Origin of the sequence: Psychrobacter sp. NG27, from assembly GCF_016106655.1 — a bacterium.
GTDB lineage: Bacteria > Pseudomonadota > Gammaproteobacteria > Pseudomonadales > Moraxellaceae > Psychrobacter.
In genome coordinates, this window is the sequence record NZ_JADGIN010000004.1 from 189,843 (window position 1) to 247,513 (window position 57,671).

The following is a 57,671-nucleotide window of genomic DNA, read 5'->3' on the forward strand; positions in this document are numbered from 1 at the left end:
TGATGTATAGAGGAGGATATGTCGTTACCAGTATGGGTCATAGTCAGTTGTTGGCTCAGGTTTTGGCTTAGGAAAATCAGTGATCAGACATTATTTTTCGTCATCTGATGGTGTTGGTGCATCAGCACGCAGTGTCGATAGATAGGCAATAATATCAGCACGCTCTTTGGCGTCTGGCATCGGATCTGATAGCATTTTAGAATCTGGTATGGCTTTTTGTGCATCCGCAATATACGGGTCAAGCGTTTTTGCATCCCATACCCATCCCGATGCCGTGAGCCCTTTACTGTAAGTGTAATCTTTTAACGTTGCAGCAGATGCGCCATAGATGTTCATCAATTGCGGGCCTTTTTTATTGAGACCCGGATTTAGCTGATGACACTGTCCGCAGGCATCTTTATAAATGATTGAACCGTTATCCGCGTCGCCTTCGGTATATGGTGGCAGTGTCACAGTCTCACGATAATCAGGCGGCGTATGGTTGCAGGCAGTGAGCAATAGAGCAGCAGTGAGTACACTGCTCATTTTATATTTAGCGATGATAGACATTTTGGTAATCTTTAGCTGAAGCGTATCAGCGACAAGTAAGAGGCGTCATTGCCATGGCAATGACATTGTATAGACTCGCAGAACGAATCACTACATATTGGTTAGTAGGTCTACAAGCAAGGCGCAAGCTATTTTCAAAACAGCAAACCATGCTTTTATCAAAGCGATAGCATACACCAATATACTAGACATCTTAACCCATTAAACGGCAATCTTTATCGTTTGGCTAGGCTCTTCTAGATAATAGCCTTGTAAGTAGCGTGCACCCACACTCCATGCGACAGACATAGTGGCAGCATCTTCAATATAAGGCATGAGCACATCGACTTTCAGATCATTGGTACGCATGATGATTGATTTCACCGTGTCTAAATTATCTGCTGAATGGATATCTTTTATGTAGCTATGAGGCAAGCGCACCATGTCAGGCTGCACAAAATTAGCAATTTCAACCGATTTAGCAGAAGATCCAAAATTATTGATACCCATTTGGCAGTTGACTGCGCTGAGCGCCGAAAACTGAGACTTTGCCACGGTTAAGTGTTCTGATACGTCTTTTTCATTGAATTGTAGCGTCAACACACCGGCAGCACCGCCTACAGCTTTGATTAACTGGCTTGCTACGTTGGGCAACTTTTTATCAATCAATGACGCACTGGTCAATTGCACCAGCAATCTCGCTTCAGGATGAGACTTACGCACATCATTTATTTTTTTACAGGCATTAATGAGTACCCAGCGATCTATTTTTTCGAGTAATTTATGGGTTCTGGCAACGGTCATAAATTGATCAGGCGTCAATACGGTATTGTCAGCATCTGCCAATGGCAGTCGTAGATATACCTCAAAAAAGTCACTGCGGTCTTGACTGATATCATAGATAGGCTGGAATGACAGCTCAAAGCGATTGTTGGTAATGGCATTAACCAACGACTCTGCCAGTGCATGATCATCATCATTAGCATGTTCACTTGGATCATACAAATGATACGTGCCGCCCTGATTAGAGGTTTGTACCATGATTTGACTGATGGCATCCATCGCCCGCTCTAATATAACGGCAGGCTCCGCTGAATTTTTTTCAATTTTGACGATAGCAATACTGACAGTGGTATTTGTCGTACGATTTTCCACTTCAATAAACATATCTTTGATACGGGAGCCGATATGTTCGGCGAGCGTTTTTAGCGCTGCGGTCGTTTTGTCTTTTACCAATATCATAAATGCCGTATCGCTAAAACGGCTCACATGGGCATCAGCTGCCAGCTCATTCAAGGTATTGGCAATCTGCTTGACAGTCTCATCTATCCCTTGTAACCCCAAGCTGCTTCTAATTTTTCCAACGTTATCGAGCTGAACATACAACAGACCTGCTTTTAGCTCACCTTGAGTCGCTTGTTGGTGTACTAGCACCATTTGCTCTTCAAATCCGCGGCGGTTATCAAGCCCTGTCAAGTTGTCTGTACGCTCAGCTCTGGCCAAGCGTTTTGCAACCTCTGCACTATTACTACTATTATTATTCTGTTGGATAATAATTTGGGTAACGGGCTCACCCTCTAATGTCGCAGAGGCAAGCTGTAATTTTGCAGCAAACGTACTGCCATCTGTACGTACGCTCTCAAAGTTAAACTCAACTTCTTGGCGATTGCCTTTATCAAACTGACGCAAAAACTGCTTAAAACCCTTAACGTCATCAACGCCTGAAATCAGATCGATGATCGGCACGCCAATGGCGTCATTCATCGACTTAAAACCAAATAATTGAAGATAAGGGTCATTGGCAAATATGTGCACCCCTTCATCTATATAGGCAACAGCACTCTTTGAGTTTTTGATCAAGACATTGGCACGTTGCTCTGCGTCCAATAGAATTTGACGCAAGTCCTTTAGCTCACGACGACAGACCAAACTATCATGCTGCAAGCGAATAGCCATCACTGCAGCCATGTCTTGATCGGCATCCAGTGCTTTGACCATAGTGCCACTGATAACCATCGGCAACCCATCCTCATTACAGGCAGTTGCTGCTATCTCTGTATTCGTCAGGCAAATGATGGGTAAGTCAATGTCTTGCTCTTGTACGATGCCGACCACATCCGTAAAGCTCATGTCATAAGCCGTACCAAACACTAAAGCATCCCACGGCTGGCGCAGCGATTTTAGCAGCTCTTCTTTATCATCCAAAAAGCCCAAATTTATTGTGTCGTAATAACTATTGAGCAACTGTACAAGACGTTCGGCATAAAGCTGATCGTCGTTGATTACCAATAAGTTTAAGATGGACTGAGTACGCATAGGAAGCCTTTGAACCTTATAGTCGTGTGTTGTCTTTTATTTTAATAGCGTTAGGGCGTGTGGAATATTCGACTAGGATACTTGTTGGAGTTGTATTTAGACAGTAAAGGCACTTTATAAGTCAGAGTAACAATATCTGTCATTATAGACAATAACTTTACCAACTGCAGATTAACTTAAGTAGGCTATTGATTAATATATTACCCAAAAACCCTCACCTATTTTCTGCTACACACCCTCTATCTGTTTTGTAATAATTAATAAAAACTATAACTGTATCACTTCATACTGACTAAATTCATCAGTCATCAGTACTCTATTCCCTAGACGCAAAGCGGTTTGTTTACTATTAATACGCATGACCACTCTATCATTGGTCTGAAAATAAGAGGACGGCACAATCAACGTGCTAGTCGTTTGTAATTGACTGTCCTTACCAAGGATAAATGCCGGCACAAAATGACGTCCTCGGGTTGCGTCACCTTCCAAACGTAGACCACAGGCCACCAACCTGCGTCCAAGCAGCTGCCACTCAACTTCTGGATTTTCAGTGTCAAAATTGCGCCAACGCGCGATGCCCATTGCCCAATCAGATTGCCCATCTATTGTAGGATAACAGACCAGTAGTAAGCTCATGATGTGTAATCTTGGCGGCGCAGTGGTCGACAAATCAATATCCTGCGTCTCTATATCGATACCTTCTTGCTTGTTTATTTTTATCTTCAAAGGGGTTTTATCTTGGATGCTGTCCTTATCATTTATAAGGGTGTCGCCAATGCGACTCTCTTGTCCATGAGACTGCTTTATACTGGCGCTCGCCCTATCATTTTTTTGTGACGGCCGTCTTAGGGTATGAAATATCGATGCCCGACCTTGACTATCAAAGCTATCATTATTATCAAAAGTTTCAATCTCTAATTCATAATGACTGCTTTTCTCTTTACCAAAGGTGTCATATAGCGGCCTCTCTTCCTCTGATAGGTTGTGTATCGCAATTAAATTGCTAAAACTCTGTGAATGACTCACGCGATAGTGAATCTTGTTATAGCTGGTTATCAGCACTGCTTTTTGACGATTGCTATACTGGGTAAGTGGTGCAAGCAGCGGCTGCAAATAGCGATAGCGAATGATCATCGCTATATTACTCAGCAGGCTATATTCCATACCTATACTACCATCCACGACAAAAGCCTGCTTGCGTGAGTCAAAGTACTGAACCAGCGGTGTCAGCTCAATAAATAAACAAGCGCGTCCCTCTTCATAAGGATTGATGTTAGAGTTGGCTGTCAGATAACTTGGCGGATTACTGCTCTGCAGATCAACGAATACTCTCGTCTCAGTGGTTGGCTCTACCGTTGCAACGATGTGGTTTGCCCATTCGGGTAACAGGCGCTGCACCAGCAAAATATTCGGACGACGCATGGCACGTACATTTAATAAATGATGCAAACAAATTTGGCCATATATCTGATGAAGATTACTAGCATACGGTACGACTGTGTGATTACTCACATCAAGCTCAGCAATGCGCTGCTGCTGTGCAAGATAATACAATTGATTGATCTGAGACCAAAAATATCTCGATGGTTTTTGATAACAAAGCGCATCTTCATCCAATAGCTTTTGATACCTCAATAACGACTGGAAAATCGCAACAGCAAGTGTGGGTGAGGGTTGGCTGTCTACACCAAAATAACGCTGCCACCGTTTAATTAAAGGCTTTTCTACTTTATCATCTAATAGTGAGCTTTCATGACGTATGACTCTATCATAGAGCATAATAATGAGGTAATTGAGCGATTTTATCTGCGCCACATAGCCAATTTGTTCTTCACTAAGCGCCCCTGTCTCATAGATGTAGTGCTGCCGCAGAGTAGCGATTAACCGGTCTGAGGCTTCAATCACTGTCATCGATAATTTGAGGCGTTGCGACTCCTCTATATTGGCATCACGCAATGCGATCAGAACGGTTTCTAGATACTCCGCTTGCTGCTCTTGGGTTTGTGACGTTAGCGTGCCTAGTGATTTAAGCAAATAGCGCTCTTGACCATTCACTAATCGACTTGAGGATGTTGGCAGTGCTGCTGTAGAAGACAGGTACTCTTGAAACATCGATAAAGTTATCATCAGTATTGCTACTCACTATTGATTAAATTAACGCAAAGAAAATAGGCGACCACATAATGTCAGGCAAAAAATACACATCAAAAACCGTTATAAAGGGTTGATAATATCTGTTATGAGCAGTCAGCCTATCTTCTCATCAGTCGCCACTTACTATTAATATTTATTTACTGTCAATATTTACTTATTAACAGCCACTATTTGTTTACTAATTATCCAAAGTAACATAGTGCCTATATTACGCATTATTGTAAATATCAATTGGCATTTTAAAAGGCTTATCTGGCAACTCTCTCACCAGTTTTGGGACAAGATATCCTGGCAATTGTGCCAATAACGACCAGTAAAGGCGAATGGATGCCTGTAAGTCATGGTCAAAATGTGCCGCGCCAGCCACCTTATCCAGTACATGTAGATAGTAAGGCAACACACCACTAGCAAACAAACGCTCGCTCAATTGTACTTGGGTCTCGACATCATCATTGATGCCTTTTAAGAGTACTGCTTGGTTTAGCAGTGTGACCCCTGCTACCCGAGCACGTTGCAGATACTCCGCGGTGGTAGTATCAATCTCATTGGCATGGTTACAGTGAATCACCATGACGATGCGGCAGCGGCTCTGAGACAGCCTCTCTAGTAGTTCGGTATCCAGACGCGCCGGCATCACCACCGGTAGACGAGTATGCAGACGTATGGTGGTCAATTGCGGGATAGATTCGAGCGTGTCCAACCAAGCAAACAGACGCCTATTAGTCACGTTCAATGGATCACCCCCGCTCAAAATCACCTCATTAACCTCAGGGTTCTCACTGATATAATGGATGATATTATCTTTTGCATCTGCCGTAGGCATGTTGGCACTATAATCAAAATGCTGGCGAAAGCAGTAACGGCAATGGATGGCACAGGCACCCGTAATCGTCAATAACACTCTTGATTGGTACTTATGGAGCAAGCCCTTGATCGGGTTTTGGGTATTTTCGCTCAAGGGGTCAGTCACGTAACCTGTGACACTCACTTGTTCCTTCTGGTCTGGTAATACTTGTCTTAATAAAGGGTCGTTGCTGTCACCAATGATCATCTTTGCCACAAAATCACGCGGCACACGTAGCTCAAAATGCTCAGGGATATAGACAGTTGCACGTAGTGACTCAAGCTTTAGGATGCTGAGTAACTCATCAACCGAGGTAATGGCTTCCGATAATTGCGTTTGCCAGTTTTTTTGTGTGATTAAATGGTTTATCATGACAACCTATTACCTGTGCTCAAAATCCGATATTATACGCCCTTAGCGTCTACCCTATCAAAGTATATCCGTTAATCCGTACATATGTCTATGCAGCGTAACGTTGGTGCGAGGCATCTGAGTGCCGATATCATCCTTGTACAACATACAAAGGATAAATCACGATGTACAGAGCGCGTGGGTAATGCCGTAATAACTTACCAATGCTTTAACTATACTTGGCATAACAAATTTTGGTACAGTCAGCCCTATATCTCACTATGTATTATCATATTTACAACTTTTAGGAGTTTTTTGTGGCAAATTTTTCTACTAATGAATTTAAAGCTGGTTTAAAAGTCATGCTCGATGGCAACCCTTGTGCCATCCTAGAAAATGAGTTTGTTAAACCAGGCAAAGGCCAAGCTTTTAACCGCGTCAAGCTACGTAATCTTCGTAGTGGCAAAGTGTTGGAGCAAACCTTCAAATCAGGCGATAGCTTAGAAGCAGCTGACGTCATGGATACGGAAATGAACTATCTCTATAACGATGGTGAGTTTTGGCACTTTATGCATCCAGAGAGTTTTGAGCAGATCCAAGCGGACAAAAACGCAATGGGTGACTCAATTAAGTGGTTAAAAGAAAACAGCAATGCACTCTGTACCATTACCTTATTTAACGGTGCTCCTCTGTCAGTCACGCCGCCTAACTTCGTTGAGTTAGAAATCGTAGAAACAGATCCTGGTGTACGCGGTGATACTTCAGGCGGTGGTGGCAAACCTGCAAAACTAGAGACTGGTGCTGTCGTACGTGTGCCATTGTTTGTACAACAGAACGAAATTGTTCGTGTCGATACGCGCACAGGTGACTATCAAACTCGCGTTAGCGCCTAGTAAAGCTGATGCATAGTAATGTTGATGCATAACAGTGTTGGCTGATAGGCATGTTCACCAATCAGCACTATTAACCGATAATAGTGCTGATGGCTGATTACTGTCTTAGCAATATCAGATCTTGCCAATATCAGATCTTGCTAGTATCAAACAAAAAGCTTAACCATTATTTCAATGGTTAAGCTTTTTTTGTCTACAACGCTATGGATATGCCCAGTGACATGGCATATCTGGTGGCCAAATTATGTCATCTCTTCATCTACTCTTCTTCTGGTGATTGCTTTTGTATCAACCAATATTGTACCATCGCATTGAGCTGCTCTTGCTTAAAAGGCTTGGTACAATAGTCTTGCATACCCACTTTTAAATACTTTTCGCGTTCTCCGTCCATGGCATTGGCCGTTAGCGCAATGATAGGAGGCAGTCTTTGAGGCTCATAGAGTTCATGCAGCTTGATGGTCGCCTGTACACCATCCAAAATCGGCATGTGATGATCCATTAAGATAACATCATAGCGTTCAGGAGATAACGCAAAAACCTCGATTGCTTGCTGTCCATCAGAGACATGCGTGACCATATGGCCACTTTTGGTCAGTGCTTTTTTGGCGATAATCGCATTGACGGTATCGTCTTCGACCAACAATATATGCCCAACCAGCTCGTGACTAGGCTCAATCATAGATATATCATTAGATTGTTGCCAAGCCTCGTACTGCTCTTCTTCAATAGTGGCGAGCGGTAATAAAACGCTAAACGTCGTACCAACACCCACTTCACTACTCACATGGATATGACCACCCATCAAACTCACCAAAGACTTGCACACAGAAAGCCCTAACCCTGTCCCACCATACAGACGATGCGTGAATTTATTCGCCTGATCATAGGCGTCAAATATCGCCTCTAATGACTCTGCTCTGATACCGACACCGGTATCTCTCACCTCTATACACAGCGTCATATTTTGTTCAGACTCACGAACTGAATGATGGCTTTGGTCAGTTTTTTGAGCGATTTCATGTTTACTACGATCAAAGCTATCAGGACAATAGCAGTTATTCATGTGCTTCACATCGATCATAACGCGGCCACCTTCTCTGGTGAACTTGATCGCATTATTGACAAGGTTGGCAATGATTTGCTTTAAGCGTACCGGATCGCCTTTCACATAAGGTGATAACGCTTCGGTGTAATGATAATCTAACGCCAATCCTCGTTGACGGGCTTTAATCGCAAAAAGACTGACCACCTCATTACATAAGGTAGATAAATTCAATGGAATGGAGTCGATGGTCATTTTTCCAGACTCGACCTTTGATAAGTCCAAAATACCATTGATGATGACCATCAAATGCTCATTAGAGATTTTGATATTCTCCACATACTCTTTTTGCTCGTGACTGAGATCCGTGTCACCTAGCATCTCAACCATTCCAATGATGCCATTCATCGGTGTACGAATCTCGTGACTCATATTGGCCAAAAAGCTCGATTTCATCTCGTTGGCATATTTTGCATCACGCTGCTTATCTTGTAGCTGTAAAGCATCTGCCGCCATCATCGCAAACTGAGCCAATACTTCTGCCTGCTGCTCATCAAAATCATAGTTAGGCTTGATATCCATCAAACATAAGGAACCCAATCGATAGCTTTTATTGTCTTCATACAAAATAATGGGTGCGCCCGCATAAAACCGTATATAAGGAGGCTCAATGACAAGTGGGTTTTGACTAAAACGGCTGTCTTCTGACGCATTTGGTACGACGAAGACATCATTTGTCAGTACCGTATAATTACAAAAAGCAATATGACGTGGCGTTTGACAAGTATCACCAAACACGCTGTCTGGTTCACGACCTGATTTTAGATACTGTGTCTCCTCATCCATAAAGCTGATCGTGACGACTGGCACATCAAAAAACAGCCTAGCAAGATCAATGAGGCGCTCGAATGCAGGCTCCTCATTATTGTTGAGCACATCGTATTTTCTCAGTTTATGGACACGTTCTGGTTCATCTGCCGTTACTGGATAGCTGTGCTTGGGTGCATTAGATATAGACAAAGTAGACTCCATTAAATAATATCAGGCGATTGGTTTACGCATCGCCTGCTTTATCAATAATTGTAACGCTTCACTCACCATCACCATCGCGACGACCGATGTGACAACAACTGCTGAACCATAACCACCGCACTGTAACCCGCCTGCTTGGCAGCTTTTGTCTACCTTGGGTGGCTCTGTAGAGTAGACACACTTGATACCGAACTTGTCTTTGAGGGCACTATTAATCCCTTTTTCGTGACGCAGCTTGTTACGTAGTTTAGCAAGCAGTGGATCCTGATAGCTGTCGCGTAAGTCACTGACTCTGATCTGACTGGGGTCTGTTTTGCCACCTGCCCCGCCTGCACAGATTAGCTTTAATTTGTTAAATCGGCAATGCAAGGCAATTGCTAATTTGGCACTCATATCATCGACACAATCCAAGATAACAATTGGTCTGCCTTGATCAGCAGCAGCTTTAGCCTCATCACGACTGGGTAGTAGCGTTGCCACGTTATCTACGGTCAAAAAGTCATCAACTAGGTTTAAGGTGAGGTTGGGATTAATTTCAGCCATACGATCCGCCATCGCCTCAATTTTACTTTGACCAAAAGTACTGTCCAATGCAGGCAGTTGCCGATTGACATTGGAGGCGACCAATACATCCAAGTCCACTAAGGTGATGGTCCCTACTGCAGTACGAGCCAATGCCTCAGCTGCCCAAGAACCAACACCGCCCACCCCGACAATATAGACATGAGCAGCAGCAAAAACATCTACAGACTCTGACCCATAGAGCGTTCGGGTTCCTTGAAAACGACGGTCGAATTGCTCACTGTTTTGATTTGACTCATCTTTTACCGTATCAGTGTCGTCAATCACTAACGACTCAAATTGTGTGGTTTCATTCATAATGCATCAAGTGCTCTTTTCAGATTTTAAATAGGCTCGTGGCGACTGTTGTATATAAATGCATACTAAGATATCGAAACGATCGAATATCTAAGCAATCAACTTCTGATGCTGTGGTTTTAGAGAGTCATTATAGAGAAATAAAAAGTGACCATTGCTCTGGACTGTCATTTTAAACACTTACTCTGGGCTATTAATTGGATAGCTCCATTCGACCTTTAGAGCATCACAGCTGTTTTGCCATAATTGTCTGACAAGTCTAGCATGGGATATCCCTAATAGCTCACTTAAGCTGGACAATACCCAGGGTAAATTGGCTGGCACATTTCGATCATGTATCGCACCATTATCGGATTTGGCACCTGAGCTTCGTTCCGATAGGTCATGAGCGTGGTCTGTGGTTTGACACATAATCGGCGTCATATCTGGACAATCAGTCTCTATTACTAAGCACTCAATACCATAACTATCAACCGCTGCTACAATAGCGAGGCGTAACTTCTTGGCATTAGGATTGGTGATTTGACCCGTCACACCAAGCTTAAATCCCAGCTTCACAAAAGCCTTAGCTTCTTGTATACCGCCACTGAAACTATGGGCAATACCGCCCAGTTTATGGGCATCATAGGCGCTTAACTTTAATATGGCCAACGCTTCAGCATGCGCTTTACGGATATGTAGCATCACGGGTAGCTGATGGCGCACTGCTAGATCTAGCTGCGCCTCAAAAAACCGCTTTTGCTTAGCAAATACGTCAGGCGCTTTCATCTCATGATTAAAAGTATCCAATCCAATCTCACCAATTGCCAATGGTCGGCGCTCAACAATCAGCTGCTCTAACTGGGTTAGATGCTCCTCTGTATGCTGGTCAATATAAAAAGGATGTAGACCTAATGCAATATGGGTGTGAATATGAGTATTGTCTGTATCATTCCCACTGTCTTGGCCGTCAAACTTAGTATTAAAAAGCTGACTGATTGCTTGTTTTGTGTCATACATCCGCTCGAAATATTGATGTAAGTAACCGACCAGCACTAGATGACGCACACCTTTCTTGTATGCTTGCTGTACTTGCTGTGCTCGGTCGATATCAAATACAGGTGCGTCAAAGTGGGTATGGGTATCGATAAAAGCATGACTATTGATCTGTTCTTTTTTGGCCTTTACGAGTTGCTTGATCTCAAGGGACGAATTAATATCAGCCATAAATCTACTCCAAAATCGGCGCGTACAAAGATGTCTCGTTCATACGTTTGTTGCTCTTATGCTACTCAGCAATCTATAAATTAACCCTATAACGGTTAAAAAAGTAGGTATCTAAAACCTCGGTTGCTGTCTTCAATCAATAATAGCTCTGTTTTCACTAGGTTTGCTGTGATCACTCATATCACTACTCTCAACCGAATCATCCGTATCAGCATCGTCTATTTTTATGCCCTGTTTATCGGGTATATGATTATTAGGCATAGGGGTATCGGATTTTCGGCTACTGCGTCTCGGTATGATTAATAAAGCGGTAGCAACCACACTTAAAACGAGCCATTTACGCGAATACTTACGAGTTCTCATTTGATTTGTCATTTTTGACTCGGCTTAACGTGTATTGGGCATTACTGGCCTATTATAGGCCAGTAATGCCCAATATACGTCAATATAACTGCCACTGTGTTTATCTGTGTTATGAATACGCAAGCTAATGTACGAAGTAATTTTCATTACCTCGTAAATTAACTTACTTAGAATGTGAACTATTAATAAATGAGACCATTAAACTATCGAGGTTTTAACGATTCAGAGGATAAGTTGTGATACTACTATCTGGACTCTGTACTTTCGTAAAACCCTGAGTAGCAGCTTTTGGGACTTGGTTACGTTTAGGCACCAGCGGGTTTAGCGGCATCAATTCATAATCTGCGCTGACATCACCGTTCCAACCTTCTGTACCGCTCAGTGGCAATTGTTTGATTGTGCCGTTTTTATCAATAACCAATTGCAATACTCGCATTTGATTGAATTTACGTTCAGTGATACTTGCGACCGCGCCACCATCACGCAAAATAGTCGGCTGCAAAAATATGATCAAGTTGCTCTTTTGGGTGCTGTCATTATCAGAGCGAAACAACCTACCGATCAAAGGAACATTGCCCAGCCCTGGGACTTTTTGTTGGATTGTCGTGCTGTTATCGCGCATCAATCCGCCCAACGCAATGGTCTGCTGATCATCAGCTAAGATAGTCGTATTGATGAGGCTTTTATTGGTGATCAAACCACTTGCATTGCCAGTGCTGCCCGGTACCACTGACGATACCTCTTGTGACACCTCTAGACGTACCGTGCCATTGTCGCCAATATGCGGAATCACATTTAGATTGATACCAATGTCTTGGCGATCAATCGTCTGAAACGGATTGCTAGAATCATTGCCGCTGGTCGTAAACGAGCCTGTGACAAACGGTACGTTTTGACCCACCAAAATGCTGGCTTTTTCATTATCCAAGGTCAAAATAGACGGCATAGATAACAGGTTAGCACTGGTAGACGAATCAAGCGCCTGTAAGATAGCCCCATAAAACGCAGTGTTGCCCTGACTGTCTTTTCGGCTGTCACCGATGCCAATCAACGCACCAGCAATAGAGCTGGCAGCAGCGCTAATCCCTGTACTACTACCAGCTAAGGCAGCAGCGGCAATCGTTGTCGCACTGGCACCTACGTTATTAAAGTTCACAACCCCATACCCACTGTTGGCATTACCAAGTGCCCACTGCACACCAAGCTGTGTTGCATCATCACCTGAGACTTCGACGATAGCAGCTTGAATCAATACTTGGGCACGGCGGTTGTCCAATTGATTGACAGCATCTTCAATCTCAAACATCAATTCAGGCGCAGCATTGACGATGACTGAGTTTTGCGTCTCATCCGCGATGATGCTAAACGGGCGTCCGCCAATACCTGTGCTTGAACCACTAGTACTACTGGCTGGTACCGTTGCCGTACTGGCACTGCCGACACTGCTACTCGCCGTATTACTGATCGGAGCGGCTGTACTACTGGCATTATTTAACGAAGCGGTCTCTAACGTTGACGTGGCACCTGCACTATTAATAGATTGATTGGCCAATAATCCTCGTAGCATATCGGCAATATGACTGGCGCTCGCATATTTCAATCGAAACACTCTCAAACCACTCAATCGTCTCGTCGGCGTCGTGTCTAACTGGTTGACCATCTCCTGAACTTTAGCAATCATCTCAGGACTGCCTTTGACCAGCAGTCTGTCGCTCGATGTGTCAGCGATGACTTTGAGTTGGTTGTTGCCACCTTGTGCTTGCCCGCTACCAGCACTTGCAACCAATGCGCTGATCAACTCCATCATACGTTCCGCATCGACGTGACGTAGTGGGATCACTTGCAAGCTGTCGTTGACATTGCTGTCCAAATCACGAATGAGGGCGGTCAATTGATTGAGGCTATCAGCGCGATCAGACAATACCAGAGCGTTGACGCCAGGCACAGCCGCTGCATGGGCAGACTGCGGCATCAGTGGTCTGATGACACCCAATACTTCTGCTGCTTGAGTATTGGTCAGATAGATAACTCGAGTTGCTAGGGCCTCACCGACACTATCACCGCGCAGATCGACTGCCACACCAGACTGCTTGGCCACATTGTCTGGCACCAGTTTAGTCGTCGTCCCCGACTCAATAGCAGCGATACCATTGACCTGCATCACACTCAAAAACAGCTGATAAATCTCATCACGAGATAAGGCTTTGTTAGAGATGACCGTTACATTGCCATTTATACGCGGATCAAGGACAAAGTTTTGGTCAGTGATGGTGGCCACTTCGTTGATGAAAGCTTTAATATCAGCATCTTGTAAGTTGACCTTCCAGCTCTCAGCACTCGCAAGGCCTATACTGGCCGCCCACAATGGTATTGCTAGGCAAAGAGGACGGCACAAGCGCATGAAGCGCTGTATGACATGGTGTAGAGGTGTGGCTGAAAACTTATGAACACTTACCATATTGATGATTACCTACAGTGATATTGCTTAGTATGTGCTGAGTCTGATGTGTACGGAGCTTAGTATTTACGGAGCTTGGTATATACGAAACTTCATATGTAATAAGCTTAGTATGAGCTGCATTATTGATGAGCACACGTTGCTAAAAATCCATTTTTTAAAACTGCTGGCGAATCGTAATGACCTGTTCACCGCGCTGAACCTCTATTTGTGCCTCGCCCGCTTGTTGCACTTGCTGTAAGACACCCGCATCTTGAGCAGGGTTATTACCGACGCTCTGCCCGTTGACGGTCAGCACTTTGTCACCTGGCTCAAGCCCTAGACGGTTACGCAGTTTTGAGGGCATTGCCGCCGTGACTTGATAGCTCTCACCGGATGCCATCACCCCCATTCTACTTAGATAGCTGGCAGGGTTTTCTTGCAATGCAGTGACCGCTTCTTCAATAGCAGACTGCGGACTTGTCTCACCAGTCGGCTCTGTAGCTTCAGGCGGTGTATCCTGTACTGGCTGAGGTGCTGCGGGTAGCATGCTATTGTTCGGCAAACGCTGATTGCTAATAGCACCCATCATCATATCGCTTTGGTCTAGTACCATAGCATCTGGCATTTTTATGACCATTTCTTTGTCATTGGCATCAGCGATAATCACTGAATTCCAATCGACCGCGACCAATATATAGCCTGTGTCTTTGAGACCATCACCAATTCGATAGTTTTTTACCTCACCATTGATATTCAATAAAGCTGAGGACATGCTCTCAGGCATTGCTAGTAGCACGCCTTTAAGCTCCACATTGGGCGGAGGCTGTACTGCCGCTGCAATCGGATCAGGGTCGGCAAATATGGCAAACAAGCCGCTAGAATCGTTGGCTGATTTTGCATTGCTTTGCAAAGGTGCTAACGGCAGTGTCGGTGCCAGTGGCGCGGCTAGCAACAACCACAACAATCGCGCAGCAGTCCAGCACAGCCAAGCAATGGCTAATAATAGCAGCCAACCTGAGAAACGATTGAGGGTATTAACGATGGGCTTTAAGCTTGCGGTGATATCAGCCATCTAGTTCACCCCCAACCCAGTGAGCAGTGGCTGACGCACACTCACCACTGGCGTATCTTGCGGCGCTTGGCCTTTATACTCAGGCATATTCTCTAGTAGGCGCTGGGTCAGGCTGACATCGAGCATATTATCGCCATCGAGATATAAATCACCCAAACGCTTGTCTTGATTGTTTAGCAAATTAATATGTAGCAGGTTTTTATTGTTCTTTTGCTCAGCACTTAGCTCCGCTCGCAGCGCAGGCATGGTGATATAGAAAACCTTACCACCACTAGGATAACCTACTTCACCACCTACCCATGTCAGCTGACCATCGACATCACTGAAGCCTGCGCCTGTTTTCGCAGAGTCACTATTAGTTGTTTCATTGTCGCTAGACTGACGTTTTAGTGACACGGCATTGACCTGAATGGGTGTATTGGGCAATTGCCAATCAACCACACTCGCTAGCGTCTCAGGTGCGATTTTTCCGCTCATATTATCTACTTGCCACGAGCTAAGCCCCAGTTTTACTTGTCCCTCTAATCTGGTTTGCTCAGAGTTGATATTGACATCTGCGCCAAGCTTACCGGTGAGCAGTTGCCATGGCTGCCATGTCCATTCAGCCATCCCTGTGAGCGGCGTCGACGATACAGGAAGCTGCCAGATGGCTGAGCCTTGCCATACATTACCAGACACATGCTGTACATAGGGCGTGTTGGGTGCATATTTCTCAAGTAGCCATGCTGCTGGCATCTGCAATAGTGCAAATAGCGCAAACAATACAAACCCTATTAGCCACCAGAGCTTGCGAAGGCGTTTATGAGACAACTCAGATACTTGGGGCACGGTGGCACAACTCTTATATAAGTCAAAAACGTCATTATCATAACAAACAATGGCCTATAGATGACAGAAAAAAAGCCAGTATCTTTTTACCAAAATATTGGCAATATAGATACTGGCTTTGATTGGCTGACCATCGTCATCGTTTATCGCTAAATGATTGTAAATAAACCATTATCATAAAACTGATGAGCGGTGTCGCGTGCTGTGGCTGTGCTACAACCATCTATCTTATTAGATAGCAAAATCTTCAATATTGCGTCCTGCAGCAAGCGCTTCTACTAACCAAGTAGGTTTGCGGCCACGGCCAGTCCACGTTTCGTTGTTATCATCAGTGTTACGATATTTGATATTGCGTTTTTTCTCTAGCGTTTCACCCGCTTTCAAAATCTCTTCGATGCTTGCATTGCTGTCTTCTGCAATTTTTTCGAACTGCATATAAGCATCATACAGGCGCTGATGTTGCTTTTTGGCAATCAGTTGCTGAGCATTTTCAGTGATGGCACGTAACTCGTCTACATTTAGGTTTTCTAAATCAATTGCGTTATTTTTACTCATAGTCGATCCAATTGTGTGATGAAAGTATCACCTCTATAGAGGCATTAGTGTTCATTATGAACGTGGGTAAACTAATCATTTATTATTATAGTCGATTCAATTTAAAAGTAGTACAAGGCAACCGAGCGTAGATGTATATTAAATACTTCAAGCGAAGTTAACGCAGTAATAATTTTATAGTGGAATGACTATAGATAGGTTAATTTATTATATCTTATACTATTAAAACCAATCCATAATAACAGGTACTGAATATATCGCTATTTATTACAATAATCATAAACTTAAACATTTAATAGAAAACTAAACAAAGTTTCTAATAAATATATTTTTGTGATGATATTAAACCCTTGTCACGTCGTTATATATCAAAAATAGCTCTTGATGCAAAACATACAACTGATTCAATTCAAAGGAGCATTGAAGCCACTGGACATAGGTATGTAAACAATACCATTAATGACTGGGAAAGCATGATTATCAATCATGAGTATTTTTCTAATCATAGTCACAGGACTTGATGACAATATCTGATACTTCGATAACAATTATATTAATAATATTATATCAACTTATTAATATAACTGTCATCGTTAACCAACGATGATAGTATGAACGGTCAATACAGAGTATGAAAGGTTTTTTATTTAATAGCGTTAAACTGTTGAGCGTATAGAAGCGATAATAATAAAAATATACAGCCATATTTAATATAAACAAAAATTCACTTATATTAAATATACTCGTACTTAATAAGTGATTTAACGGCATGCTAAAAGTTTGTGAATATTGAAATTAGATTACCTTGAATACTCATCTCTTTTCCACTCATTGATTTACGATCGGGCATTAAAAAGCCCCACGATTAGCAGGGCTCTATCTATCTTAATCAACATTACTTAATCATATATCCTAAAATGGAATATCGTCATCCACTGGGCCATCTGGCATGGCTGTAGGCTTAGACTGTGCAGGTTTTTGTGCTGATGGATTGAACTGATTTTGCGGTGCAGGGGCATTCTGATTGTTAAAGCTGTTCTGCCCACCACTTGGTTGATTGTTGTAGCCACCTTGTTGGGCTGGCTGATTACTGCCTTGCTGACCATAGTTGTTTTGGCCGTTCTGATTGTTATAGCCCTGATTTGAGCCACCTTGATTGCCATAACTACCGCTATTGCCTTGGTTCTGACCACCAAAGCCTTCTCCACCTTGACCACCGCCAGTTTGGCCATCTAACATCTGCATTTGCTCAGCACGAATCTCGGTGATATAACGATCTTGCCCATTGGGATCTTGATATTTACGCGTGCGCAGACTGCCTTCGATATAGACTTTACTGCCTTTACGCAGATACTGTGCCGCGATTTCACCCAAGCGGTTAAACAGCGAAATACGATGCCATTCCGTCGCTTCTCTTTTTTCACCACTTTGTTTGTCTGTCCACTGCTCTGATGTCGCAACCGAGATATTGGTCACGCTACCGCCATTATTGAATTGACGTGCCTCAGGGTCTGCTCCAAGGTTACCAATGATGATAACTTTATTAACTCCGCGCATGATACCGTCCTTTTACTTATGAATAATTTAACCAACTGTTTTAATCGTTATCTGATAGCGTCATTTGGCACTATCAATTGTATAATTTTACTTTAACCAATTTTCATCAAAATATCTACAGGCTACCGATGGCGCACGTCAGTCTATGTCGCTTAGATAGTCTATCTTGCTATAGAGGTCGATATTTTAGAGTTTAATAGATAAAGATGCTGCTATTTTGCCATTTTAATAAGCCGATGAACACCGCAGGCTTACCTTTATAATCAGAATGACGTTTTTAGCTGTCATGCTACTGGCCGTCAGTACCATTGCGATGCATGCTTAAAGTGACGCTACCCAGCTCTACGCCAAACTTTTTCATCACTGAGCGATTGAGCATGACGTCTTTATCGACCAGATACATCCAGTCGTCAAACTTAACGTTATAAGTTTTGCCATCAACTGGCAATTCTAGTAGATAGTTCCAATGCAAAGTATTGCCAACCACTTCTCCAGTAGCCTCACCGATGACATCGCCTGCCGTACCCTTCCAGCTACCGTCTGCTTGCTTGGTCAATCGCCAGATACGCTGAGATTTTGTGCCATCTGCCCATGAAAACTTTTCATCTAAGACGATGACATTATCGCCTTCGTGAGTGGCATCGATATCGACATAAAAACGTTTTTTGACCTCGCCATTTCGACCTTGGAACATACCCCAGCCATCGATTTGACCTGAAAAGAACTCATGCATATCGAGCGTCGGCGTGCTGTTCTGATAGGTCTGAATATTTTGTGTGGCGCAGCCTGATAGTAGCAACGTGGCTGATAGACCAGCGCCTACTGCCAGCTTGGCCATTACTCGAGGCGCAATGTTTTTCCTAACATCACCAGATAATATCTTAAATTTACTCATATTCATTCCTTTTAAATAGAGATAAATCGTTAATTTTTATTTATTAATAATGGCGGTCTATCTAGTCGTTGTCTATACCGTCTGTTAAATATCCAGTGGGCTCTGTGCCAAACTCGATAGCTGCAGCCGCGAGTCATCCGTCAGTTGTGTCTTGTCTAGTTTGAGATAGGCGACTTGCTCTTTTGCCATCACGACTAGCTCATCCACTCCGTCTACTGCAAGCATCTGCCGTGACCAATCTTGGATATTAATGTCTTTAGGGATAGTCACCGTGGTACTCGATAGATAAGGCGGCTGCGCAATCGGTATAATAATGAGCAGAGCCGCGCCCATAATGACCGCCAATATACCCCACGCGAGCAAACTGGGCTGACTCAATAACAGCCCGCCCATTGCCCCACCCACAAACGCCCCAAAAAACTGGCTAGATGAGCTTATCCCCATGGCTGTTGCTTTATTGGCCACTGGCGCGCGCTTGGATATCCATGAAGGAATCGTCGCTTCAATCAAATTAAAGCCCATAAAGTACAGCAACAGCCCTAAAATAATACCAACACCATAGTTGCTACTAAATGCCAATACCGCTAAGGAAGCTGTCATCAATGCGATTGCGCCTAAGAAAACTTGGCGCATTTTGCGTTTCTTTTCGGCAATAATAATAAAAGGAATGGCCACGGCAAAACCAATAAATAGTAATGGCAAATACACCATACCCTGCTGGCGTACCGACAAGCCCATAACGTCTGAGAGCTGATGCGGCAGAATCACAAATATCGCCGTCATGGTCAAATGCAAAGCAAAGATACCGATATGCAAGCGGTTAAGATCGCCAATCTTGAGGACAGTAGCCAGTTGCTGACCAATGGTCTTATTATCGAGATTGTGTTTGAGTACGCGCAGAGGCGTTGGTACAAACACCAGTAACAGCATCGCTAAAATAGCGAACCCTGATGTCAACCAAAACAGCCCAGAGATACCAAGCGAGCCAACCAGTAGCGGGCCAAAAGCAAAGGCAAGCATGATGGATGTCGCAATGGTCAGACCCATCGTCGCCATGGCCTTAGTACGCATCTCCTCACGCGTCACATCTGCCAATAGCGCCATGAGCACTGCAGAGACCGCTCCACTACCCGCCAGCGCCCGACCGATGATGACTTCATAGATATCCGTCGCATTGGCCGCAATCATGCCGCCGATGGCAAACAGTATTAAGCCCAAAAATATGATGGGTTTACGTGGGAATTTGTCAGCAGCCAGACTCATGGGTATCTGAAATATCGCCTGCCCAAGCCCATAGACGCCCACTGCCAGACCAATCAAAAACGGCGTCGCGTGTGTATAATCATTACCGTAGACAGAGAACACAGGCACGATCATAAACAAGCCAATCATACGCAAGGCAAAGATGCCACCGACCCCGAGGATTGCCCGTTTTTCTACGCTATTCATACTTGCCTCACTGGTTGATCATTACTGGTTTTTCACTGCTAACACGCCGCGCTGTACCCTGATTTTCACTACTGCTTTATCAAGGCATTGACCTATAAATCAAGCCCTCTAGTATAAGACATTCGCCATTTGGTTGCCGAGACTTTTGTCTTACTAGCCCAGTGTCGAATGCCGCCTCAATCCAAGCCATTCATATTACGCGATTATTTTGTTACCAAGTACATCTGATGTGCTATTACACCTTGAATAATGCCGTCACCATGACAATAAAGTAAAACGTTATCAGCACTATTACTGATGAGATCGAGCGACCGCTCAAATGATAAACCCGCTTATCACTATCACCACAACATGACACTTTTGGTCAAAACCATAACAAACCATACCTGTTACTTAACATTGATTTGATTTAGATTTGCTTAGTCGTATAAAAAACAGTCGTAAGAAAACCAAACAATATAACGCTAGATATAAGAAAGCGATTTATAACCACACTATAAATTTATAAATCACTCACGTTTAACCGACCATTTAATTGACTCATATTGACCTTTTACATTGAGATATTTTTCAATCCCCTTTTAGCAAATAGGAAACCTGTAACCGATGGCACATGACCATATCGCAATACGCGGCGCACGTACACATAATCTAAAAAACGTCGACATAGACATTCCACGAGATAAATTCGTGGTCATCACTGGCCTATCTGGCTCTGGTAAATCTTCATTGGCATTTGACACGCTGTATGCCGAAGGGCAACGCCGTTATGTCGAGAGCTTATCGGCCTATGCGCGTCAGTTCCTCTCACAGATGGAGAAGCCTGACGTCGATAGTATCGAGGGTCTATCCCCTGCGATTGCTATCGAGCAAAAGTCCACCAACCATAACCCACGCTCGACCGTCGGTACGATTACCGAGATTTATGACTATTTGCGTCTGCTCTATGCACGCATTGGTACGCCGTTTTGCCCTGAGCATGGCGAGCCAATGGTCGCACAGTCAGTCACTGAGATGGTCGATCAAGTCATGGCATTGCCAGACGACACCAAGATTATGATCTTGGCACCGGTCATTCGTGAGCGTAAAGGTGAGCATACCGTCTTGCTTGAGCAGCTCATCGGTCAAGGCTTTGTCCGTGTGCGCGTCGATGGTGATGTATATGACACTGACGAGCTACCGACACTGGATAAGAAGAAAAAGCACACCATCGAAGTGGTGGTCGATCGCTTTAAAGTTCGTGATGATTTGGGCAACCGTGTCGCTGAAAGCTTAGAGACGGCGCTACGTTTGGGTCAAGGGCTGGTCACACTGCACTTTATGGATGGCAATCCAAAAGAAGGCGGTGATGCCAACCAAGTCATGTCTGCCAAGCATTCATGTCCTGTCTGTGACCGTGCAGTGCCTGAGCTTGAGCCACGTATGTTTAGTTTTAACAATCCATATGGCGCATGCCCAAGCTGTGATGGTCTCGGTAAACGTCAATATTTTTCGGCTGAAAAACTGATTACCCATCATGAGAAATCGCTTAATCAAGGCGCTATCAACGGTTGGGACAAACGTCATGCGTATTATTTCGGCTTGCTTAGCACGGTCTGTAAGCATTTCAAAATCGATATGGATGCACCGTGGCAAGATCTGACCAAAGAGCAGCAAGACCTCATCATGCAAGGCTCTGGTAAAGAAAAACTTACTTTTAACTTTACCGATGAGCGCGGCCGCAAGACGAATAAGACGGTACCGTTTGAAGGCGTATTGCCTTATTTAGAGCGTCGTTATGCCAAGACCCAAAGTAACCTTGTCCGTGATGAGCTGGCAAAATATCTGGCTGATACCACTTGTAACGTCTGTGATGGCGCGCGTTTGAATGAAATCTCGCGCAACGTCCGTGTCGATGATCAAACCATCGCTCAAATCGTTAAGCTCTCTATTGGGGACGCTGCTGACTATTATAAAACGCTAAAGATTAGCGGTCACAAAGGTGAAGTCGCGGAAAAAATCTTTAAAGAGATTAACGAGCGCTTAAACTTCCTCGTCAGCGTCGGGCTTGATTATTTGACTCTTGCTCGCTCTGCCGAGACACTATCGGGCGGTGAAGCGCAGCGTATTCGTCTAGCCAGCCAAATCGGTGCTGGTCTCATGGGCGTCATGTATGTACTTGATGAGCCGTCAATCGGTCTGCATCAGCGTGATAACGACCGCCTGCTAAAAACTCTAACGCGTTTGCGTGATTTGGGCAATACGGTACTGGTCGTTGAGCATGATGAAGATGCGATTCGCCAAGCGGATCACGTGATTGATATCGGTATCGGTGCCGGTGTGCACGGCGGTCATGTTATCGCTCAAGGTACGGTCGATGACATCATGGCAAATAAAGAATCGCTGACTGGTCAATATATGTCTGGTAAGAAGAAAATCGAGATTCCAAAAGTTCGTCATACTGCCAAGACCATGGACGTCGAAGTCACAGGTAAGGCCAAACCTAAGAAAGTTCCGATGACGATTGAGCTAAAAGGCGCATCAGGCAATAACTTGCACGATGTGGATTTGACCATTCCTGTTGGTATCATGACTTGTATCACGGGTGTCTCAGGTTCAGGCAAATCAACTTTGATTAACCGTACCCTTATGCCATTAGCCGCGACTCAGCTAAACAATGCCTCCACCTTGATCGCCGATAAGTTTGAGAGCATCAGCGGTCTTGAGCATTTGGACAAAATGGTCGATATCGACCAAAGCCCAATTGGTCGTACACCGCGTTCAAACCCTGCGACTTATACGGGCGTGTTTACCCCTGTGCGTGAGATGTTTGCCCAGACACAAGAAGCGCGTGCCCGTGGTTATAAGCCGGGTCGCTTTAGCTTCAACGTAAAGGGCGGACGCTGTGAGATGTGCCAAGGTGATGGTCTTATCAAAGTTGAAATGCATTTCTTACCGGATATGTATGTGCCGTGTGATACCTGTGAAGGCAAACGCTACAACCGCGAGACCTTAGAGATTCACTATAAAGGCAAGAGCATTGCTGATGTGCTCGATATGACCGTTGAGGATGCCACTGAGTTCTTCTCAGCGATTCCAGCGATCTATCGTCGTCTGCAAGCATTGATGGATGTCGGTCTAAGCTACATCCGTCTCGGACAGTCTGCGCCAACGCTATCAGGTGGTGAGGCGCAACGTGTCAAACTGGCGCGTGAGCTTGCCAAACGTGATACGGGACAGACGCTGTATATCTTGGATGAGCCAACTACTGGTTTGCATTTCCATGATATCGATAAGCTGCTCAATATCCTGCATGCCCTACGCGATAAAGGTAATACTATCGTGGTCATCGAGCATAACTTGGATGTTATCAAAACGGCGGATTGGGTGATTGATCTAGGCCCTGAAGGCGGTAAAGGTGGCGGTATGATCATCGCTGAAGGTACACCTGAGGAAGTGGCGGAAGTCAAAGAATCCTACACGGGTATATTCTTAAAGCCAATGCTTGAGCAAGGTATGAAAGAAGTCAGCTAATACCCTTAAGTCCTGATTGATAAAAGGCCACTCTTTATAGGGTGGCCTTTTTTATTGGCTGGTATAAGGCAAAGCACAAACTATAAGCTATGAACGGAAATCGATATATAAGCTAAGGCTTAAGTTACTTCACTACGTTACCTTTCTTAATATTTATTAAAGATACTTAAACATTAAATGTATTAATATTTAAGGGGTTAGATATGATACGTAGACGCATACGATATAGAAATAACTGGTTAACAACCTTGTAGCAAGTGATAGCACGTACGAATTGACACTGTCCACCCCTAAAACCTTTAAGGACTTTTTATGAAAAAATTACTATTTATTATCTTAGCATCTACTGTTGGCGTTAGCGCCTGTGCGTCAAGCGGCACGTCTAATGGAGCAAGCGATCGCAATCATCAAAGACCTGCGATGTCCGCTGATATGAAACAAGCGATGGATGATTGTGCTCAACGAGCTGGCGTGAAAATGTCTAAAGAGAGTCGTCCAAGCCAAAGTGATATGAAAAAACTAGAAGCCTGTATGACGGCTAAAGGGTATAAAAAACCTGAAGGACAGGGTCAAGGCCGTCCGCAATAATTAATACTTTTTAGATAATCTAATAAAAGGCCACTCTTTAGGGAGTGGCCTTTTATTTGGTTATAATGAAAGAACTGAAATTATAGATCATAATTAATAGCGCTAAGGTAATTTACTATGGTAGCCTTTACTAAATATAGACAAATGTAAAGGAATAACAGTGTTCAATAAAGACAGGCAAAGAACAGAAGCAGAGGTCTTTAGTGATCTAGAATCATTGTGCCAATCTGATGGATATTTACACACTATTTCGTACTTTTGTTTTAGAGATAATGTTGTACGATGTGGCGAAGAAATACAGAAGGAGGATTTTTTAGAGCAGTATGGTACGGACAGACTATTACGCATTGAAATATCTACGCTAATCGGTCTTGCATGTAAAGTTGAATTAAACGTGAACTTACCAACCCCTGCTAAAATGCAAGAGTACATAGAAAAAACAGAAACTTTTCTTTTAGAACTTCATCATTCAATGATGCCTGATATCTCAGACATGTTTAAATTAGATGCTAATAATAAACCAGATAAGAGTTACAACCCTTTTAATAAAGGTGCTTTTTTAAGAGAACCTATATTTTATGGAGGAGAATCAGCTTATCACTTCCAATACAGAGATTTATCAAAGTTAAAATATAAACATGATGAAGATTGGCTGATAAGAAACAAGGGCTATTCTTTAGAAGAATTGTTTATAGTAATTGAAGCTATAGGAGACTTACAACTCAAAAAAGTCAACAATATTCTTACTCAATTGCTCGGAGAGCACCCAAATCAATGGTCTTTTTTAGCTCCTTATACGTTTACAGTAGATGAGATTTATCTAGCGGTCTTTTCCACTGTATCAAAATCTACAGTAGACTTAATTGTTAATTCCTTTGTCTCCATAGAAAATTACACATTTGAAGCACTCGATGATTTCAATCCCAAAAATGCTTTTCCAATTATAAAACTGGATACAGATACTTACTTATTATTCCAGAATTATACTTTGTTAGAAGCATTGTATGAATCTCCTTTCTTTTGGTTTTGGGATGACAAGTTATATCGTAGTCAGGCTATGATAAATAGAGGTAATTTTACAGAAGAATTTTCTTTAGATAGACTAAAAAGTGTTTTTGGAAATACTAGAGTTTTCCAAGGTGTCAACATTCTTGAAAAAAAGGGTGTAGTTGCTGGGGAAATAGATATTTTAGTTTTATTTGGTAATAGAGCCATTATATTACAAGCTAAATCTAAAAAACTTACTATAAGTTCACGGAAAGGAAATGATCAATCTCTACAGAGCGACTTTAAAAAAGCGGTGCAACATGCTTATGACCAAGCTCATTTTTGTGCCGATTTATTACTACATAGTGAATACAAGCTTGTGGATATTAATAACAATGAAATAGATATTTCAAGTACTAAATTTGAAGAGATTTATCCCGTATGTATCGTATCAGACCATTACCCTGCACTTTTCTTCCAAGCTAAACAGTTCCTAAAATATCACGAGACAGAAATAATAAAAGCACCTTTCATAATGGACGTCTTCTTCTTGGATGTGTTTGCTGAAATGCTAGATTCACCACTATATTTCTTAAGTTACCTAAACCGTAGAACTAACTACTCACAGGAGTTAATGGCACATCATGAAATGAACATACTAGCCTACCATTTAAATAGTAATTTATGGCTAGATAAAGGGATGAATTTAATGCACATCGGAGATGACTTCTGTGCAGAACTTGATATGGCAATGCTCACTCGTAGAGACGGATTAGACTCTATACAAACTCCTGAGGGTATACTTACAAAATATCAAGATACTACAGTTGGAAAATACATCTCTAATATTGAAAGGATGAATAACTCTAGTACATTGGATTTTGGGTTACTACTATTAACCATTAATGAAAATTCTATTCGACAGATAAATGATGTCATCGACCTGATATGTAGTAAGAGCTTAGTAGATGGCAAAAATCATGATTTTACAATTGGGTTTGAACATGCAGATGGTGAAGGGTTAACAATTCATTGCAACTACGACGATTATACAACTGCTAAAGTAAGATTAGAGAACCACGCCAGAAAAAGAAAATACTATACAAAGTCCAAAAAATGGCATGGTATATGTATCGATCCTAAAACTAAAAAAATTAATTTTGGTATATATATAGACTCTCCTTGGAGATACTCTCAAAAGATGGAACAAGAAACATCTCATATGGCAAAACCATTGGCAACTTTCAATCCTACAACTAGAGTTATGCCTAAAAAAATCGGAAGGAATGAAAAATGTCATTGTGGTAGTGGAAAGAAATATAAAAAGTGTTGCTTATAGCTTTCCAGCTCTTGTTTAAAATTATAACTTATGCTTTTTATATAATAGTTGTCATGAGACATAGTTTAGTCCCGATTGCCTCTCTATAAAGACGCCGTAGACTAAACAAACTCCCTCTCCACACTCATCATCCGTGCATCTACCGTACGTTCTATCTTCTCCTCAATTTGGCTGCATTGCGACTCGACCTCACGTTTTGACAGTCCAACGATCACAAACGTCCACTCGCTAGCATCATGCCGATCACGTTCACCGCTCTCACAGACCGCGACGCTTGGCGTATTGCCAAAGCGCGCATGCAAGCCGCCCATGCGTTGGCGTTTCTCTTTTAGCGAACTACAGCCGGGCAATAAAAACGTCAATGTCACAATAGCGATATGCATTTTATGCTCCTTGCCAAAAAGTTTATACTTTATAGTAGCATCAAATATAATATCCGATAATGTCTGCGCGTCAGCATCCAGACCCTTTATAATAGCGTATCAATACCAACCAACCTGCGTATCTAACTCATGACCTCTATCAGCTACGTAAAGCAGCAGCGCATTACTCGACTATGCGTGCGCTGCGGATTACTCCTTATGCAGTATGGCGCTGAGTCTGCCGTGGTGGTGGACTTGTCCAAACGCTTGGGGCTTGCCTTGGGGATGAACAGCGTCGAATGTTCACTGAACTTTAATGCTATTACCCTAACGACTATCTGTGACGAACGCTGTATTACCACCACCAGAGACACGATTAATCAGAGCATCAATGTCAATTTATTGGTGCAGATCCAGCAAATAATCAATAAAACTGAAGCTACTGTCGATCATAATGACTTGATTGACCACACGACCCTTGCCTTTGATGAGCTGGATAAGACCGTATATCCAACGTGGCTCGTCAGTCTATTTGTGGGTGCATCTTGTGCGGCTTTTGCTTATCTGAATGGCGGTAGTTGGTCGATTACAGCGGTGACATTTATCGCGGGTATGGTGGCGATGCTCACCCGTATTTATCTATCCAAGCATCATTTCAATCCCTTTATCACTGTCATTGTGACGGCTTTTATTGCCTCCCTCATTGGGGCGACGACCTATTATTTTGATATTGGTAATAATGCTGATATCGCTGTGGCCTCTAGCGTGTTGCTATTGGTGCCCAGCTTTCCTTTGATTAACTCGTTCTCAGATATCCTCAAAGGCTATGTCAATATCGGGGTTGGGCGTGCCGTCTTTACCTATATGCTGACCCTGTCCGCGTGCGTTGGTATCGTGATGGCGCTGGTTTTACTTCGCATACAGCACTGGGGGTTTTAAGATGTGGTTTATTGAGACCGTTGTGCTGGCTTGTATCATTACTCTTGGTTGGACACTGATGTTTAGCGTCCCCAAACGCTATATCTTGCCGTGTTTGCTGATGACTGCTTTTGGCTTTGGATTAAAGACTGCCCTTGTCCATCAGAACATACATATCGTGCTTGCCAGCTTTTTTGGGGCGATGCTTGCCAGCTTTTTGGGTGTATATTTTTCTAAGAAATATACCTTACCACCTAAAGCGCTCATCTCGCCCAGTGTCATCTGTATGATGCCCGGTATCGCCGCCTATAAAGCGATGGTCAGCATGGTGCAGATCGGCTATTTTGGCTTTTCAGACGAGTTATTTAGCCAAATGATGGTGTACTTGTTCGAAGCATTGTTTGTGACTTCAGGATTGGTATTGGGCTTATCTATTCCGGGGCTGTTGTTTTATAGACGTCGTCCTATCGTATAGATGATCTTAAATATCTAAATGCGCAGCCATTCTTAACCAAGCCCTGTTGATACTCAATCGATTCAACACATCTTAACCATAAAAACCTTGTAAGATGGACGATAAGACCCATTACAATAGAGTCGGAAGTAGCACCCATAACAATTCAATAAAGAGACCTAATTATGACCAAACATTATGACTATATCGCCATTGGTGGCGGTAGCGGCGGCATTGCCTCACTCAACCGTGCAGCAAACTATGGCAAAAAATGCGCCATTATCGAAGCGAACCAACTGGGCGGCACTTGTGTGAATTTGGGCTGTGTTCCCAAAAAAGTCATGTGGTATGGCGCGCAAGTAGCCGAAGCTATCCATAAATATGCGCCAGATTATGGTTTTGATGTTGAGTTAAAAGGTTTTGACTTCCAAAAGCTGGTACAGAGCCGCCAACAATACATCGAAAACATTCACCGCGCCTATGACAATAACTTGGCCAAAAACGGCGTCGAAGTGATCAAAGGCTTTGCCAAATTTGTCGATACCAATACGGTCGAAGTGAATGGCGAACATATTACCGCGGACCATATTTTGATTGCCACAGGCGGTCATCCGATTCAGCCAGATATCAAAGGTGCAGAACACGGCATCGATTCTGATGGTTTCTTTGCCTTAAACCATCTGCCAAAACGTGTGGCAATTGTGGGCGCAGGCTATATCGCTGTCGAAATCGCAGGCGTACTAAACAGTCTGGGTGCAGAGGTGCATTTGTATGTGCGCAAACACTCGCCACTACGTACGTTTGATCATACTATCGTAGAGACTTTGCTGATAGAGATGGAACAAGCTGGTATTCAGTTACACACCAACACGGTGATCAATGAAGTCAATAAAAATGACGATGACAGTCTCGATTTAACCACCAATGATGGCGGTGAAGACTGTATCAATACTGTTGACTGCTTGATCTGGGCGATTGGTCGCGCGCCATCGACAGACGGTATCAACCTGCAAGTAACAGGAGTTGCCACGACTGAGACGGGCAAAATCAAAGTCGATAAGTTCCAAAACACCAATGTCGATGGTATTTATGCGGTTGGCGATATTATCGAAAACAGTGTTGATTTGACGCCCGTAGCAATTGCTGCTGGTCGCCGCTTATCTGAGCGTCTGTTTAACAATAAGCCAAATGAGCATTTAGACTATACGCTGATACCGACGGTGATTTTTACCCATCCGGCTATCGGTACGATTGGGCTATCTGAAATCGATGCGATTAATTTGCATGGCAAAGAAAACATTAAATGCTATAGCTCAACATTCACCGATATGTATAGCGCGGTCACTCAACATCGTCAAAAATGCACCATGAAGCTAGTATGCTTGGGTGATGACGAAAAAGTCATTGGCCTGCATGGCATTGGTTTTGGCGTCGATGAGATGATTCAAGGCTTTGCCGTTGCGATTAAAATGGGCGCGACTAAAGCTGACTTTGATAATACCGTTGCCATTCATCCCACTGGCTCGGAAGAGTTTGTGACGATGCGTTAGTTGGCAATGCACTAAACTTAGCTGTTTGAGCTAAAATAAAAAGGCCGCTCTGAATCGAGTGGCCTTTTCGTTTGGAATGTCTCGTCCTAGAATAAATTTTTTTATCTAACGCTCACATTGTCAAACTGCATCAGATTTTCCAGACTTCCCTGCTCGCTTTGTGGCACTGACTTGATTAAAACGTTCTTGTTCGATTGCTTCACTGTAATGCCTTGCTTATTGATCTGATAAACCACAGGCTTATTTATAAAGCTAAGCGTCTTTTTAGCAGTGTCATAGACAAATGGCCCATTATAATACAGCTCAATTCTGTCATTTCTATCGGCAAAGGCATAATACAGCTGCTCACCTTCCTCGTTATAAGTCTTATTTAAGACCATTTTTTTACCGTTGTCTAAATCCAACTTATAAACGAACGGCAACCTACCATCGTAGTTTTCGTCATCGTACTCCGGTAGCCTCTCATAGCTATCTTCTACCATTTTGCCATTCACTCTTGTGTGCTCGGTAATAGAAATAAATCCTTTTGAATGGTATTCTTCTACAAGCACATGTACAGCCACCGGCTTATTATCGATCACTTTATACTCTGAATACTGATGCCATCCTGCGCCACTCTTACTCATGGTATCTAAGGTTTTAGTGGTTTTATTAAACCCAAAAAATCCGCAATAATTCTGTGCCAACTCAGTAAATGCGTCGCTATGCACAAAGGCATCACCTTTCTTTAAATAGACTTGATAAGACGGCCCTCCATAGCAGCTATAGTTGCCATCGCGCAGTGCCACGTCTTTTTGGTTATCAAAGTTAAAGTCATCATAGATCAATACACTATGCTCGCCATAGGGAAGATTGACGATATTGGCACTGATTTTTCCGCCCAATTGATGCTCTTTACTATTATCCAGCTCATAGTCAATATCGATAAAAGCTGGCTGACTGATAAGGGCTTTTTTAGTCTTTGACTCTATAATCTTTATGACGCTATTTGTCTCATTACTTGCCTCAATGCTTAACGTGTCATCCTCATTATTCACGGTCTCAATAGTTGCATAATAATCGTCCGAGAAATCTTGGATTTGATAGGTTTGCGCCAAGGCTGAATAGGACCATAATTGTGAAACTAGCAGTACAGCTAGTAATGCGATTGATTTACGTCTCTTGCTAAGTATAAGAGCAGTATTCATATAGATATCCTTAGCGCCAAAAAACAATAGAAAAGGAGAAGCAGCTATTAGAGCGTATCACAATCATGACATGAGAAGCGCTCGTCATAACCGTCAGAGTCACTTAAGCAATCTCTGATATAAACAGTCATACAGACAGCTCAATCACGATGCTGCTATGATGCGATTAATACTGACTATTGATGAGAGATGACTGTGTGGCAGGTGTACTTTTTTATATTACCTATTGGTCTTGGGATAATGACCTTGGCAGCGAGCTTACTCTGTTTGTTTGCTTACCTGATGTCTGATGACAATGCCACGCGCTTGCCAGCCTTTAACTGGTTCAAGCGCTTAATCATCGTGGCATTTTTATTATTGAGTGTGGGTCTATTTATGACTTTTGGGCATTTTTGGGGTTAAATTAGGCAGTGTGGTTCTGAGTGTCTTTTTACTAAACCTACATTATCAGCCAACCATTTTTTCTAGCTCTAATAGCTCTAAATCTTCACGCTTTGGCTCGCCATTATTGCCATCATTTGGAAACGGCATTTTATTACCATTCAGCTGATAGCCACGGCGCTCATAATAAGCCAATAGCTCAGGACGATGACTTAAGATAGACATGGTTAGACGGCTCGGCTGATTCTGTGACTGTAAGTGACGATCTGCAAAAGTCTCAGCCGCTTGTAGTATCACATTACCGACTCCCTGACCTTGCAGTATAGGATGTACCGCAAACATGCCGATATAGGCTTTTTTATTTGAGTCAGCATCAGTTTTAATATCGACAGCGATACAGCCGAGTATCTCACCTGTTTCTTCTCCATCACGATCGCCCGTTGTGGTTTTTGGATAGACGAAATAATAGTGATTAGGATCATTAATCACGGCAGCAAGCTCCGCTGATGTGGTTCGAATACCGCCTATCAAGTCGGCCTCATTGGTCCAACCTGCCGTCTCGCGATAGCAGCAATTCAATAGCTGCTCAAGTGCGCTAATATCGTCTAATGTCGCTTCACGTAAAAATACTGACTCTTTATCAAAATGGTCTGTTTTTGTATTACTTTGATTTATATTATTTTCGCTCATATTATAATTTTCCTTTTTTGTTCATGTATAAAAAAACTGACTTAGATCCCTAAGCCAGCCTAGGGCACGTCATCAATTAGATTATGAGGCTTAAAATGAGAAAAATTGTAGATAAATGAGGAAGAAATTGCCGTTAATATGAACATATTGACAAAACTTCTGACGATATTTATCAAAATTTAGCCATTTTAAGACCACTAAATGTATTAATGTGCTAATTGATGACATGCCCAAGATACTAATACTTATTGCTTGATAGTACTAGCGTGATAACGCTTGTGCTTGCTTAATAATATCAAAACCTGCATCGAGCTGCGCACGCGTCGGGGCATGACCACGGCGAAGTAGCTCCGAGAAAGCGACCAACTCCTTGTCACGTCCAAGTGTGCTAGCAGCAGTGGCACGACTGTCCTCACCTGTGTCATCGAAATAGTACTCGATATAATTCAGCGTGTCTGGCGTCCCAAATAACATACTGTGCTCGGGTGTTGCCGCATGACCACTATAGCGTAGGCTCTTGCCATACTGCATCGTCCAGAAAAAAGGAATTCGTGCTTCTAGTGAGTCGACACTGTCGTCATTCAATATCGCAGCTGCCGTGACCATGCCGTGTTGCATAGCCACTCGCCAATGTTCGATACGCATGCGTCCCATCTGCCCAGATGCCTTTGCAATATCACCCAATGCATAGACCCCATCGCGCAGCTGTAGATGATCGTCGACTTGCACGCCATCTGGGTCATTGACCTCATTCAATAACGCTGTACGCGGTGAGACGCCAGTCCCTAAAATCACAATATCAGCGTCGATATGCTCACCGCTCGCCAACGTGACACCGCCTACTTGTGAAAAGGTTTTGTGCGCTTCATTCTCAGACGGATTAACAACCCTTTTCACCTCAGTGATTGTATTGACCGTGGCATCAAATACAAAGTTTATGCCTTTGTCTTCATGCAACTTAATCAGTGCGTTGCTCACGGTTTCTGAGACGATATTACCCATCACGCGCTGGTCTTGTCCAATTACCGTAATCGATGCTGTCGTGCCTGCCTGTGCCAAGGCTGAGGCCACCTCCATACCAATAAATCCCGTACCAATAATTATTACCCGCTGATCGTGACTGGCTGCCTTGATCAGCTTGGCATCATCCATACTACGTAAGGTATAAACCCCATCCAAGTCTGCCCCTTTAATTGGCGGAATGTTTGGCTCAGCACCCGTCGCTACCACTAAGAAGTCGGCAGTCTGTCGCTCACTGTTGCCGCTATCATCTGTTGTAACGATGGTAGACTCATTGGGCAATACTTCGCTCACCGTCTGATTGAGACGCAGCTCGATATCGTTGTTGTCCGCCCAGTCGCTACCGCCTAACAGCAGTTTATCCTCGCCCATATTACCTGCCAAAAATGCTTTGGATAGCAAGGGACGGTTGTAAGGAGCTTGGTCATCAGCACTGATCAAAGTAATCTTGCCACCATAGCCAGTATGTCGCAATTGATTGGCCGTCATAAAACCAGCAGCGCCGCCGCCCACAATGAGGGTATGGGTATCAGTCAATTTATCTTTTTCGATTGCAGCGTTTATTTTAGCTGAAATGTCGACCGTTACATCGTCGCCATCATCGGTGAGCTCATACTGCGTCAAACCCTCTATCGCTATCGGCTCTAGTAGCGAGCCATCACGACTATCAAAAGTCGCATGATGCCAAGGGCAGACCACTCGATGACCACAGCGTAAGCCATTGCCTAAATCTGCTCCTGCATGGGGACACTTACCATCAAACGCGTGAAACTCGTCGTCATCACGAGTGATTAAAATGATACTATCGTCTTCTTGCTTATATGATTTCATGCCGCCATTTGGGATGTCAGCTTTACTAATAGTCACTGTATTGATCATTGCCTTAGTCATAATGCGTCCTTAACCGTTATAATAATATCCTAATAGCAACAAGTTGAAAATGACCACCCTAAACCTGGCAGTTTCAACTTACGCTGTTTTTTAAATGTCTAAATAGACTCTATATTGATAGTAGCAAGACGGCTTCACATGCAATGTTGTTTTGTATGTTTGCTGCGTTGCAAAACGTAATTGCAACGTGGTTTCAGCGCTTTCATCGATTTTGTCTGCGCGGTCCTTCTCATCTATCCTTAATAACACTCAGCGTTTATATTTATCATTAATAACAAAATAAAAGACCTTTTTATGACTTCTCACGAAAATATTTCTCAAAAAAACACGGCTATTGATGCCACGACCACGCCCATGACGTCACCTGTATCAAATGGCGAAACGCACGATTTAGATACTGCCCACTTTGATATAAATAGTGTAGATATCACTGCCATCACCGACACTGCAAAACTACCGCAGCCTAGCCTGCCGCCAATACAGCAAGCCACTTATAAAGCCCATGCAACTGATTTCATCGTTAATGAATTATTGCCGCTGGATTTTACGGGTGAAGGGGAGCATTTGTGGTTGCACATCGAAAAGCTAGGCATGAATACGGCTTACTTGGCAAATCTGCTGTCAGAGTGGGCAGAGATTCCATTACGTGACGTCGGCTACTCAGGGTTAAAAGATCGTCACGCACTGACGACGCAGTGGTTTAGCTTGCGCATACCCAAAAAACAGCTACCGCCTACTGATTTTGCACCAGTAGATATTGGCGACAATGAGTCCGTCACTATTCTGGCCCAGCACTGGCATAATAAAAAGCTCAATCGCGGTACGCACCGAGCCAATCAATTTATCATCACCTTACGTGATGTAAAGTTTGACAATAATGGCACTGAGACACTAGAACCTGAGCAATTATTGTCTGCAAAAGAAACAGTCGAACAGCACTTAGCGAGTATCAGTAAAACTGGCGTGCCCAATTACTTTGGTCCACAGCGTTTTGGCCGTCAAGGCAATAACATTAGAGAGGCACTGTCACTGTTTGCCCGTCCAACGCGAGCGCCGCGCCCATCGTCTAAAAAAAGCAAAAGCAAGCGTGCACCGCGAGAGCAAAATACGATGGAGTTGTCTGCCGCCCGTAGCCTGATATTCAATGAGATTTTGGCAGCACGTGTACGCGACGACAGCTGGACTACAGGTCTATCAGGAGAAGTGTTCAATCTGGATGGTTCAGGGTCTATATTTACCAGTGAAACCCTAGACGACACCTTGCGTGCTCGTCTTGATAGCGGTGATATCCATCCAACGGCCGTGATGTGGGGTACAGGCAACGATAAAGTCAGCAGCACCGCGGCAGCCGTTGAAAGTGATATTGTAAAACGCAGCCCACTATTGACGCAGTTAGCCACTGGTTTAGAACAGCGCGATATCAAGGCACAACGGCGAGCGCTACGTCTGCCTATTGAAGAGATACATTGGGAGTGGTTAGACGATCACACACTGGTTTTGAGCTTCACCTTGACCACGGGCAGCTTTGCCACCAGTGTATTGGCAAGCGTAGTACAGCAGTTAAATCATGCATAGTGCACTTAGAAAATAACATCTTAGAAAACAACATCGACGAATCTTAGTTATTTATGGTTAGGTTGGAATCATCCAGTAGTCAGTATTAAATAATAAGTGCTAACTGTTATAAAGTGACTGAGCGCCCGTTGTTTCGGCTGCCATCATCTCATTCGCACTCACGACCTGATTGCGACCACGGTGCTTGGCTTCGTATAAGGCTTTGTCTGCGGTGGTGATCAAACGTTGACAGATATCACTGGGCAGCTCTTGGGCCGAAGCCATCTGGCTCTCAGCCTGCTGGGAGGCAATTGGTTTGATAAAGGGCTGTGACTTGGATTGTATCGGCGATCTTTTCTGCAAAATAGTTTTATACTTTTGCGCAATACAGTCTCGTTCATTCTGTGTCAATGTATACAGTCCAAAGCTGGCCGTGATACTAAAATCTATCATACCCTCAACCGTGATAACTTGTTCAGCAATGCTTGAGCGCAGGTGCTCAGCAATCACCATAGCGCTATCGTGTTTCGTATGTGGTAGCACGATCAAAAACTCCTCACCACCATAGCGGCTGATGACGGTTTCATCTGATAATGATTGCGATAGCGTCTGTGACACCTTTATCAGCACCTGATCACCCACATCATGACCATAATTGTCATTGATGTCCTTGAACCAATCCAAATCCAACAGTATCACACTCAGGTCTTGATCTTCTTGTACCTGTGATAGCGCATACTTCATCTTTTTCAGACCATAACGACGGTTTTTCAGCTGGGTTAACTCATCTTGATTGGCATGTTGTAGAGTTTCTCTCCTACTGTCATCTAATGACACTAACAAAATACGAAACATATAAATGATAAAAATAGCTTTTGGTAGCGACATATAAATATGGGTAGAGCGCCACAAAATATTGGAAGATTGGCGCAGGTGATTAAGACCCTCCCAAGTCAACGCCTCATTTTTCATGATAATCATATCACTATGAGTCATATAACTATGAATAGTAGAAGGCAGCGTGGTGGCTGTAAGTTGGCGTAGATTGGGTATCGTAATACCGAAGTAAGGGAGCAACGATACTGCTAAGATCGCAATGATTTGCCCTATAAATGCTCGCCAAACATACTTCCGGTTAATGAGCATCATGCATAGCATAGCACCGCCCACGAGTGATACACCCGTTACCAGACTACTATGCCCTAATATGGCGACAACAAAGGTAATATAGACACTATAAACAGTGATGAGCAAAGCTTGCCATATATTCAGATTGCTACGGGCGCTTCTAACTGGTGAAAAACGACTGGACACCCATAGTAAAAAAACACCGACCATGGTCACGCTAATCCATAATGAATAGAGCAGATTTATATCAACGTAAGCACCATAAGTATCACGGTGATACCAAACAAATAAGCACCATAACCAATGTGAAAAAACCTCCATCGCCATAAATGCTGCTAGTAGGGCCGTTCTATCAGCAGCCTCCCACTCAAAAACCGCTTTAGAAAGCTCTCTGTGGCCTAGATAGAACTTATATACAGCCATAATGTGCTACCGCAGATAGTCAAATTTATAGAGTTAAAATAGTGAACCGTGAGCCACGATTAGGGTCTATTCAGTGTGGCAATTTATACCTGAACTAGCAATCTGTTTTCCACATTTATTTATCAATAATTGTTTTGATACAACAAGACTTTTTGCATACCAAGACCATATTCTACTAGGCATGCTGTCATGGTATAAATACGCTGTTTTAAACTAAGCAAGTGCTTTAAAAGACTCCCAAATTCCTTTTTGCTCAGCCGTTAATATAGGCACATCGCCCAACCGTCGCCATGGCATATTGCTCCCATGAAAATCACTACCAATTGAGGTCACTAAGTTGTGCTCAGCGATACTACGATCGACCATTTTACGAGTGCTGATAGGCTCGCTAGTGGCTGGCAGTTCACAAGCATCACCGCCCAACAGAGCAAACTCTTCGATCAGTTTGCGCACGCGGGTCGCTGATAACTGATAACGTGTTGGATGTGCAAGCACCGCCTTACCGCCGCAAGCATGAATCAATTCAATGCCATGCTGCATCGTCAATGCCTCAATAGCCACATAGGCAGGTTTATTATCCGCTAAGTATTTATCAAAGGCCTTTTGAACGGTTTTGACGTCACCGCGCTCAAACAATACTTGCCCAATATGAGCACGGCCAACGGCTTGTGGATTGCTGCCTGCTTTCGCAAGAACTGCTTGCCACAGCTCATCATAGCTGATATTGAGTAATTCACTGAGTTTTTCGGTGATGCGCTGGCCACGGGTAGCGCGGCTATCCTGCAATTGCTTTAAAGTGGCGTGCATTTTTTCACGATCCGTAAAGTCCAGCCCAAGCACATGGATGATTTTATTGGCAGACTTGTTTTTGCCATAACCGCCACTCAATGTATGCTCACAGCTGATTTCCACGCCGTTAATGATTTGCATGTCATGGATATTGGCAGCAGCCCTTGCTTCATCGATGCCAGCCATCGTGTCATGATCTGTCAACGCAAGTACATTGATACCTGCTGCGTGAGCGCGTTCTACTACTTCAGTTGGTGCGTAGGTGCCATCTGAAAAAGTGCTGTGACAATGTAGGTCTATTTTCATAAAATGTGCCTTACTATGTTTAGATGAACTATGTTTAGATAAGCTGTGTTCAGATAAAATGAGCATAAAGGTAATAGCGTTTTGGTCGCGGTTTGCTGTCTTTTTTTAATGACTGAATGCAGTGATCATACTAAGCAGCTATGTTAAGTGGTTATATTTGGTTCAATGGCTATATTTGAATGATATCAATTGGTATGGCTGTATTTGGCTGATATCAATTGGTTTTACTAACTATTTGGGAGTATGGTAGAAGTATCGCGATATCCATTCCAGCAAGCTTATACGCTTTTTGAGATGGATTGGCTATATCATAGGATTATCGTGTTGATTGCTTTTTTTTGGGTCAGTAGACGTGTAAACTACCCCATACGTTTTTTGTTGGACATCACACTTGCTATGAAAGCATTATTAGACTTTATCCCTTTAATCGCCTTTTTTCTGACCGCTCGTTACAGTGGTATTTTGGCAGCGGCAGGTGCTTTACTCATCGCCACCATCATCGTTTATGCCATTCATTTTATTCGTCAAAAAGGCAAGTTCGATAAGCAGCAATGGGTTGTCTTATTATTAACCATTTTGTTCTGCGGTGGCACGCTACTGCTGCGTGATGATATCTATCTGCGCTGGAAATCACCGATTATCAACGGTATTTTTGCCTTGACCCTACTGGTCAGCGCGGTTATCAATAAGCCATTAATGCAACTTGCCATGAAAGATGTCTTTACCCTAACGCTCAGTGGCTGGAAAAAGCTCACCGTTGTATGGGCATTGTTTTTTGCTTTGATGGCCGTCCTACATTATATCACAGCATTTACGATGTCAGATGAGGCATGGATCAACTTCAAAACTTATGGCTGGATTCCGATTATGCTGGTCTTTGTGGTGGCTCAGTTTGCCGTACTAAAAAAACATCTAAACCCTGCGCTGACAGATAAAGCCGCTAAATAATATTTGTTTTCTATCGCTATTTTATTATAGCGATAAAGCATCAGCATTATGAAATACCCTTACATCAATCATCACGTTTTATTATCAATTAAGGAAGTCTCATGTCTTTATTTGTCATAATCGGTCATGACGTGGCCAATAGTAGCTCCCAACGTTTGGTGACTCGTACTGAACATATCGAGCGCTTGCAAGCGCTGCATCAACAGGGTCGACTCGTCATCGCAGGTCCAACACCCATCGAGCATGGTAAGACCGATATGTCAGGCAGCTTAATCATTGCTGAGTTTGACTCTATTGCAGCTGCACAGGCGTGGGCTAACGATGAGCCTTACCTACGTGATGGCGTCTATAGCCATGTAGATATCAAGCCATTTATTCAAGCATTACCAGCGCCAACGGACAACACTGATAAAGTAGCTGCATCGTGAGTCAGCGTTTCTACTTTTTAAATACTCAGTGGTATAAACACAGCCTAGCAGCTAGCCTCATGCTGATGATGGCAGTCTCAGTGAACGCAGCACCTCTGGTCGCGGCGGTCGATGATGCTACCCCAGTAGCAGCGCCACTGGCGACTGGCGCTCCTGCACCTGTATCTGCTGCAACAAAAAACTCAGTACTAGATATCAATAGTACCTTAGCGGCTCAATTGCAGCCCTCTAGTAAGGCGCTGTCAGATGCCAATCAACAACTGCTCAGCCGTAACGCGCAGTTGCAGCGTCAAGTGAATGACTTGCAGACTCAAGCCAATGTTCTAGTTTATGAGAGTAAGGGTCAGATTTTCTTGTATGGGGCATTTACGGTATTGATCAGTCTATTGGTCGGTATCTTTATCTCTTGGTTGGTGTTTGTTCGCCGCGAGCGCTGGTAGACTATTACCAAAGCGCTTTTGCTCAATCGACCATCCATAATACTGACAGTAGATGTTGATTAGCTTAAAAGCCCTACACTTAAGAGCCCTACACTTAAAAGCTGTGCACTTAAGAGCTATACACCGAAGAGCCTTGCCTTACGCTGAAAAACCATTCGCTGAATAAACCTGCCTCTAAGAAACAACCACATGTCTATTACCCAAAATAAAAGTACCAAACCCTCAAACATTATTACGCCAGCTAAGATTGATTGGCAAATGGATGATACTGGCAATAGCGTGCCAGTATCAAGGCATTTTGGGGATGTTTACTTCTCTCATGCGGATGGTTTGGCAGAGTCACGCCATGTGTTTTTGACGCACAATCAACTACCAGAGCGCTTGGCAGACCTTGCCCCAACACAGTGTTTTACCATCGCTGAATTGGGTTTTGGTACGGGGCTTAATTTATTGGCGACTTGGCAGTTATGGCGACAGCTGCGCGATACGCATCCGCATTTGAAAGATGCTCGCCTGCATTTTATTACGACTGAAAAATTTCCCATACCACTGGCGGATTTGACTCATATATTGACATTGTGGTCACAGCGCGCGCCTGAGCTGACAGCACCTATCAAGTCACTGTTGGCCGCGTACCCACCCCTCATTGCAGGCTGCCATCGTCTGAATTTTTCTGACGATAATTTGACCGTCGACATGTGGTTTGGCGATGCTGCTGAGAGCTTGTCCAAGCTGGCATTAGAGCATGTTAACCAACCTGCGCCGTACGTTGATGCTTGGTTTTTAGACGGCTTTGCGCCATCTTGTAACGAGACATTATGGTCCAGAGACATCTTTGCACAAGTGCAGCGCTTATCTCATCCAAAAACGACCGCCGCCACTTATAGCAGTGCCGGTACAGTTAAACGCATACTACCAGAGTATGGTTTTGAGATTAAAAAAGTAAGAGGGTTTGGCATGAAACGCCAAATGCTAACGGCCGTCATGACAGGTGCAGAGAATCGTGATATTAGTAACGGTCATGAAAAACATGATGAGAAAACTAATGAAAAGCCTGTAACGCGTTATAGCACCTTCGATCATACTATCGTCATAGGTGCAGGGGTGTCAGGTTTATTAACGGCTTGGTCGCTTGCCAATCGCGGTATCCAAATTACCTTATTAGATAAATCAGCCCCTTTAGCTGGTGCATCAGGCAACCCGCGCGCGCTACTAGCACCTAAAATGACCCCGATTCACCACGTCGATGAGCATCTACATACTATCGGTTACTTGTATAGCAGCAGGCTGTACCGTGCTTTTAATCAGCATACGTCATTGCTCAATATGCCGCCCATACTAGAGATTACTGGTGCGCTTGATTTGCTCATAAAAGCCAATATTGGTACCGAGCAAATCGCAGATTATCCTGATGAGATGGCAACCACGTTATCGGATACACAGGCAAAAAGCAGCAGTGGTCTACTAGAGCAGGATTTATCAGAAAATCTCTATCTACCGCAGTCAGGACTGGTCAATCCGCAAGCATTAAAAGCCATCATACTGTCACATCCGCTGATCCACTTTCAGCCATTAGACGTTGATAGTATTGACGAGACAGATCAGCAGGTGTGTGTCAAAGGCCGTCATCAGAATCAGGACGTTGTTTCTATGACTGCTGATAACGTGGTGATTTGTGCCGCTTTTGAGAGTCATCAATTAGACACACGTATTTTTGATTGTCGTAAAATTCGTGGTCAACTCTCGTGGTTTACGCCCACTATAGAGCAACGCGCAAACTTACCTAAAATACCACTCAAATATAGCGGTTACTGTGCGCCGTTCACTGCTCAAGCAGGCGATGAGACGATTAACACCGTCACAGCAGATAAGCCTTATTTGCTACTGGGTGCCAGTTTTATACGTAATGACATCTGTACGGATGTTAGAGCGGAAGAGCATCAGGTTAGCCTTGATAAACTTATCAACGCTATCCCTGAGATGACATCAGTGATGTCAGCCGATACGAGCTCGTGGCAAGGACGCGCAGGCATTCGTACACAGACGCCTGATTACCATCCAATCGTAGGGCAGCTAGCAGATAGTAAACGACTGTGGGTGATGAGTGCGATGGGCGCAAAAGGCTATGCATTGGCGCCTATTTGCGCTGAGGCATTAGCCGATATGATGCTAGGGTCATTCCCGCCGTTGTCAGAGGCCATGCTCGCACGTCTATCACCCAATCGCACACGTTTGCAGACCTCGCTCACCTAGACATACCTTTACTTACCATATGATTAATGGTCAAAAACAAGTGAATGAGTAAATGTCTTAATCGTCACGCTCTATTTTAGATTTGACGGTGCCAAAGAGCGATTTTCCCGTATCAGCCTCCCCTGTTGCTTGATGATCCAGTTTGGCGTGATCAGTATTGTCCGTAACCGTCGGTGCGGTCAGTGCCCGAATTTGTGCTTCATCACGGGTGTTTTTTTGGATAGTCACAGCAGCGAATAAGCTCATGGTAAATGCCATCATATAAAAACCTTTTTCACTTAGGCTCAACCCTTCTGCGTTCATAAGCCCGAGTGCAATCAGCACAATAGATAACCCTAAAGCCGCCCAGCTAATCAGATAATACATATTGGTCGTTGGAATACCTTCGCTGCGATCACGGAGTGTCTTTTGTAGACTAATCGCTGAATACAGTCCAAGCGCCAATACTGCTATATAGTAGCCTTTCTCATTTATCAACATGCTTTGCGCATTCCATAGTCCCAGTAAATAGGCCAGCACACCCACCAGCATGACTGCCCAAGAAGTGCCTACATAAGCGGTGGTCGGTTTGTAAGCTGCCAGCTGACTTTTGGTAATCATGTCATTATTCATCATCATCCTTAATTAAATATAGGCAAATACTCTGTAGCGAGAGACAAGTTTTATCGAACGCTATTTTGCTTTAACATAACACAAGCATGTTATATTGTAATACAAAATTATTTTTGCCATACATGCCTTAATGACAGAGTCCGACATGTCTTTTTATACTTTGCTTATGTTACTCAGCCTCATCGTTATCGTGCCGATCTTTTTTGTGATGAGGGAGAAGTCTAAGCACACGCAGAGCGCATCGATACAGCAGCATCAAGCATACCTAGCGGCGGCAGATCATAAGGCAAGACAGTCTCAAATAAAGCAGGCAGCCACAGATACGACAAGCAATGAACGCGCAACAGGACTCAGCGTGATACATTTTTCTGCTCAGCATCCATTCATTCAATGGCTGTATGACGAGCAAGTTCCCAAAGCATTTCGAGTAACGATGGATAGTATCGGGCAGCAATACGAATCTACTCATCACGCTCAAATCACCGAGTCGCAGCTCTTCACACTGAACAAACTCATTGCCACACGTATACCCGAATTGATTACCGACTATTTGAGCCTCGATCAACACTATGCAAAAACTGTCATAGTTGATATCGATAAACAAAACAGCAGTTATGACATCGTGTTAGAACAATTGAACTCGATTTTAGATTTTTCGCAAAAGCTCAATACACAAAGCCAAAGCGGTGTCGTAAATAAACTACTGGCCAGCCGCCGATATTTAGATGATATCTATAGAGAGAGCGGTAAAGAGAACGGTGTGGCAGCCGATAGCTTAAAGATAAAATGAGTGTTTTATGAATTATCATTAAACCTAACCCTTTATATCTGTCTATGAGTGCAAAACTCACTGCACGCGGTACTCAATCGCAGAACTAACGCCCTTGCTTTTATCAATGATACAAAATACTTTTATTGGATGACGACCTGATGATGCCCATCTCTGCCTCAAAACCACCAAGCTTTGCAAAGTCTAAGCCCTACCATCTCAAAGCTTCTGCTATTTTTTTTAGCATGTTGCTGCTTACTGCTTGTCAGAAAGACCCAGAGCCTGAAACTGCCAGTGAGGCAGCAGCTAAGACACCTGCTGAGACTGTGAGTCAGACAGCCCCCGTCACTTCCAATATAAATACCAATGCTGCTGATGACACTGCAAACAATGAGGCGAACAGCACTGCACAAACCGACTCAGAACACGATGTCAGCTTAAGTCAGTTAGACGATACTCTGGGCAATGCCAAAGAAGTAGTAAACACTAAGGCAGTAACACCTGACCCGAACCAAGCAATCAAGGGTGCGCAAATCACTGATGTCCGCTATAAAAGCGCCACAGGCGAGTCGTTATCCGTCGTCTTTGAGACGTCAGCAGCAGGCATGCTCAACGCCATTGTCACGTTGCCAAACAAACCAAAAATGACTCTCAGTGCACCAGAAGGCCAAGGTAACAACCCTACTTATCAAACAAATAATGGCGCTATCCAACTGGTCAGTCATGCAGGTGGTGGCACCATCGATCTGATTCAAAACAACAAAGTTACCAGCTTCGATGCAGTCAGCGCAGAAGCGGAAGTCGTCACCGAATAAACTTTAAATACAGTCTTTTATTATTGTCAGCCACAAAAAAGTCAGCAACGATAGTATCGTTGCTGACTTTTTTATTACTTTTCTCTCGTGCTGTTTGATCCAATCGCTTGTTAGCCAAACTAGTATTTAGCAACACCCTATTACTCAGCCAAAGCCCGTTGTATTACCAAATAAGCCTACTAGCCAGCCAATCAATGACCATAAGCCCCATCCAATGACCACTAGGACAATCAGCCCTAGCATGTCAGGAATATGCAAGTACAGCCACGCCACAATAGGGTTTCGCCAAAAGAAACCAAAACGACTGCTTCGCTGCTTGTCCTCTAGTGATTGATGCAAAAACGGTCGATCGATATGCATGGTATCGGTAATGCCGTACTCATCTTGTAGATGCTCATGCACGATACCCAGTGTTTTGCGACTGGGACGAATAAAGATATCTAATAGCGTACCGATGCCCGGTACTATACCAACGACCATATCAATCAGTGCCAATCTGACAGCAGGCGTCATTTTATGAGCTGGCACGCCCAGTTGACGACCTAATATAAACGCATAACTGGTCAATGCCAATCCTGCCAAATCACCCGCTAGTGGAATAGTCGAGAGCGCCGCATCAGCCCCCATACCTTGTTTGGTAAAGGGTATCCGTACGAGCGAATCCATGGTATTGGCAAACTTGGCCAGCTTACGCTCAGTCGCGATAACTTGCTCGCGCGTCAGGCCGTGTTCAGCCATTCTTGCTTGATAGTCGATGACAGACCCATCGGTACCAGAAACACCCTTTACCTTTCGATTCCATAGCTTATTAAGTTTATCCATTGATCGTCGTCCATATACAGGCGATAGCGATGAGCGCAAAAACATAACGTCCGACCCAGATATTGGCCAAGAATGCCTGAAAGCAAGCCAATGGGTTACGACTGGCACAAGCACTGTTTTGCTTGGCAAACATCATCGCCACCAATGCCAAGCCAAATACTGGCGTCACGCCTACGGCAGTCGGAGCAAAATAATGCCACATAACCGCGCCCATAATAAGCAAGAATAGCATTTGTAATATTGAGATGATAATCACATCATAACGACCAAACAGTATCGCAGTCGACTTGACGCCAATCTTGATATCATCCTCGCGGTCAGCCATAGCGTACTGTGTATCATAGGCTACTGTCCAGCACATATAAGCGATAAATAACAGCCAGCACCAGATATCCGGTGTGCCCTGTATGGCCACATAGGCCATCGGTATCGCCCAACCAAAGGCTGCTGCCAAAAACACTTGTGGCAGGTGGGTATAACGCTTCATAAAGGGATAGATAAATGCCAATATCACGGCGCCAAGCGACCAGTAAAACACGGCAATGGGTAAGAAAAACAGCAGACTGGCACTTAATAACACCAGCACTAAAAATGCTGCAACCGCCTCCTTACCTGATAAGCGCCCATCGGCTAGTGGACGTCCTTTGGTGCGAGTTACATGACCATCAACTTTACGATCCGCGAAGTCGTTAATGGCACAACCTGCGGCACGCATGAAGATCGCACCGAGGGCAAATAGCACAAATATCTTGAGACTGGGCAGCGCGGCCGTCAGCCATTGCTGCTGTGCTTGCCCCATGGCGGCCAGTAACACGCCCCACAGGGTTGGCCATAGGAGCAGCTCAATGCCCACAGGTTTGTCAAAGCGTGTCAGTTGGAGGTAGGCTTGTAGTTTGTCTTTAAATGTCATAACGCTGCCATTATCACTGATAGAAGTTTTTATATTGAATGGAGTTGGCACTAGGCTGCGCGGGTTTAATAAGCTGAATAGCATTGGCATGGTTCATTCGCATAGTTACTCTAATCAGCTGGTAACCATGGCTATTAGGCAAAATACCCATCGAAGCGCACGGCTTCATTATGCCAGCTCTCAGTAGGTTGTTGGTTTGCCAATGTCGGCGCATGCTGCGGACGCTTCACGACCACGCGCCCAGAGTGCGATGCGTTGTTGCTGACGACAGCCTGTGCAGAGGTTAACAACTGCTCTTCTTCGTCTAACGTTGGCGGGCTTGCTAGTTGATGCAACGCTTGCATGTGCTTGCCCACTTTTGCACCCTTGCCAGTCTTACTGTCTTGATAGCTGTCCTCTGGAAACATAGGATCCAGATACACAACATCAATAACTTGGCTGTTATTGACTGCTGAATCCGATTTGAGGCTTTCAAAATAACTCAACGCATCGATATTAATAATATGCAAACGTGCCATCAGCTTTTGCCAATTTGGCAATGCGCTCATACGCTGCTGCTCTGCGAATAACAGCAACGCCATGATTGGTTGCTGCTCTAGCATCATAACTTGTGCACCAGTACTGGCCAGTATCAAACTATCATGACCGAAACCAGCGGTTGCATCGATGACGCTGCTATCAGCTGTAATCTTGGCAGCCTGCAATAGCAGTTCTGACTTACGGCCAGCACTCACCACTCGGCGTTGCAGCTTATCCCACTCTGGTGCCACGCTCAGACCATCGCTGAGCCAAGACAGCTTGTCTTTATCATCCAACAATAACACTGGTTGAGTGGCTGTCTGGCTTAATTTCTGGCGATGTTTTTGCGTTAATTTATCTACCGATAACTCAACATTTAACACAATGGGCAATTCATGATGTTCTATCAGCGCTTGCAACGACTCTACTTGATGCTGCTGTGAATCATTGGCGTAGATCAGCTGACAGTGTGTAAGGTCATGCATAGTGTTACTACTCTCTTTAGATGCTGGGTGCAAATTACTCGTCACTGACATGCCTTTTAGTATCTATGGTCAAATTTAGATAGGCTTCATAGTTTTTATACTTCGAAATGGTTTTAATATGGCTGAAGCTTAACCCGCCATTTGATAACCAAAGCCCCAAGCGGCTATCAATACGACAACGCCTGTAACAATACGCAACCAAGCAAAGATCGTAAAGTCACGGCGACTCACCCATGCAACCAGCAAGCGAATACAAAGTAAAGCGACGATAAATGAGACGACAGTACCGACGCCAAGTACCACCCAATCCTCGCTATTGGTCAGGACATCACCGTGTTTGATTAGATCTAATAGTGCCGCGCCCACAATGACAGGAATACCCAAAAAGAATGAAAATTCTGCTGATGCTTTACGCGAGACCCCAAGCCATAATGCACCGATGATCGTCGCGCCTGAGCGTGAGGTGCCTGGTATTAAGGCTAAACATTGAAACAAACCTATCATCAATGCGGTCTTTAAGCTAACATCCTCTGCCTCTTCAGCGATAACCGTTTTAGGTCGGCTCTCGACATAAAATATCAGCAAACCACCAATGATGAGCATAATCGCTACAACGATAGGGTTAAACAAGTAATTTTTAATCTCATCAGCAAAAGTAAAGCCTACGATCATCACAGGGATAGTAGACACAATCAAGCTCAGCCCCAGCTGTCTTGGATTACTCATGCCTTCTGCTTTGCCCGTTAGCAGGCCCATTAGAGCTTGCCACAATCTGCCCCAATAGTCATAGATAACGGCCAAAATCGCGCCAAGCTGCACCACCACCACAAACAAATCAACTTTTTCTTTGGTCCAAAAACCCATCATATCTGCTGATAGAATTAAGTAACCGGTACTAGAGATGGGTAAAAACTCAGTGATACCTTCAACGATACCCATGATAACAGCTTGAACTAATAAGATAATATCCACGATGGTTTTCCTAAACACAGACCTGTTGATTGATACAGGTCTTCGTATATTGTTATGTGTTATATGATGCTACGAATGACTCGAACGGCTAGTATATTTAAAGGAATATCGATTGAGTGACCACATACCCTAGGCTTTACCTTGCTCTTTAAGCGTTTTCCATGCTTGATTACGCAAGTATTTTGGTAAAGCCTGCGCTGCCTCTGTCCCGCCTATGGCCATAAACTGAGCAATGCCGATCTGCCCTATAACAACGGCATCTGGCCAAACATCATCGTGACAGACTTGTCCTTCGTTTAAAGTTAACAAGCTTGCGCCATTACCGACAATTGGGAAATTCGCCTCAGTTTGGCTGTCATAATCGAGCAGTTGCTCAGTGCTCTTACTGCCCTCAACCAACACTGGCTGCATGATGCTGTGAGCTGATTGCTCGTCTACCGCTATCTCATATTGACCGAAATACACCTGCTGCATACGGGCATCTAGTGCACTATATACTTGCGGCAGGCCGTATTTTTGATACGCGCACTGTGCAATCGCTTGCAAGCTTGAGACACCCACACAAGGAATGTCATGTGCTACAGACAATGCCTGTACCACCGCTGTGTTGATTCTGATACCACTAAAAGCACCAGGCCCTCGATTAAATATGAGTGCGCGTATATCAGTCAAGCGTATTCCGGCTTCTGACAACGCGGCATCAATCATTGGCAATATCTGCTGCGTTTGCTGACGTTTACCTGTCTCAGTATGACTCGATAATACCTGACCATTTGAATCCAAAATGGCAATCGAGCACTGGTCAAACACAGTATCCATAGCTAAAAACATCATAACCTCGTCTTATCGTCTGGGTATGCTAAAAATGGTTGGTATGACAAAAAATACCAGCAGCATAAAACAGCGCCCATCATAGCATTTAGGATAAACAGATTTTATCACTTTCTACTTTTTTCATACTTTATCCATGAGCGCTTAGGGTAACAGGCCATATAAAAAAACCTCAAAATCATATTGGTTTTGAGGTTTTTGTTAAGAATTTACAGATCGCCTAATCCGCGACTGTCGATCTACTATTGTTTAAAAGCGTGTTTTAAACTTTTTTGGTGCTTGGTTTTGCATCTCTTGCATTTGCTTTTGCATCTCTTCGGTGCTCGGCATGTTGTTTGGGTCAAGTCCCATTTGCTTGGCCATTTGCTGTGGGTTCACATCTTTTGGGTTGCCTTTTTGACCACCGCCACCGAATAAAGGACCGCCACCACCTGCACCACCGCCACCGCCCATCAACCCTTGCATAGACTTCATCATCTTGCTGATGCCTTCAGGTTTTGAGATCATTTTCATCATTTTTGCCATTTGCTTGTGCTGCTTGAGCAAACGGTTGACATCTTGAATATCACGACCAGAACCCGCAGCGATACGGCGCTTACGGCTTGGGTTGATCTTGTCAGGGTTTTTACGCTCAAATGGTGTCATCGAATTGATCAAGGCTTCCATTTCACGTACTTTTTCTTCTGGCTTGGCATCTTCGACGGCTTTTTGCATGTCAGAGCCGCCCATACCTGGCATCTTATCTAAGAAACCTGCCATGCCGCCCATGCTTTTCATTTGTTGGAACTGGGTCAGTAGATCCTCAAGGTCGAACTCACCGCCCTTTTGCATCTTTTTCGCCATTTTTTCGGCTTTATCACGGTCAATCTTTTGCTCGACTTCTTCCACCAAACTCAGTACGTCACCCATACCAAGGATACGCTGCGCGATACGCTCAGGATGGAACAGCTCGAGCTCGTCTAGTTTTTCACCGCGACCCAAGAACTTAATTGGCTTGCCGGTGATAGCACGTACAGACAGTGCCGCACCGCCGCGAGCATCGCCGTCTGTTTTGGTCAGGATGACACCTGTTAATGGCAAGGCATCATTGAATGCTTTTGCGGTATTGGCCGCATCTTGACCTGTCATCGCATCGACGACAAACAGCGTCTCAGACGGATTGACCGCGGCTGTTAGCGCTTTGATCTCATCCATCATGGCATCGTCAATATGCAAACGACCTGCCGTATCAATAATCAAGATGTCTTGATACTGAATTTTGGCCTCTTCGATGGCACGGCGCGCGATATCAATCGGGTTTTCGTCAGTGCTAGAGTTCACAAACTTGGCATTTACTTGACCAGCTACTTGTTCAAGCTGCTTGATGGCCGCTGGACGATAGACATCAGCAGATACCAACATGACTTTTTTCTTATGACGCTCTTGTAAGAATTTTGCCAACTTACCGGCTGTGGTGGTTTTACCCGCCCCTTGCAAACCTGCTAATAGATAAACCACTGGCGGCTTACCTGTCATCTCCAACTGCTGGTTGGCACTGCCCATCATTTCGGTCAGCTCGTCATGAACGATTTTGACAAACGCTTGGCCTGGTGCCAGCTCTTTGAGTACTTCAGCCCCAAGCGCTTGCTCTTTAACGCGCTTTACAAAGTCGCGAGTGACCGGTAGTGCCACATCGGCTTCTAGTAGCGCCATACGTACTTCACGCAGGGTATCTTTGATATTGTCTTCAGTCAGTTGCCCGCTCCCCACGATATTACGCAGGCTCGACGATAAGCGTTCTGTTAAGGTGTCAAACATAGATAGCTCTCAGTTAAAATAATTCTTGGTTAAAATAGATCTTAGCTAAACCAGTTAAATGGCTTATATATAGTATTGGGTATTTGATGAAGTAGTAGATTGCGCGTCTATAGATGATGATAAACAGCGTGTTATCAACACTATAGCATTATCGCGATTCAAAATTTATAGTCGTTTAATAAAAGGCGTTGGATTTATTTGCGCTTTTTTATTGATAACACGCGCATGCTATGGGTTTCTTCTAGATTACACGCATCAAGCATTTATCAGGAATACGTAAGATGGCACTCAATTGATACCCATTTTATGATAAATTGGACAATTATTCTAATCATTCCGATAATACCACTTTAGCGTTACATTGAGCGGCTATTTTGCGCTCCGTAAAGATGAGGTTTTATACCTGTGCACCTTACATTCTTACTTGCTAGCCTGATTTACATATTAGTCAGCGTTTATATTGGTTGGGCGCTCGTTCGGGATAAACCTATCTACAAAAGCGGCAGTTTGGGCTTGTTACTGGTAGGGATGCTCGCACACGCCGCCTTATTGTATCCCTATGTCGTTACGCTATATGGTCTGAATTTCAATCTGTTCAATGTGATTAGCCTGATCAGCTTATTCTTCTTATTGTTTTACGTGTTGTTTAGTTTATACCGCCCTATCATCAGTTTAGGCATTTTAGCAGCACCGACAGCACTCATAGGTATGACCATCGGTTATATCGGCCGCGCCCCTTATCAGCCAATTACCAATATCAGTATCGGGCTTGAAACCCATATTCTGCTGTCACTGGCGGCCTATTGCGTTTTGCTAATGGCTGCCGTACAAGCGCTATTTTTGCGCCTACAGATTCGTGAGCTTAAACATCATACCATTCATCGATTTTGGGTCAATAAGCTGCCCTCATTGCAGAGCATGGAAGGTCTGTTGTTCGATATGATCTTGGTAGGTTTTGTCTTGCTGAGTGTCGCATTGGGCATTGGCTTCATTTATGTAGATGACTTGATGACACAGCATATCGTTCACAAGACGGTATTTAGCCTACTGTCGTGGCTATTATTCGGCGCGCTATTATTTGGCAACTGGCGTGCTGGATGGCGCGGCAAACGTGCCGCTAATATCACCATTTATGCCTTTATTCTATTAGCGATTGGATTTGTGGGTAGCAAGTTTGTGCTAGAGATGCTGCTATAGTCAATCCCATATAGGTCAGATACAGCGTCATAAAAATGCGGTCGGTAGCAATAGTTACCGACCGCATTTTTTTATTTCAATTTCTACTGACTTTTTTAGTTAAAAACCACCGTCTTATTACCTGCCACGATCACACGGTTTTGTACATGCCAGTTCACAGCGCGTGCCAGTACGTTGCGCTCGATATCACGGCCAATAGCACGTAGCTCTACCACACCTTGACGATGCGTCACACGGTGCACATCCTGCTCAATGATAGGCCCTTGATCCAGATCAGCGGTGACATAATGCGCGGTTGCGCCGATTAGCTTCACGCCTTTGTCATAGGCTTGACGATAAGGATCTGCACCAACAAACGCAGGCAAAAACGAGTGGTGAATATTAATCACTTGCATCGGCCAACGTTTGACAAAATCAGATGACAGAATCTGCATATAACGCGCCAATACCAGTAAGTCATTGCCCGCCATGATTTTATGAATCTGCTCTTCTGCCTCTACTTTGTTGTCCTTGGTCACTGGTACGTGATGAAAGGTGATACCAAAGTTTTCTACCGCTTGACGCAGATCATTATGATTGCTGACCACACAGGTAATCTCGCAATCGAGCAATCCACGCTGATGGCGCCATAACAAGTCGAGCAATGCATGATCAAACTTTGAAACCAAAATACCGACTTTGGTCTTGGTTGCATTGTTGTGTAGATGCCAAGCCATATTGTGACGTTTGGCTACTGTATGGGCGAAGCTCGCCTCAAAGTTATCAATAATATCGCTCAGACCTGCTAAGGCAAACTCTAAACGCATGAAGTATTGACCACCTTCATGCGCAGTAGAATACTGATCTAGCGTAATAATATTCGCGCCATAGCGGTGAATAAATTCTGACACGGCTTGTACAATACCTGCCTGATCCTTGCATTTGATCGAAAGCGTGGCAGTATCAATAGTGCTAGGGAAATGTTTGCTTTGAGAAGCGGTAGATGATGGAGAGGTTTTGATATTGTCTGACATAACTCGCTCGGTATTAAATGATGACTGGTTGCTGAAAACATGCTGACAGCATAGTAAACCGGTTATTTTAATCTTTTTTGCAATATTTTGCTGAGCGAGTTGGTTTTTTTTGGTTATTTATGCTGATTTTGTTGTTTAGAAGGCTGACGCAAAAACCCCCAACGCAGGGTTGGGGGTTTTTGTACCTGTATTATTCGTTTTACTTAATAGTATAAGTTTTAGAAGTAGTCTTGCCTTTAAGACTGGTAACAGAGATTTTGAAAAAGTCACCTGCTGCGCATTCACTTAGGGCAAATCTGTTTATAGTACCCGTATTACTCCCAGGTTTCTGAGAAGTGATACTATCAGGGATAGTATCATCTCCTCCAACTAATTCTACAACACAGCTTGCGTTATTAGCAGTTTTGTCAACAACTGAACCAGAAATAGTTGTACCCGATGGCATCGGATTTAAATCATAAAAGCCACCACTATTAATGCGAATATTGACTTGGGTTTCTGTTGCGAATATTTCTTGAGACTGCAGTTGAGTACTCATATCATCTAGCAAAGTAAAAGTAGCACCATTACCATTTGACAACAACTGAATGCCTTCATAACGTACCACAGCATCAAGATCTGAATTACAAGTCATCGGCTTATTTGGAGACACAAAATCACTGATAAATCTGCTTTCGAACGCTAGCTTCACTGCTTCACTAGAAGACGGGAATTTTAGTTGTATAAACTGTTGAACATTATTTTCGCAAACTTGACTAGATTGAGTAGTTAGAGGGTAAGTGAATTCGCCAATCTCAAAAGTATCATTCTCGTTATCATCACGGAAAGCATCACCTATATTATGTACAAACACATCGCCTTCATCCCAAGCATTGTTCTCATTCTTATCAATATATGCTTTTTCGCCTTCAGCAACGGCTAATATAGTTACACGTCCATCACCAGGGCGTGGATTTTGCGTTGAAAACGTTACTTCACATTCGCCAGCAATAGTACTACAGCTAGCAGGTGATACCTTACCGCCTTCAGAGGTGAAGTTTACTACTGTACCATCCGGTACTGCATTACCATTACGATCTACTAACCGTGCTGCTACTGGAGTAGTATCACCATCTAAACTCCAATCTAATACATTCTTACCAAATGATATACTTATACCATCTTGTGTGACTCTAGAGCTAGCAATAGATATGCCTTTTGATAGAGCATTGATACGAGTATCACTAGCTAATGTCGCTTTTATTTCAACAGGGCCTGGAGTAGTACCTGGATAGATATTAACAGAGACCTGACCATTCTCATCAGTTCTGACAGGAAACTGAGCATTATTTCCTAGAACACCGAAAGTTAGTCCTAAAGGTGATTTTTCTAATGAAAGAATTACTTCAGCATTAGCGAGTGGTGTTTTATTCGAAAATACCGTGAACTCTACTTGACCCGTCGCTGAAGAACCACTATTTTGAATACCAAGAGTCAATTCGTTAGCCGTATATACGATAGAAGTTGCTTCAGGCACTTGAACGGTGAGATTAGCCGTCTTAGTGGCCGAGCTACCTGTACTAGCTGATATAAGTACAGAGCCACTACACAACGTATTGTCTGTATTTATCGCTTTATAGACGAATGTGGCAACACCATTTTCATCTGAGGTCGCTTGAGTAGGCAGCTGACCACAACTAGCATTTAGGTCCATTAATATGCCACTTATAGCAACACCTTCTGTATCAGTCGCCGTCAATGATATAGAAGTCTGTCCACCTGCAGAAAGCTGAGAATCGACCACTGTTAGAGCACTCAGACTCACACTCGTTGCTTGTACAGCAAACGTTAAGTTATCAATAGCTGTATTATTACTGCTGCTTGCGTTTGCTGTAATAGTATATGCGCCAGACACTTCAGGAGCATTAGGCTTCAAAAAAATTCGGGCTGTTCCTTCACTATCTGTTAGCTTTGATCCTGATGTTGTCTGAGACAATACGACACCATCAGCATCAATAGAAAAAGTTACTTTTGCATTTGCTACAGGTTCATTATCTGCATCCGTAACCTGTACTTCATAATAGGCACCTTCTAAGTCAACAGACGATATCGTATTACCCTCTACATCCACTAACTTACTACTGCTTATATTCAACTCTGTGATAGGTGTTTCAACACCATCTTCAGTATCAGGCTGCGTAACACCCAAATCAGGCGCTGGCGCAATCGTGTCAGTACCATCTCCTCCTCCACAACCTGCCAAGGCCAGTGATAAGGTTAAGGCTGTCAGCTGAAATAACTTGGACGTAGGTAGTGAAGAATATGACATTTTTTAACTCCGCATGAGCAGTAATTTATTCGAGCAAATAGGCAAAAACCATTACACAGAATCAAGGGAGACTGATAATGATACATAGATTTACATTAATGCTAGATGTATTAACAGATTGTATTAAATATATAACAGCAACTTTACTGACTTTTGTTATAAGTTACAACTAAAAATTAATCTTTACTATTAAACAATCAACAACATAGAGCGTTCATTTCAGGGTATAATAGCCATCCTTTAAATCGACAATAATTATAAAAATATTTGAGTATTCATCTGTTTTATGGTATAAATGTCGGCTTTAAAATTTTCTGAATTGGTCAGCCTGTTATTTGCCTTTAGATAACAGTAATACCAGCTCAACCTTCATATAGTTTTGTTTGGTGCAAAGCTGCCGCTTGCTGTGTCCATGCCGCAAAAACGTGCAATTTGCCCAGACTGGTATGAGAAAAACTCATACCTCATAGATTAGGAGTTCGCCATGTCTCGAGTTTGCCAAGTGACTGGAAAGCGCCCTATGGTGGGTAATAATGTTTCGCATGCAAACAACAAAACCCGTCGTCGCTTTCTACCAAACCTTCACCACCATCGTTTTTGGGTAGAGTCTGAAAACCGCTTTGTACGTCTACGTGTGTCTACCAAAGGTATGCGCACCATTGACAAACTTGGTATCGATAAAGTGCTAGCAGATATGCGCGCACAAGGTCAAAAAGTTTAAGTTAAGAATAGCAGCTGAGTGGTGACTCTCATCATTTTGGCTGCTGTTTTGCTACAGTAGTTGTGGCAACTTGCTCTTTTAGACACATACCTATCGTTTGAAGACCCCTCATTTACAGGAAAGCTATCATGAGAGATAAAATTAAATTAGTATCAACAGCTGGTACTGGCTATTATTACACCACTACCAAAAACAAGCGCACTATGCCTGGCAAAATGGAAATCAAAAAGTTTGATCCAAAAGTACGCCAGCACGTGATCTTTAAAGAAGCTAAAATCAAGTAATTACCATTTTAACCAATGGTTTTATTTGAACAAAAAAAGGGTTTATCAATTGATAAACCCTTTTTTTATGGCTGTCATTATCCAAATATTTATAGCTTGTACTGACGAGCGCCAAAGTATCTAAAAATAGCAGTATTTGAGACTAGCTATAATGCGTTGGCTCTTTATCATAGACATGCGCATGCCACTGGCTCATCTGCTTTTGCATAATAACCTGAATTGCGGCATGAATCATATGCTGACCAATCGCCTGCGTATCGCTACCAAGTAGCTCTTTTAGCTTTTCAGAAAAATCAATGGTCATCAGTGGTGCTTCGTCTTGCTCAGCGTCACGCAGTAGCAACCTACCGTCATCCGCTTCCACCAACTCTAATGTGGTCTCTTTGGCAAATCCTGCAAATTGATCGCTATTCTCGTTGTCTACTTCTATCTCGTTATCGATGTCATATGGCATTAATGTATTCCTTATTGTCCCGTTCATCACGTGCAAACAAACCAGTCATTGCAAAGAAGCTATTCATTATAGAAATTGCATTTGGCAAACCTATCATCTTACAGTAACGCGGGTAAATCTGTCTTACTCATACAATGGACGCTTTGACACGGTAATTCAAGGGCTGTGATATAAGTCTTTGACATAATCGCAGCTTGAATCCGATGTAACTTGCATGAAATTAGTGCCAATAACGTAACTTTCCTAACGTAAATAAGAAAGCCACAAACATCCCAAGGTAATAAACCAGCTTTAGCTCAAGGGTCGGATCCCGATACTTAAAAGGTAATGCTACAGTGGCCGTCGCGGTAGGTAGTATCAACAGCATCAGTAGCCAATTTTCAATGACATTTAGCCAACCTTGCAGGTCCGTGCCATGGCGAAGTGAGGCCAGCCCCATGAGTAAACAAGCGATGATTAAGCTGGTAAACAAGCCATTTGGTAAGTCTTTTGGGTAAATAATGTTGGCAATACTGGCCGGTACAATTCGCATATGAAATTCCAGCCATACTTATCAAGCATGGCTCAATGATTAAAAATTTATATAAAAATAGCTTATAAGAAACACTA

51 protein-coding genes (1 of these 51 only partly in view) are annotated in these 57,671 nt (G+C 43.6%); 18 read left to right on the forward strand and 33 right to left on the reverse strand.

Going from position 1 to position 57,671, the window contains the following annotated elements:
- From IP485_RS08480 to epmB, 5 genes are all read right to left on the reverse strand, one after another.
- Positions 1-41, reverse strand: partial view of an AAA family ATPase gene (locus IP485_RS08480; protein WP_265090941.1) — the beginning only. 985 nt of this gene lie to the left of the window's left edge; only the first 41 of its 1,026 coding nucleotides appear in the window; its start codon is at positions 39-41; the stop codon falls past the left edge of the window.
- A 49-nt stretch (positions 42-90) separates the two neighbouring features.
- Entirely contained in the window at positions 91-549 is a 459-nt protein-coding gene (locus IP485_RS08485; RefSeq protein WP_198326862.1) for a c-type cytochrome, read from the reverse strand.
- A 201-nt stretch (positions 550-750) separates the two neighbouring features.
- A complete protein-coding gene (locus IP485_RS08490; protein WP_198326863.1) occupies positions 751-2,844 on the reverse strand; it encodes an EAL domain-containing protein in 2,094 nt (697 codons plus the stop codon).
- A gap of 267 nt (positions 2,845-3,111) precedes the next feature.
- A complete protein-coding gene (locus IP485_RS08495; protein WP_198326864.1) occupies positions 3,112-4,971 on the reverse strand; it encodes a hypothetical protein in 1,860 nt (619 codons plus the stop codon).
- A gap of 235 nt (positions 4,972-5,206) precedes the next feature.
- Positions 5,207-6,214: an EF-P beta-lysylation protein EpmB gene (gene epmB, locus IP485_RS08500; RefSeq protein ID WP_198326865.1), complete on the reverse strand. Its 1,008-nt coding sequence runs from the start codon at positions 6,212-6,214 to the stop codon at positions 5,207-5,209.
- 296 nt (positions 6,215-6,510) lie between these two features.
- Here epmB and efp point away from each other — a divergent pair, with 296 nt between their 5' ends.
- Positions 6,511-7,086 (forward strand): elongation factor P, encoded by a 576-nt coding sequence (efp, locus tag IP485_RS08505; protein ID WP_194364811.1) that lies wholly within the window; start codon positions 6,511-6,513, stop codon positions 7,084-7,086.
- A 259-nt stretch (positions 7,087-7,345) separates the two neighbouring features.
- Here efp and IP485_RS08510 read toward each other — a convergent pair whose 3' ends face one another.
- The 11 genes from IP485_RS08510 to IP485_RS08560 all read right to left on the reverse strand — a co-directional run bounded on the left by IP485_RS08510 (position 7,346) and on the right by IP485_RS08560 (position 20,404).
- Entirely contained in the window at positions 7,346-9,148 is a 1,803-nt protein-coding gene (locus IP485_RS08510) for an ATP-binding protein (RefSeq protein ID WP_227686482.1), read from the reverse strand.
- 21 nt (positions 9,149-9,169) lie between these two features.
- Positions 9,170-10,039, reverse strand: coding sequence for a ThiF family adenylyltransferase (locus tag IP485_RS08515; RefSeq protein WP_198326867.1), 870 nt, complete (start codon positions 10,037-10,039; stop codon positions 9,170-9,172).
- Positions 10,040-10,219: 180 nt separating this feature from the next.
- Positions 10,220-11,245 carry a TatD family hydrolase gene (locus tag IP485_RS08520; protein WP_198326868.1) on the reverse strand — a complete coding sequence of 342 codons (1,026 nt, stop codon included), beginning with the start codon at positions 11,243-11,245 and terminating at the stop codon, positions 10,220-10,222.
- A 132-nt stretch (positions 11,246-11,377) separates the two neighbouring features.
- Positions 11,378-11,620 carry a hypothetical protein gene (locus IP485_RS08525; protein ID WP_198326869.1) on the reverse strand — a complete coding sequence of 81 codons (243 nt, stop codon included), beginning with the start codon at positions 11,618-11,620 and terminating at the stop codon, positions 11,378-11,380.
- A gap of 202 nt (positions 11,621-11,822) precedes the next feature.
- On the reverse strand, positions 11,823-14,066 hold the full coding sequence (gene gspD, locus IP485_RS08530; protein ID WP_198326870.1) for a type II secretion system secretin GspD: 2,244 nt from the start codon (positions 14,064-14,066) through the stop codon (positions 11,823-11,825).
- A 157-nt stretch (positions 14,067-14,223) separates the two neighbouring features.
- On the reverse strand, positions 14,224-15,120 hold the full coding sequence (locus IP485_RS08535) for a type II secretion system protein N (protein ID WP_198326871.1): 897 nt from the start codon (positions 15,118-15,120) through the stop codon (positions 14,224-14,226).
- Complete coding sequence (gspN, locus tag IP485_RS08540; RefSeq protein WP_198326872.1) at positions 15,121-15,948, reverse strand: type II secretion system protein N; 828 nt, start codon at positions 15,946-15,948, stop codon at positions 15,121-15,123.
- Positions 15,949-16,179: 231 nt separating this feature from the next.
- Positions 16,180-16,503, reverse strand: a complete 324-nt coding sequence (locus tag IP485_RS08545; RefSeq protein ID WP_198326873.1) for an H-NS family nucleoid-associated regulatory protein — start codon at positions 16,501-16,503, stop codon at positions 16,180-16,182.
- Between the two features lie 912 nt (positions 16,504-17,415).
- Positions 17,416-18,060, reverse strand: a complete 645-nt coding sequence (gene ssb, locus IP485_RS08550; protein ID WP_198326874.1) for a single-stranded DNA-binding protein — start codon at positions 18,058-18,060, stop codon at positions 17,416-17,418.
- Between the two features lie 289 nt (positions 18,061-18,349).
- Entirely contained in the window at positions 18,350-18,955 is a 606-nt protein-coding gene (locus IP485_RS08555; RefSeq protein WP_198326875.1) for a DUF3833 domain-containing protein, read from the reverse strand.
- Between the two features lie 84 nt (positions 18,956-19,039).
- Positions 19,040-20,404 (reverse strand): MFS transporter, encoded by a 1,365-nt coding sequence (locus IP485_RS08560; protein ID WP_198326876.1) that lies wholly within the window; start codon positions 20,402-20,404, stop codon positions 19,040-19,042.
- A 606-nt stretch (positions 20,405-21,010) separates the two neighbouring features.
- On the opposite strand from IP485_RS08560, the gene uvrA reads away from it, so the two are divergent.
- The 3 genes from uvrA (at position 21,011) to IP485_RS13910 (ending at position 26,831) form a co-directional block, all read left to right on the forward strand.
- Complete coding sequence (gene uvrA / locus IP485_RS08565) at positions 21,011-23,917, forward strand: excinuclease ABC subunit UvrA (RefSeq protein WP_198326877.1); 2,907 nt, start codon at positions 21,011-21,013, stop codon at positions 23,915-23,917.
- A gap of 312 nt (positions 23,918-24,229) precedes the next feature.
- Positions 24,230-24,505: a hypothetical protein gene (locus IP485_RS08570; RefSeq protein ID WP_198326878.1), complete on the forward strand. Its 276-nt coding sequence runs from the start codon at positions 24,230-24,232 to the stop codon at positions 24,503-24,505.
- A gap of 160 nt (positions 24,506-24,665) precedes the next feature.
- Complete coding sequence (locus IP485_RS13910) at positions 24,666-26,831, forward strand: SEC-C metal-binding domain-containing protein (RefSeq protein WP_198326879.1); 2,166 nt, start codon at positions 24,666-24,668, stop codon at positions 26,829-26,831.
- A 101-nt stretch (positions 26,832-26,932) separates the two neighbouring features.
- Here IP485_RS13910 and IP485_RS08580 read toward each other — a convergent pair whose 3' ends face one another.
- The gene (locus tag IP485_RS08580) at positions 26,933-27,214 is read right to left on the reverse strand and encodes a DUF503 domain-containing protein (protein WP_198326880.1); all 282 of its coding nucleotides are present in this window, start codon (positions 27,212-27,214) and stop codon (positions 26,933-26,935) included.
- 129 nt (positions 27,215-27,343) lie between these two features.
- Between IP485_RS08580 and IP485_RS08585 the strand changes: the two genes are divergently transcribed.
- The 3 genes from IP485_RS08585 to gorA all read left to right on the forward strand — a co-directional run bounded on the left by IP485_RS08585 (position 27,344) and on the right by gorA (position 30,115).
- Entirely contained in the window at positions 27,344-28,132 is a 789-nt protein-coding gene (locus IP485_RS08585; RefSeq protein ID WP_198326881.1) for a threonine/serine ThrE exporter family protein, read from the forward strand.
- Between the two features lies 1 nt (position 28,133).
- The gene (locus IP485_RS08590) at positions 28,134-28,586 is read left to right on the forward strand and encodes a threonine/serine exporter family protein (protein WP_198326882.1); all 453 of its coding nucleotides are present in this window, start codon (positions 28,134-28,136) and stop codon (positions 28,584-28,586) included.
- Between the two features lie 164 nt (positions 28,587-28,750).
- On the forward strand, positions 28,751-30,115 hold the full coding sequence (gene gorA, locus IP485_RS08595; protein WP_198326883.1) for a glutathione-disulfide reductase: 1,365 nt from the start codon (positions 28,751-28,753) through the stop codon (positions 30,113-30,115).
- A gap of 101 nt (positions 30,116-30,216) precedes the next feature.
- On the opposite strand, the gene IP485_RS08600 is transcribed toward gorA, so the two are convergent.
- The gene (locus tag IP485_RS08600; RefSeq protein WP_198326884.1) at positions 30,217-31,302 is read right to left on the reverse strand and encodes an XAC2610-related protein; all 1,086 of its coding nucleotides are present in this window, start codon (positions 31,300-31,302) and stop codon (positions 30,217-30,219) included.
- Positions 31,303-31,548: 246 nt separating this feature from the next.
- Here IP485_RS08600 and IP485_RS08605 point away from each other — a divergent pair, with 246 nt between their 5' ends.
- The gene (locus IP485_RS08605; RefSeq protein WP_227686483.1) at positions 31,549-31,704 is read left to right on the forward strand and encodes a hypothetical protein; all 156 of its coding nucleotides are present in this window, start codon (positions 31,549-31,551) and stop codon (positions 31,702-31,704) included.
- 45 nt (positions 31,705-31,749) lie between these two features.
- Here IP485_RS08605 and IP485_RS08610 read toward each other — a convergent pair whose 3' ends face one another.
- Positions 31,750-32,373, reverse strand: coding sequence for a GNAT family N-acetyltransferase (locus tag IP485_RS08610; RefSeq protein WP_198326886.1), 624 nt, complete (start codon positions 32,371-32,373; stop codon positions 31,750-31,752).
- 261 nt (positions 32,374-32,634) lie between these two features.
- Complete coding sequence (locus IP485_RS08615; RefSeq protein WP_198326887.1) at positions 32,635-34,284, reverse strand: FAD-dependent oxidoreductase; 1,650 nt, start codon at positions 34,282-34,284, stop codon at positions 32,635-32,637.
- A 294-nt stretch (positions 34,285-34,578) separates the two neighbouring features.
- On the opposite strand from IP485_RS08615, the gene truD reads away from it, so the two are divergent.
- Positions 34,579-35,859 (forward strand): tRNA pseudouridine(13) synthase TruD, encoded by a 1,281-nt coding sequence (gene truD, locus IP485_RS08620; RefSeq protein WP_198326888.1) that lies wholly within the window; start codon positions 34,579-34,581, stop codon positions 35,857-35,859.
- A gap of 99 nt (positions 35,860-35,958) precedes the next feature.
- Here the strand turns inward: truD and IP485_RS08625 are convergent, their stop codons facing one another.
- On the reverse strand, positions 35,959-37,389 hold the full coding sequence (locus IP485_RS08625) for a sensor domain-containing diguanylate cyclase (protein WP_227686484.1): 1,431 nt from the start codon (positions 37,387-37,389) through the stop codon (positions 35,959-35,961).
- A 213-nt stretch (positions 37,390-37,602) separates the two neighbouring features.
- The gene (locus IP485_RS08630) at positions 37,603-38,484 is read right to left on the reverse strand and encodes a PHP domain-containing protein (RefSeq protein ID WP_198326889.1); all 882 of its coding nucleotides are present in this window, start codon (positions 38,482-38,484) and stop codon (positions 37,603-37,605) included.
- A gap of 396 nt (positions 38,485-38,880) precedes the next feature.
- Here IP485_RS08630 and ispZ point away from each other — a divergent pair, with 396 nt between their 5' ends.
- From ispZ to mnmC, 4 genes are all read left to right on the forward strand, one after another.
- Positions 38,881-39,432 carry a septation protein IspZ gene (gene ispZ, locus IP485_RS08635; protein ID WP_194364769.1) on the forward strand — a complete coding sequence of 184 codons (552 nt, stop codon included), beginning with the start codon at positions 38,881-38,883 and terminating at the stop codon, positions 39,430-39,432.
- Positions 39,433-39,533: 101 nt separating this feature from the next.
- The gene (locus IP485_RS08640; RefSeq protein WP_198326890.1) at positions 39,534-39,860 is read left to right on the forward strand and encodes a YciI family protein; all 327 of its coding nucleotides are present in this window, start codon (positions 39,534-39,536) and stop codon (positions 39,858-39,860) included.
- On the forward strand, positions 39,857-40,300 hold the full coding sequence (locus IP485_RS08645; RefSeq protein ID WP_198326891.1) for a hypothetical protein: 444 nt from the start codon (positions 39,857-39,859) through the stop codon (positions 40,298-40,300). Before IP485_RS08640 ends, IP485_RS08645 begins: the two co-directional genes overlap by 4 nt.
- Positions 40,301-40,489: 189 nt before the next feature.
- Positions 40,490-42,553: an FAD-dependent 5-carboxymethylaminomethyl-2-thiouridine(34) oxidoreductase MnmC gene (gene mnmC / locus IP485_RS08650; RefSeq protein ID WP_198326892.1), complete on the forward strand. Its 2,064-nt coding sequence runs from the start codon at positions 40,490-40,492 to the stop codon at positions 42,551-42,553.
- Positions 42,554-42,610: 57 nt separating this feature from the next.
- Here the strand turns inward: mnmC and yiaA are convergent, their stop codons facing one another.
- Entirely contained in the window at positions 42,611-43,165 is a 555-nt protein-coding gene (yiaA, locus tag IP485_RS08655) for an inner membrane protein YiaA (RefSeq protein ID WP_227686485.1), read from the reverse strand.
- A gap of 145 nt (positions 43,166-43,310) precedes the next feature.
- On the opposite strand from yiaA, the gene IP485_RS08660 reads away from it, so the two are divergent.
- Positions 43,311-43,955: a hypothetical protein gene (locus IP485_RS08660; protein ID WP_198326893.1), complete on the forward strand. Its 645-nt coding sequence runs from the start codon at positions 43,311-43,313 to the stop codon at positions 43,953-43,955.
- A gap of 140 nt (positions 43,956-44,095) precedes the next feature.
- The gene (locus tag IP485_RS08665) at positions 44,096-44,749 is read left to right on the forward strand and encodes a hypothetical protein (RefSeq protein WP_227686486.1); all 654 of its coding nucleotides are present in this window, start codon (positions 44,096-44,098) and stop codon (positions 44,747-44,749) included.
- Positions 44,750-44,893: 144 nt separating this feature from the next.
- On the opposite strand, the gene IP485_RS08670 is transcribed toward IP485_RS08665, so the two are convergent.
- The 6 genes from IP485_RS08670 to ffh all read right to left on the reverse strand — a co-directional run bounded on the left by IP485_RS08670 (position 44,894) and on the right by ffh (position 51,085).
- Positions 44,894-45,571 (reverse strand): DUF4112 domain-containing protein, encoded by a 678-nt coding sequence (locus tag IP485_RS08670; RefSeq protein ID WP_413787024.1) that lies wholly within the window; start codon positions 45,569-45,571, stop codon positions 44,894-44,896.
- On the reverse strand, positions 45,564-46,481 hold the full coding sequence (ubiA, locus tag IP485_RS08675) for a 4-hydroxybenzoate octaprenyltransferase (protein WP_227686487.1): 918 nt from the start codon (positions 46,479-46,481) through the stop codon (positions 45,564-45,566). The genes IP485_RS08670 and ubiA overlap by 8 nt, the downstream gene beginning before the upstream one ends.
- Before the next feature lie 134 nt (positions 46,482-46,615).
- Positions 46,616-47,485 (reverse strand): class I SAM-dependent methyltransferase, encoded by an 870-nt coding sequence (locus IP485_RS08680; protein ID WP_198326894.1) that lies wholly within the window; start codon positions 47,483-47,485, stop codon positions 46,616-46,618.
- 129 nt (positions 47,486-47,614) lie between these two features.
- Positions 47,615-48,457: an undecaprenyl-diphosphate phosphatase gene (locus IP485_RS08685; protein WP_198326895.1), complete on the reverse strand. Its 843-nt coding sequence runs from the start codon at positions 48,455-48,457 to the stop codon at positions 47,615-47,617.
- Positions 48,458-48,586: 129 nt separating this feature from the next.
- Positions 48,587-49,288: a tRNA (adenosine(37)-N6)-threonylcarbamoyltransferase complex dimerization subunit type 1 TsaB gene (tsaB, locus tag IP485_RS08690; RefSeq protein ID WP_198326976.1), complete on the reverse strand. Its 702-nt coding sequence runs from the start codon at positions 49,286-49,288 to the stop codon at positions 48,587-48,589.
- A 249-nt stretch (positions 49,289-49,537) separates the two neighbouring features.
- The gene (gene ffh / locus IP485_RS08695; protein ID WP_194364756.1) at positions 49,538-51,085 is read right to left on the reverse strand and encodes a signal recognition particle protein; all 1,548 of its coding nucleotides are present in this window, start codon (positions 51,083-51,085) and stop codon (positions 49,538-49,540) included.
- 405 nt (positions 51,086-51,490) lie between these two features.
- Between ffh and IP485_RS08700 the strand changes: the two genes are divergently transcribed.
- Positions 51,491-52,282: an inner membrane protein YpjD gene (locus tag IP485_RS08700; protein ID WP_198326896.1), complete on the forward strand. Its 792-nt coding sequence runs from the start codon at positions 51,491-51,493 to the stop codon at positions 52,280-52,282.
- Between the two features lie 95 nt (positions 52,283-52,377).
- Here IP485_RS08700 and purU read toward each other — a convergent pair whose 3' ends face one another.
- Both purU and IP485_RS08710 read right to left on the reverse strand, forming a co-directional pair.
- The gene (gene purU / locus IP485_RS08705) at positions 52,378-53,295 is read right to left on the reverse strand and encodes a formyltetrahydrofolate deformylase (RefSeq protein ID WP_198326897.1); all 918 of its coding nucleotides are present in this window, start codon (positions 53,293-53,295) and stop codon (positions 52,378-52,380) included.
- Between the two features lie 199 nt (positions 53,296-53,494).
- Positions 53,495-55,603 (reverse strand): Ig-like domain-containing protein, encoded by a 2,109-nt coding sequence (locus IP485_RS08710; RefSeq protein WP_198326898.1) that lies wholly within the window; start codon positions 55,601-55,603, stop codon positions 53,495-53,497.
- A 484-nt stretch (positions 55,604-56,087) separates the two neighbouring features.
- On the opposite strand from IP485_RS08710, the gene rpmB reads away from it, so the two are divergent.
- Positions 56,088-56,324, forward strand: a complete 237-nt coding sequence (rpmB, locus tag IP485_RS08715; protein ID WP_194364745.1) for a 50S ribosomal protein L28 — start codon at positions 56,088-56,090, stop codon at positions 56,322-56,324.
- A gap of 128 nt (positions 56,325-56,452) precedes the next feature.
- A complete protein-coding gene (gene rpmG / locus IP485_RS08720; protein ID WP_010201403.1) occupies positions 56,453-56,608 on the forward strand; it encodes a 50S ribosomal protein L33 in 156 nt (51 codons plus the stop codon).
- Positions 56,609-56,750: 142 nt separating this feature from the next.
- Here rpmG and IP485_RS08725 read toward each other — a convergent pair whose 3' ends face one another.
- Both IP485_RS08725 and IP485_RS08730 read right to left on the reverse strand, forming a co-directional pair.
- Positions 56,751-57,062, reverse strand: a complete 312-nt coding sequence (locus IP485_RS08725; RefSeq protein ID WP_197176298.1) for a hypothetical protein — start codon at positions 57,060-57,062, stop codon at positions 56,751-56,753.
- A 220-nt stretch (positions 57,063-57,282) separates the two neighbouring features.
- A complete protein-coding gene (locus IP485_RS08730) occupies positions 57,283-57,594 on the reverse strand; it encodes a hypothetical protein (protein WP_197176300.1) in 312 nt (103 codons plus the stop codon).
- Between the last annotated feature and the right edge of the window lie 77 nt (positions 57,595-57,671).

Excerpts from the sequence above, each read along its gene's own strand:
- IP485_RS08485 (WP_198326862.1), bottom strand. The coding sequence starts at position 549 with ATGTCTATCATCGCTAAATATAAAATGAGCAGTGTACTCACTGCTGCT.
- IP485_RS08490 (WP_198326863.1), bottom strand. The coding sequence starts at position 2,844 with ATGCGTACTCAGTCCATCTTAAACTTATTGGTAATCAACGACGATCAG.
- IP485_RS08495 (WP_198326864.1), bottom strand. The coding sequence starts at position 4,971 with ATGATAACTTTATCGATGTTTCAAGAGTACCTGTCTTCTACAGCAGCA.
- epmB (WP_198326865.1), bottom strand. The coding sequence starts at position 6,214 with ATGATAAACCATTTAATCACACAAAAAAACTGGCAAACGCAATTATCG.
- IP485_RS08515 (WP_198326867.1), bottom strand. The coding sequence starts at position 10,039 with ATGAATGAAACCACACAATTTGAGTCGTTAGTGATTGACGACACTGAT.
- IP485_RS08520 (WP_198326868.1), bottom strand. The coding sequence starts at position 11,245 with ATGGCTGATATTAATTCGTCCCTTGAGATCAAGCAACTCGTAAAGGCC.
- IP485_RS08525 (WP_198326869.1), bottom strand. The coding sequence starts at position 11,620 with ATGACAAATCAAATGAGAACTCGTAAGTATTCGCGTAAATGGCTCGTT.
- gspD (WP_198326870.1), bottom strand. The coding sequence starts at position 14,066 with ATGGTAAGTGTTCATAAGTTTTCAGCCACACCTCTACACCATGTCATA.
- IP485_RS08535 (WP_198326871.1), bottom strand. The coding sequence starts at position 15,120 with ATGGCTGATATCACCGCAAGCTTAAAGCCCATCGTTAATACCCTCAAT.
- IP485_RS08545 (WP_198326873.1), bottom strand. The coding sequence starts at position 16,503 with ATGAGTAAAAATAACGCAATTGATTTAGAAAACCTAAATGTAGACGAG.
- ssb (WP_198326874.1), bottom strand. The coding sequence starts at position 18,060 with ATGCGCGGAGTTAATAAAGTTATCATCATTGGTAACCTTGGAGCAGAC.
- IP485_RS08555 (WP_198326875.1), bottom strand. The coding sequence starts at position 18,955 with ATGAGTAAATTTAAGATATTATCTGGTGATGTTAGGAAAAACATTGCG.
- IP485_RS08560 (WP_198326876.1), bottom strand. The coding sequence starts at position 20,404 with ATGAATAGCGTAGAAAAACGGGCAATCCTCGGGGTCGGTGGCATCTTT.
- uvrA (WP_198326877.1), top strand. The coding sequence starts at position 21,011 with ATGGCACATGACCATATCGCAATACGCGGCGCACGTACACATAATCTA.
- IP485_RS08570 (WP_198326878.1), top strand. The coding sequence starts at position 24,230 with ATGAAAAAATTACTATTTATTATCTTAGCATCTACTGTTGGCGTTAGC.
- IP485_RS08580 (WP_198326880.1), bottom strand. The coding sequence starts at position 27,214 with ATGCATATCGCTATTGTGACATTGACGTTTTTATTGCCCGGCTGTAGT.
- IP485_RS08585 (WP_198326881.1), top strand. The coding sequence starts at position 27,344 with ATGACCTCTATCAGCTACGTAAAGCAGCAGCGCATTACTCGACTATGC.
- IP485_RS08590 (WP_198326882.1), top strand. The coding sequence starts at position 28,134 with ATGTGGTTTATTGAGACCGTTGTGCTGGCTTGTATCATTACTCTTGGT.
- gorA (WP_198326883.1), top strand. The coding sequence starts at position 28,751 with ATGACCAAACATTATGACTATATCGCCATTGGTGGCGGTAGCGGCGGC.
- IP485_RS08600 (WP_198326884.1), bottom strand. The coding sequence starts at position 31,302 with ATGAATACTGCTCTTATACTTAGCAAGAGACGTAAATCAATCGCATTA.
- IP485_RS08610 (WP_198326886.1), bottom strand. The coding sequence starts at position 32,373 with ATGAGCGAAAATAATATAAATCAAAGTAATACAAAAACAGACCATTTT.
- IP485_RS08615 (WP_198326887.1), bottom strand. The coding sequence starts at position 34,284 with ATGACTAAGGCAATGATCAATACAGTGACTATTAGTAAAGCTGACATC.
- truD (WP_198326888.1), top strand. The coding sequence starts at position 34,579 with ATGACTTCTCACGAAAATATTTCTCAAAAAAACACGGCTATTGATGCC.
- IP485_RS08625 (WP_227686484.1), bottom strand. The coding sequence starts at position 37,389 with ATGGCTGTATATAAGTTCTATCTAGGCCACAGAGAGCTTTCTAAAGCG.
- IP485_RS08630 (WP_198326889.1), bottom strand. The coding sequence starts at position 38,484 with ATGAAAATAGACCTACATTGTCACAGCACTTTTTCAGATGGCACCTAC.
- ispZ (WP_194364769.1), top strand. The coding sequence starts at position 38,881 with ATGAAAGCATTATTAGACTTTATCCCTTTAATCGCCTTTTTTCTGACC.
- IP485_RS08640 (WP_198326890.1), top strand. The coding sequence starts at position 39,534 with ATGTCTTTATTTGTCATAATCGGTCATGACGTGGCCAATAGTAGCTCC.
- mnmC (WP_198326892.1), top strand. The coding sequence starts at position 40,490 with ATGTCTATTACCCAAAATAAAAGTACCAAACCCTCAAACATTATTACG.
- yiaA (WP_227686485.1), bottom strand. The coding sequence starts at position 43,165 with ATGAATAATGACATGATTACCAAAAGTCAGCTGGCAGCTTACAAACCG.
- IP485_RS08660 (WP_198326893.1), top strand. The coding sequence starts at position 43,311 with ATGTCTTTTTATACTTTGCTTATGTTACTCAGCCTCATCGTTATCGTG.
- IP485_RS08665 (WP_227686486.1), top strand. The coding sequence starts at position 44,096 with ATGATGCCCATCTCTGCCTCAAAACCACCAAGCTTTGCAAAGTCTAAG.
- IP485_RS08670 (WP_413787024.1), bottom strand. The coding sequence starts at position 45,571 with ATGGATAAACTTAATAAGCTATGGAATCGAAAGGTAAAGGGTGTTTCT.
- ubiA (WP_227686487.1), bottom strand. The coding sequence starts at position 46,481 with ATGACATTTAAAGACAAACTACAAGCCTACCTCCAACTGACACGCTTT.
- IP485_RS08680 (WP_198326894.1), bottom strand. The coding sequence starts at position 47,485 with ATGCATGACCTTACACACTGTCAGCTGATCTACGCCAATGATTCACAG.
- tsaB (WP_198326976.1), bottom strand. The coding sequence starts at position 49,288 with ATGTTTTTAGCTATGGATACTGTGTTTGACCAGTGCTCGATTGCCATT.
- ffh (WP_194364756.1), bottom strand. The coding sequence starts at position 51,085 with ATGTTTGACACCTTAACAGAACGCTTATCGTCGAGCCTGCGTAATATC.
- purU (WP_198326897.1), bottom strand. The coding sequence starts at position 53,295 with ATGTCAGACAATATCAAAACCTCTCCATCATCTACCGCTTCTCAAAGC.
- IP485_RS08710 (WP_198326898.1), bottom strand. The coding sequence starts at position 55,603 with ATGTCATATTCTTCACTACCTACGTCCAAGTTATTTCAGCTGACAGCC.
- rpmB (WP_194364745.1), top strand. The coding sequence starts at position 56,088 with ATGTCTCGAGTTTGCCAAGTGACTGGAAAGCGCCCTATGGTGGGTAAT.
- rpmG (WP_010201403.1), top strand. The coding sequence starts at position 56,453 with ATGAGAGATAAAATTAAATTAGTATCAACAGCTGGTACTGGCTATTAT.
- IP485_RS08725 (WP_197176298.1), bottom strand. The coding sequence starts at position 57,062 with ATGCCATATGACATCGATAACGAGATAGAAGTAGACAACGAGAATAGC.
- IP485_RS08730 (WP_197176300.1), bottom strand. The coding sequence starts at position 57,594 with ATGCGAATTGTACCGGCCAGTATTGCCAACATTATTTACCCAAAAGAC.